The sequence below is a fragment of the Paraeggerthella sp. LCP19S3_G8 genome, from assembly GCF_052119225.1.
Classification (GTDB): Bacteria; Actinomycetota; Coriobacteriia; order Coriobacteriales; family Eggerthellaceae; genus Paraeggerthella; species Paraeggerthella hominis.
This window is the reverse complement of record NZ_JBQKFQ010000015.1, coordinates 1-43925: the sequence shown is the minus strand read 5'-3', so window position 1 is coordinate 43925 and position 43925 is coordinate 1. Positions and strand designations below refer to the sequence as shown.

Annotated in this window: 31 protein-coding genes; 20 read left to right on the top strand and 11 right to left on the bottom strand. The window is 61.1% G+C overall.

The window, feature by feature from the left end; genetic code table 11:
* Positions 1-117 precede the first annotated feature (117 nt).
* From ACTQZK_RS12355 to ACTQZK_RS12335, 5 genes are all read right to left on the bottom strand, one after another.
* On the bottom strand, positions 118-543 hold the full coding sequence (locus tag ACTQZK_RS12355) for a TOBE domain-containing protein (RefSeq protein ID WP_216529970.1): 426 nt from the start codon (positions 541-543) through the stop codon (positions 118-120).
* Between the two features lie 426 nt (positions 544-969).
* Positions 970-1872 (bottom strand): dimethyl sulfoxide reductase anchor subunit family protein, encoded by a 903-nt coding sequence (locus ACTQZK_RS12350; RefSeq protein ID WP_441899711.1) that lies wholly within the window; start codon positions 1870-1872, stop codon positions 970-972.
* A 138-nt stretch (positions 1873-2010) separates the two neighbouring features.
* Complete coding sequence (locus ACTQZK_RS12345; RefSeq protein ID WP_428421791.1) at positions 2011-2859, bottom strand: dimethyl sulfoxide reductase anchor subunit family protein; 849 nt, start codon at positions 2857-2859, stop codon at positions 2011-2013.
* A 1-nt stretch (position 2860) separates the two neighbouring features.
* Positions 2861-3478, bottom strand: a complete 618-nt coding sequence (locus ACTQZK_RS12340; RefSeq protein WP_418831300.1) for a DMSO/selenate family reductase complex B subunit — start codon at positions 3476-3478, stop codon at positions 2861-2863.
* A gap of 3 nt (positions 3479-3481) precedes the next feature.
* The gene (locus ACTQZK_RS12335; RefSeq protein ID WP_114567356.1) at positions 3482-5911 is read right to left on the bottom strand and encodes a DMSO/selenate family reductase complex A subunit; all 2430 of its coding nucleotides are present in this window, start codon (positions 5909-5911) and stop codon (positions 3482-3484) included.
* Between the two features lie 273 nt (positions 5912-6184).
* Between ACTQZK_RS12335 and ACTQZK_RS12330 the strand changes: the two genes are divergently transcribed.
* The 5 genes from ACTQZK_RS12330 (at position 6185) to ACTQZK_RS12310 (ending at position 15449) form a co-directional block, all read left to right on the top strand.
* A complete protein-coding gene (locus ACTQZK_RS12330) occupies positions 6185-7825 on the top strand; it encodes a helix-turn-helix transcriptional regulator (RefSeq protein WP_441899710.1) in 1641 nt (546 codons plus the stop codon).
* A 578-nt stretch (positions 7826-8403) separates the two neighbouring features.
* Positions 8404-8886, top strand: coding sequence for a hypothetical protein (locus ACTQZK_RS12325; RefSeq protein WP_441899709.1), 483 nt, complete (start codon positions 8404-8406; stop codon positions 8884-8886).
* A gap of 136 nt (positions 8887-9022) precedes the next feature.
* Complete coding sequence (gene recJ, locus ACTQZK_RS12320; protein ID WP_114567354.1) at positions 9023-12388, top strand: single-stranded-DNA-specific exonuclease RecJ; 3366 nt, start codon at positions 9023-9025, stop codon at positions 12386-12388.
* A complete protein-coding gene (locus ACTQZK_RS12315) occupies positions 12381-14771 on the top strand; it encodes a RelA/SpoT family protein (protein ID WP_114567353.1) in 2391 nt (796 codons plus the stop codon). Before recJ ends, ACTQZK_RS12315 begins: the two co-directional genes overlap by 8 nt.
* A gap of 12 nt (positions 14772-14783) precedes the next feature.
* Positions 14784-15449 (top strand): MBL fold metallo-hydrolase, encoded by a 666-nt coding sequence (locus ACTQZK_RS12310; protein WP_114567352.1) that lies wholly within the window; start codon positions 14784-14786, stop codon positions 15447-15449.
* 76 nt (positions 15450-15525) lie between these two features.
* Here ACTQZK_RS12310 and ACTQZK_RS12305 read toward each other — a convergent pair whose 3' ends face one another.
* The gene (locus tag ACTQZK_RS12305; RefSeq protein ID WP_225749897.1) at positions 15526-16668 is read right to left on the bottom strand and encodes an MFS transporter; all 1143 of its coding nucleotides are present in this window, start codon (positions 16666-16668) and stop codon (positions 15526-15528) included.
* Positions 16669-16976: 308 nt separating this feature from the next.
* On the opposite strand from ACTQZK_RS12305, the gene ACTQZK_RS12300 reads away from it, so the two are divergent.
* Both ACTQZK_RS12300 and ACTQZK_RS12295 read left to right on the top strand, forming a co-directional pair.
* Positions 16977-18029 (top strand): anion permease, encoded by a 1053-nt coding sequence (locus ACTQZK_RS12300; RefSeq protein ID WP_428420994.1) that lies wholly within the window; start codon positions 16977-16979, stop codon positions 18027-18029.
* Positions 18030-18039: 10 nt separating this feature from the next.
* Positions 18040-18669 carry a DUF47 domain-containing protein gene (locus ACTQZK_RS12295; RefSeq protein WP_114567349.1) on the top strand — a complete coding sequence of 210 codons (630 nt, stop codon included), beginning with the start codon at positions 18040-18042 and terminating at the stop codon, positions 18667-18669.
* 72 nt (positions 18670-18741) lie between these two features.
* Here the strand turns inward: ACTQZK_RS12295 and ACTQZK_RS12290 are convergent, their stop codons facing one another.
* Both ACTQZK_RS12290 and ACTQZK_RS12285 read right to left on the bottom strand, forming a co-directional pair.
* Positions 18742-19701 carry a trimeric intracellular cation channel family protein gene (locus ACTQZK_RS12290; protein ID WP_428420992.1) on the bottom strand — a complete coding sequence of 320 codons (960 nt, stop codon included), beginning with the start codon at positions 19699-19701 and terminating at the stop codon, positions 18742-18744.
* A gap of 6 nt (positions 19702-19707) precedes the next feature.
* The gene (locus tag ACTQZK_RS12285; protein WP_418831307.1) at positions 19708-20709 is read right to left on the bottom strand and encodes a zinc dependent phospholipase C family protein; all 1002 of its coding nucleotides are present in this window, start codon (positions 20707-20709) and stop codon (positions 19708-19710) included.
* 122 nt (positions 20710-20831) lie between these two features.
* On the opposite strand from ACTQZK_RS12285, the gene ACTQZK_RS12280 reads away from it, so the two are divergent.
* Entirely contained in the window at positions 20832-22055 is a 1224-nt protein-coding gene (locus ACTQZK_RS12280; protein WP_428420990.1) for an MFS transporter, read from the top strand.
* Between the two features lie 212 nt (positions 22056-22267).
* Positions 22268-23431 (top strand): helix-turn-helix domain-containing protein, encoded by a 1164-nt coding sequence (locus ACTQZK_RS12275; protein WP_114567345.1) that lies wholly within the window; start codon positions 22268-22270, stop codon positions 23429-23431.
* A 4-nt stretch (positions 23432-23435) separates the two neighbouring features.
* On the opposite strand, the gene ACTQZK_RS12270 is transcribed toward ACTQZK_RS12275, so the two are convergent.
* Complete coding sequence (locus ACTQZK_RS12270; protein WP_225749893.1) at positions 23436-24875, bottom strand: sodium:solute symporter; 1440 nt, start codon at positions 24873-24875, stop codon at positions 23436-23438.
* Between the two features lie 244 nt (positions 24876-25119).
* On the opposite strand from ACTQZK_RS12270, the gene argF reads away from it, so the two are divergent.
* The 10 genes from argF (at position 25120) to ACTQZK_RS12220 (ending at position 37906) form a co-directional block, all read left to right on the top strand.
* Complete coding sequence (gene argF / locus ACTQZK_RS12265) at positions 25120-26136, top strand: ornithine carbamoyltransferase (RefSeq protein ID WP_114567343.1); 1017 nt, start codon at positions 25120-25122, stop codon at positions 26134-26136.
* Positions 26137-26265: 129 nt separating this feature from the next.
* A complete protein-coding gene (locus ACTQZK_RS12260; RefSeq protein WP_216529960.1) occupies positions 26266-27780 on the top strand; it encodes a YfcC family protein in 1515 nt (504 codons plus the stop codon).
* Between the two features lie 79 nt (positions 27781-27859).
* On the top strand, positions 27860-28717 hold the full coding sequence (locus ACTQZK_RS12255) for a dimethylarginine dimethylaminohydrolase family protein (protein WP_216529959.1): 858 nt from the start codon (positions 27860-27862) through the stop codon (positions 28715-28717).
* Between the two features lie 28 nt (positions 28718-28745).
* On the top strand, positions 28746-29735 hold the full coding sequence (locus tag ACTQZK_RS12250) for an NAD(P)-dependent oxidoreductase (RefSeq protein WP_114567340.1): 990 nt from the start codon (positions 28746-28748) through the stop codon (positions 29733-29735).
* Between the two features lie 327 nt (positions 29736-30062).
* On the top strand, positions 30063-31016 hold the full coding sequence (arcC, locus tag ACTQZK_RS12245; RefSeq protein WP_114568045.1) for a carbamate kinase: 954 nt from the start codon (positions 30063-30065) through the stop codon (positions 31014-31016).
* Between the two features lie 716 nt (positions 31017-31732).
* On the top strand, positions 31733-33013 hold the full coding sequence (locus tag ACTQZK_RS12240; protein WP_114566456.1) for an aspartate kinase: 1281 nt from the start codon (positions 31733-31735) through the stop codon (positions 33011-33013).
* 154 nt (positions 33014-33167) lie between these two features.
* Positions 33168-34217 (top strand): aspartate-semialdehyde dehydrogenase, encoded by a 1050-nt coding sequence (locus ACTQZK_RS12235; protein ID WP_441899708.1) that lies wholly within the window; start codon positions 33168-33170, stop codon positions 34215-34217.
* Between the two features lie 341 nt (positions 34218-34558).
* Entirely contained in the window at positions 34559-35638 is a 1080-nt protein-coding gene (locus tag ACTQZK_RS12230) for a GGDEF domain-containing protein (RefSeq protein WP_225749890.1), read from the top strand.
* 49 nt (positions 35639-35687) lie between these two features.
* The gene (locus ACTQZK_RS12225; protein ID WP_216528996.1) at positions 35688-36428 is read left to right on the top strand and encodes a TlyA family RNA methyltransferase; all 741 of its coding nucleotides are present in this window, start codon (positions 35688-35690) and stop codon (positions 36426-36428) included.
* A gap of 365 nt (positions 36429-36793) precedes the next feature.
* Positions 36794-37906 carry a helix-turn-helix transcriptional regulator gene (locus ACTQZK_RS12220; protein ID WP_418830552.1) on the top strand — a complete coding sequence of 371 codons (1113 nt, stop codon included), beginning with the start codon at positions 36794-36796 and terminating at the stop codon, positions 37904-37906.
* A gap of 196 nt (positions 37907-38102) precedes the next feature.
* On the opposite strand, the gene ACTQZK_RS12215 is transcribed toward ACTQZK_RS12220, so the two are convergent.
* A complete protein-coding gene (locus tag ACTQZK_RS12215) occupies positions 38103-39746 on the bottom strand; it encodes an FAD-dependent oxidoreductase (protein ID WP_114566462.1) in 1644 nt (547 codons plus the stop codon).
* A gap of 352 nt (positions 39747-40098) precedes the next feature.
* Here ACTQZK_RS12215 and ettA point away from each other — a divergent pair, with 352 nt between their 5' ends.
* The gene (ettA, locus tag ACTQZK_RS12210; RefSeq protein ID WP_418830550.1) at positions 40099-41778 is read left to right on the top strand and encodes an energy-dependent translational throttle protein EttA; all 1680 of its coding nucleotides are present in this window, start codon (positions 40099-40101) and stop codon (positions 41776-41778) included.
* A 152-nt stretch (positions 41779-41930) separates the two neighbouring features.
* Here ettA and ACTQZK_RS12205 read toward each other — a convergent pair whose 3' ends face one another.
* Positions 41931-43295 carry a PFL family protein gene (locus ACTQZK_RS12205; RefSeq protein WP_114566464.1) on the bottom strand — a complete coding sequence of 455 codons (1365 nt, stop codon included), beginning with the start codon at positions 43293-43295 and terminating at the stop codon, positions 41931-41933.
* Positions 43296-43925 lie beyond the last annotated feature (630 nt).

Sequence of the window (43925 nt, the reverse complement as noted above, 5' to 3'; positions counted from 1 at the left end):
TCCGGGGCGGGTCGGCCAGCAACCCCGCAGGGTCTGCTTCATCGTAATCCGCTTGCGGATCGAGCTGGAAAAGAAAAGACCCGGCAGAGCCAGGTCTAACTGTAATGGGGGGAGGGGCTACTCCACGCCCACCATAACGTCGGTGGACTTCACGATGGCAAGCGCCTCGCCGCCTTCTGCCAGCCCCAGCTCTTCAATAGCCTCGTTGGTGATGGAACCCTTGATGAGGGAACCCTCGGCGGTTTTCAACGCCACTTGGCCGTTGACGGCGCCCTTTTTCACGGATGCGATGGTTCCGGGAATTTGATTGCGGGCGGAGATGCCTGCGATGCGCTTGGTTCCGGCAGCGAACATGACGTTGCTGGCCTTGATGATAGCCGTGGCGCTCATGCCCTCGGCAAGCCCCAGGTCGGCGATGGCCTCCATGGTGATGTCGGCTTTGACTACGGTGGATCCCAAGTTGATGGACACCACGCCGTTGACGGCCCCTTCGGTTATTCCCGAAACGGTGCCTTTAAGCTGGTTGCGAGCGGAAATCTTCATGTGCGATTCCTTTCGTTGGGGCCTCCGGTATGTCGGAGGCCGATTGGGTATGGCCGCAGTATCGCAGCACCCGACGGTTTCGTGAAGAAATCGGGCGGAATCGTCTCCCATTTGTATTCTTGACCGGCTTTTGCGGGCGGTATTCGGGGCGCCCGGTCACCGTGTCTCGCTTTCGACCTGCGGTCGGCGCTTGCGGCAACGGCTCAATCCCGCTTACGCGGTGCGTGACGTCCCCCTTCGCTGTCAAAACGGACGAGTTTTGCGGCGGTTTTCGGCCTTTTCGGGGCGACCCGGCTGCGGGCGTTTTGCAACATGCCAGGTCAGAAGCTTGCCGCCGGCCATTATCCTGATTCGAGGACCAGCAAAACTCGTCCGTTTTGACAGCGAGGGGGGCCGGGCGGCCCAAGCCGGGCAGGTTCGGGGTTCCTACACGCCTACGGTCATGTGCATGGCGTAGAACGCGAAGCGCACAGCGAACGAAGCGGCAAGGGCCAGCATTCCGGCGCCCGCAGTGAGCAGCAGCCGCACCGTGCCGGTGCGCCGGGCAACGGTGAAGGGGTCGATCGACGCGGGCGCTGGCAGCGTTTTGCGCAGCGAGGCAACGGCGCACAAAGCAACGGCCCCGGCTTCCAACGTCAGGTACAAGCCCAGCAAAAGGCCAAGGTTGGGAACAAGATCGGTCGCGCGCGTCGTGGTGGTGACAATGCCTTCAAGCGCTTGCCACTCCAAGGCTAGAACACCCGCGTTCGCCGCAGCTGCGCAGGCCGTAACCGCAAGCGCGACGAAGGCCGCGCGCCGCGACGGCTCCTGGCGAGCGAGCGCCAGCCCGAACAGTCCCACGATGGGCCCGCTCGACAGCGCGTTCAGCCACAGCGTCAGCGGCGCGGTGGGCAGGTTCCACGTGGGAACCGAGGGCACCGAGTACGCCACGCCGATAAACCACACGAACGCGAGGCCCGCCGCGATGGTGGGCACAAGCCAAACGGTGCGAAAGGCGCGGGTAAGGTCGTTGCGAAACGAGATGATCCAGTAGATGCCGCCAAGTGCCAGAAACGCCACAGCGGCCACCACTTCGTTCGAAAGCGGCGATCTGCCTATGCCCGTAATCACGTACAGCGCGTTCGCCGGGGTGCCCAGATGCGTGGCCGATGCGATGAGGCCGGAGATGGCCAGCACAAGCGGAACCACCAGATGGCGACTGATGGCGTCGGCGCGGTCCTTCTTGCTGGCGCGTACGATAGCCGCGGCCATAAGCAGATAGCCTATCACGCCTGCGGGTGCGATGGTGGTGAACAGCACGAGCGTGATCTCGTTGATCGCCGTCTCCATGAGCGTCGGGCCTCTTTTCGCGTGTCGTGGGCGGTGGTTTCCGATACGTGCATCGGCAACCACCAGTATAAAGAATACGGGCGAGCGGAGGGAGACCGCTCGCCCGTATTCCGGGAGGATACTGCTTTGTGCGAGACGTTACAGGGCAATTCCCATGAACAGTCCGTAGAATCCGATGCGCGCTACGAACACGCCGACAGCCACGATGGCGCACGAGCCTACCATAAGCGCCGGCGCGAACGCCTTCTTCGACGCGACGTAGGCCAGCACTGCTCCCAGCAGACCGCACGCGGCGAACGCTGCCAGCATCATGCCGATGGCCGGAACCAGCTGCGCCGCCGATCCCCAGATGTTGCGGATGCCTTCAAGCCCGGCGATCTGCATGCCGAAGCCCGCAGAGGCTACCACAACGCCGGCCAGCGTGAGGGCCAGAGCTATCGTGCCGGCGCCCTTCGGCAGTCCTACCTGGGCGAATCCTACAGTGCAGAATCCCAGCACCGTGCCGCCGGCCACCATGAAGCCCACCATCTGAACAATGGACGTCGGGGTGTTCCACGTGGGGATGGTGTGCATCATGTACGCCAGGCCGCAGAACGCCGAGAACACGACGGCCAGAACCGACAGCGCAATCAGGAACGCGCGACGTGCGCCTTCGGACAGCTTTCCTGCCAGGCCAAGCGCCCAATAGATCACAGCCGCTACGACGAACAGCACGCCCGCCAGGATCTCGTTCGAAAGCGGCGAGGATCCCACGCCCGCGAATACCCCGAAAGCTCCCAGAGGGCTGGCCAGGTGCATGAACGCACCCGCAAAGCCCACGGCCAGTACTGCCAGCGGCAGCGCGGTCCAGCGGTCGAGGCGCTTTGCGGCCGCCTGGTCGGGCTTGCCTGCCAAGAACGCGTACGTCAGGACGATGAACGCTCCTGCGCCCATGGGAGCGAGGGTGGTGAACACCGCCAGTGCGGCATGCTCGAATCCGGAACCCATGTTACTTCACCTCCGTCTTGTTGGCCACGACGCACGAGGTCGAGCCGCACGGCTGCGCTGCCGCGCAGTTCTTAATGTAAAAGTTCGGCGTGGTCACGCTGGGATCGGGCAAGGGCGCTACCGCCGCGCGGCCGTCGCCTTGCTCCAGCTGGTCGATCGGCCCGAACTCGATGGCGCGCATAGAACACGCCTCCACGCACATGGGCTGCTTGCCTGCGGCTACACGGGACGCGCAGCCGTCGCACTTCACGCTGTGGCCCTTCTGGCGATCGACGTGCGGGTTGCCGTACGGGCAGGCCAGCTCGCAGTAACCACAGCCGATGCAGCGATGCGTATCCACGGAAACAATGCCCTTATCGTCTTTGTGCATTGCGCCGGTAGGGCATACGTGCGTGCATGCCGGGTTGTCGCAATGGCTGCATGCGAACGACGTGTAGTACGTGTAGGAATCGGTGCTCCAGGTGCCGTCGGCCGCCTGGGTCCATCCGCCGCCCTCAAGTTCGTACACGCGGCGGTACGAATAGTCCAGCGGCAGGTCGTGATAGTCGCGGCAGGCCGCTTCGCAGGTCTTGCAACCCGTGCAGCGCGTCGCGTCGAAATAGAAACCGTACTGCGTCATGGCTTACCCCTCCACCTTCTCGATCGTGCCGATTACGCTGTGCTGGCCCGTGCCCTTCGACACCGGGTTGCAATGGCGGCTGGTCAGCGTGTTGCTGCAACCGCCGTGGTCGATGCGGTCGCCCTGCATGTCGGCGCGATGCCAGGCTCCCTGCGGGTACATGATGGTTCCGGGAATGACGCGGTTCGTCACCTTGGCCGTCGTGCGGATTTCTCCCTGCGCGCTGACCAGGCGAACCTTGTCGTTGTCCGCGATGCCGCGCGAAGCGGCGTCCATCGGGTTGATCCACGCCTGGAACGGAGCTAGCTTGTGCAGCGTCGGGTTGGCGGCGTACGTCGAGTGGGTGGTTCCCTTGTGATGGAAGTCCACAATCTGGAACGGGAACTCTTCGGTCGTGGAATCGGGGCCGTCGAAACCAGGATAGTACACGGGGATGGCCGAGATCACGTCGCCTTCCTGCAGATCCCACGTCTCGGCGATCTTCGCCAGCTCGGGGGAGTAGATCTGGATCTTTCCGGTTGCCGTTTTAAGCGGGTTTGCCACGGGATCCAAAATGAAGTCGTCAACCTTAGTGGACGGTTCGATGTCGTACGTGAACGCGCCCATCTTCACGCCCTCGTCGTACGTGGGAAGCTCGGGCTTGTCTTCGCGCAGCTCGTCGTAGAGCTTGCGGCACCAGTCTTCGCGGGTCAGGCCGCCCTCGGAATACTCGTCGTACACGCCCAGGCGCTTCGCCAGCTCGCCGCACACCTCGTAGACTTCGCGGCGCTCGAACTTCGGACCGTAGAGGGGCTGGCCGAAACGGATGCCCTCGACGTCGTTGGACTCGCCGGCGGCCGTCAGGCTGTACGTTTCCTGCGGGGTCAAGTCGGGCAGGACGATGTCGGCCCAGTTGCACGAGTCGGTCCAGGCGATGTCGTACTGCAGGATGAACTCGCACAGGGTTTCGTCGCGTAGGATATCGGTGGTGAAGTTGATGTCGGCGTTTTGGTTGGCCATCATGTTGTTGCCGTAGTTCACCAGGAATTTGACGCCCACCTTCAGGCCGTCGGCATTCTGAATGCCCGCGTTGGTGGCGGTCAGCTTCGCGCCGTCGCGGATGGCTTCGGGCCACAGGAAGTTCGGGAACTTCGCCTTGATGGGGTTCTTGCCCGTGGGCAGGGTGTTCAGGCCGATGTCGTCGTTGCCGATGGTCCCGCCCGACGTGGTGCCCGGCTTGCCTACCTGGCCCACCAGCTGCGGCAGCACCATGATGGCGCGCGAGGCGTTGTCGCCGTTGGTATGCCGTTGGGGCCCAAGGCCCTGGCAGATGTAGCACGGGTCGGATTCGGCAATCTCGTGCGCCAGCTTCACGATGCGCTCTTCCGGCACTTTCGTGATGGCGGATGCCCACGCAGGGGTCTTCTCCACCTGGTCGTAGCCGGTGCCCAGGATGTAGTCGCGGTAGGACAGGTTCTTGCCGCGAGCATCTTCGGGCATGGTCTCCTCGTCGAAGCCCACGCAGTACGTGTGCAGGAAGTCCAGGTCAACCAAGTTTTCGGTGATGAGCACATGGGCAAGGCCCGCTACCAGGGCTGCGTCGGTGCCGGGCACGATGGGAATCCATTCGGCGCCCTGGTTCGTGCAGGTTTCGTTGCGGCGCGGGTCGATGACGATGACGCGCGCGTTCTTCTTCTCGCGAACCACGTTCAGGTCGTAACCCGGGCCGTCACCGGCCATGCGCATGTCGTTCGGCGCGAAGCCGAAGAACACGACAAGCTCGCCTTCCTGGATGGTCTTGAGCGAGCGGTTGCCCCACGACTTGCCGTACGTGTACGGGTACGCCCCGAAGCTGATGGACGCGCTCGAGTAGCTGCCGTAGCGCGTGACTTCGCCGCCCAGCAGGTTGAACAGGCGGAAGAAGGGATTGTTCATCATGATGTTCTGCTCGACGCCCGAGCATTCCTGGATGAACACGGCCTCGTTGCCGTACTGCTTCGTGATGCGCGTGAATTCGCTGGCGATGATGTCGAGCGCCTCGTCCCAGCTGATGCGCTCGTACTGGCCCTCGCCGCGCTTCGTGCCCTCGACGCGCTTCATCGGGTAGTTCAGCCGGTCGGCGCTTCCCAGCCACGGGCGGATGGAGCGGCCGCGCAGGCAAGCGCGCGCCTCGACGGCGCCGAACGCGGGGTCTCCCGTGTTGTCGGATTCGACGTACTTCAATTCACCGTCCTGCACATGGCACTGCAGCGGGCACGCGCCTCCGCAGTTGACATGGCAGTGCGTCCAGACGATCTCCTCGTTGCCAGCCGCGTCTTCGGCATAGGCTTGCGGAGCGTCGGCGAACAGGCTTTGGGATGCCGCTCCGCTTGCGGCGGCAAGCGCGCCGAGCGCGCCCGTCGCCTTCACGAAGGTGCGGCGGGTCAGTCCCTGGGATGTCGTGGTGTTCGACATGCAACCCCCTCCAATACTCGTAGGTTCCTCGTTTGCTTCGTGCGCCTTGCCTTCGCCTCGTCAACGCTCGGCAGGGCACGTCCATGCAGTTCGAACTGGCGAAAACTATAGATGTTTCGGGGTTGCAACCTTGTCACCAGAATGTTGTGATATTTTCGTTTCCCCAGGTAAAAGCTGTCACCATATTGTCGAATGGCTGAGTTTCACCCCGTTTTTCGGCATGAGAGCGTCTGTTAGAATGGCACCACGACAACCAAAGGAGGGATTCCGTACATGCGCGCGCCTACCGCACTCAGACCGGACGTCCCCAGCTTCGGGTACGCTGCATTCCTGTCGATAAACGCAACGTCGATTTGGGGAGGAATCTTCCCGTATCTGTCCGCACCGTGCCAGACCCCGCTTACTACCATTGTATTTTATACGGTGCAGATAGCGTCGTTTTGGGCTGCGTTCTGCGTATGCATGGCGGTCACATGGGCGCGTCCGGCCTTCGCCCGGCGGGCCCATGTTTTGGCGTTTTCCGTTCCGCTGGCGTTTGGTCCGCTGATGCTGGTGGGCGCTATGTACCTGGAATCGCTGGCGTTCGCGCTTATCGTGGTTGCCGCAGCGCTCATAGGCGTGGGATCGGCCGGATACCTTATGAGCTGGCAGCGCGTGTTCGCTTCGCTCGACAGCGCACGGGGGAACATGGCGCTCATCAAGGGCACGGGCTTTTCGGCGCTGCTGTACTTTTTCCTGTGCTTCATTCCCACGGCTTTGACGGCGTACTTGATTCCGCTTGTGCTGGTTCCGTTGGCGGGGCTGTGCCTGTGGATCGCGGCGGAGGGCACCGACGACGCGCAGCCTATGTTCGACGACGTTCCGCGCGAGCATGCGCTGGTGTATCGCAACGCCTTGCGCGAGAGCTTGCTGCCGGCGCTTTCGGTGGGCGCGCTGGGATTTTGCTCGGGCGCCATTCGCTTTATTGCGGTTACGCACCAGGACCTGCTCAGCACCATCAACATCTTTTCCATGTTCGCGCTGCTGGCCGTGGTGGCGGCGTTTTACGGAGCATGGCGTATACGCACCATCCACGTTGACTTGATGAGCGTTTTTCGGGTGCTGTTCCCGGTGGCGGCGACTTGCTTGATCGTGCTTCCGTTCGCGGGCGAGTGGTTCACCATCATTGGCAGCGGGGTTACGTACGCCTGCTTCATGCTGGCCACCGTGCTGGTCATGATGCACTGCGGCCAGATATCCCGCGATAGCGGCATCAATCCGGTGTTCATTTTCGCGTTCTACGGCACCATCACGTACTTTCTGCAAATGTGCGGGTACGTGGTGGGTTACGCTTCCGGCAGCGAAGTCACCTTGGGCGTCGAGCAGCTTTCGTTCGTGGGGCTGGTTGCGCTGTACGTTTTGTTGCTGGTTGCGTTGGTCGGTCGCAGGGTGGGCAAGCTGCACACCAACCGCCTGGAGTTTCTTATGCTCACGCCGAAGGCTCGCCGGAAGGAGGCGTCGGCGGAGATTGCCGTGAGCCGCGCCGTGCGCGCTCGCACGACGGCCGAGGCGGATGCGTCCGAAGAGGGCCGGGCGAGCGCGGCGAAGGGCCGGGCCGCGCGAGCGGCGGGCTCGAATCCTGCGGTGTCGGGCGAGGCGAGCTCTTCCGCGGCTTCGTCTGCGGTTGCGGTTGCGGGATCGGCGCCTTTGGTGGATCGGCTGTCGAAGCAGTGTCTGCGATTGAGCGAGTTGTACGGGTTGTCCAGTCGAGAAGCCGAGGTCATGGAGCTTGTTGCGCGCGGGCATTCAGGTCCCGCCATTGCCGAGATGCTGTTCATATCCGAGAACACGATGCGCACTCACAGCAAGCGCATCTACGCCAAGCTGGGCATTCACAAGAAGCAGGAGCTGTTGGCTCTTCTGGACGAGGTGTAGCCGCAGGCTGGCGGCGGGGCGGGGTGTGGCGTGCGGGCATGGGGCGTCCGGCTCTGCCGGCGCGGGCGTGGGCATCCGGCGTGCCGGGGGCCTGGGGCGGCGACTTGCGCCCGCTTTTTCAGTTCGCGTGGCGGCCCCATCTTGCTCCCGCAGCGCGTGGCGCTCCCCTCGCTGTCAAAACGAGCGAGTTTTGCGGCGGTTTTCAGCCCTTTCGGGGTGCCTCGGCTGCGGGCGTTTTATAACATGCCAGGTCAGAAGCTCGTCGCCTGCCATTATCCTGATTCGAGGACCAGCAAAACTCGCCCGTTTTGACAGCGGCAGGGGATCGACGGCGAACGCGACCGTCCCCCGACGGCTCGCGGCCCCGACGGCGACCGCGACCCCCCCCCGACGGCGAACGCGACCGCGGCCCCCCGTCGGCGAACGCGCCTGTTGCGCGGCCCGCAACGACAGGGCGACCTCCTGTTTTCGCCGTCGTGCGTGTGGCGAATCGGTCCGTTTCCGCGCCGCAACAAGGTTGCCTTATCTTACTTTGATATACTTGCTTATAGAAGAAGCAAGAAGCGGAGGTGAAGCGGATGAGCGAGCTCGTGGTAGGGACGATCCTGGTGCTGCTGATAGGCGCCCTGTTTTTGGCGCTGGCCTGGAACTACTGGCATGGGCGGTGGCTGCGGTCGATTGCGGGAAACACCGTGGCTACCGACGAAGAGCTTGCTTCACCTGAGCAGAAGCGGTTGGGCAAGCGTATGTCGGCGGTCATGCTGGTGTGCACGGCGGCGCTTTTGCTCCTGCTGGGGTCGACGTACGTGCGCGAACTGGGAGGTTTCGACTTCGTAGGCATTGCGATATTCGCGGCTATTGGGGGTATCGTGGGTTCCTGCGCGTGGGCATGCCTTGCTACCTGGCGCGATAATCGTGCGATTCGGAAAAGATCTCAGCAAGATAGCGAGCCCTTGAGCGAGGACGCCAAGCTTGATCGACGCGCGGGCATTGTTCTTGCCATCATCCTGGGTATCTACCTGGTTGTATCGTTCGTGGTTGCTCCGCTGGCGAAAGGCTGACGCTACCGCGATCTTTTCGGGGCGCGCCGTGCGTGGGCCGTGCCGCCGCCTGCGCCTTCGGCGGTGACACGCCTTCTCGAATGTGGGACAATGGCAGGCGAACTATTCGAAACTTCGCACGTTAGGTATCAGAATCATGTCTGCCCAGTTCAACATTAAAGCGGCCGATCCCGCTTCCGTGGATCTATTGCAACGCGAATTGGCCTTGCCGCGCTTCATCGCGGCCACGCTCGTCGCGCGCGGCATCGAGCGCCCCGAAGACGTCCGTCGCTTCCTTGCGCCCTCTATCGAGCGCGATTGGCTTGACCCGTACATTATTCCCGGGTTGTCCGAGGTGGCCGACGCTCTGGAGGCCGCTGTCAAGCGCGGCGACCACATCTTGGTGTTCGGCGATTTCGACCTGGACGGCATTTCGGCCACCACGGTGCTCACTCGCGGTTTGCGCGCCCTGGGCGCGCAGGCTACGCCGTTCATTCCCCTGCGTTTCGAAGAAGGCTACGCGCTGTCCGAGGCGGCGTTTTTGCGCGCGTGCTCGTTCGGCCCGGACTTCATCGTGACCGTGGACTGCGGCATCGCCTGCAAAGCGGAGGCGGCCATGGTGGTGGAGGCCGGTCTCGGCCTGGCCGTCACCGACCACCACGAGCCGGTTGACCTGGTGCCCGAAGGCGTGCCCGTGGCCGATCCCAAATGCGATCCTGCCTGCCCCAGCGCCATTCTTGCCGGCGTGGGCGTGGCTCTCAAGCTGGTGCAGGTGCTGGGCGGTCGCCTGGGGCAGCCGCACCTATGGCGGGACTACACCGACTTCGCCACCCTGGGAACGGTGGCCGACCTCATGCCCATGCGCGGCGAGAACCGCGCGCTCGTGGCAGACGGCATCGCGCGCATGAACAAGGCGCCCCGCCCGTGCATCGCGGCGCTCCTTGCCACCAGCGGCGCCATCGACAAGCCCATCAGCGCCACCAATTTAAGCTTCTCGGTCATTCCGCGCCTGAACGCCGCCGGCCGCATGGGCGACGCGCAACTGGCGCTCGATCTGCTCATGACCGATGACTTCGAAGAGGCCAATCGCTTGGCGGCCGAGCTCGAGCACGTGAACGACCAGCGCCGTGCCATCGAGGCGGAGCTTTCCGAGATCGCGAAAGCCCGCGCCGCAGAGGTGTACCAGGGTCAGCGGGCGCTTGTGGTGTCGGGCGAAAGCTGGCACGAAGGCGTGAAGGGGATTGTGGCAAGCCGCCTGGTCAACACGTACGGCGTGCCCAGCCTGCTGTTCACCATCGACGGCGACGAGGCGCGCGGCAGCGGTCGCAGCGTGGGCCAGGTGAACCTGTTCAAGGCCGTGGAAAGCGCATCCGACCTGCTCACGCGCTTCGGCGGGCATGAGGCCGCCGTGGGCGTGACGCTGCCGGCCGACAAGCTCCCCGAATTCGAGCGGCGCCTGTGCGCCTACATGGACGAGCTGCCCGAGGGCGCGTTCCATCCGCTTGTGAAGATCGACGCCTGCGTGAGCCTGGACGAGCTGACGTTGGAAAGCGTGGCTCAGCTGGACAAGCTTGCTCCGTTCGGTCAGGAGCATCCGGTGCCCGTGTACTTGGCGCGCGACGTGACGCTGGTGAACGCGCGCGCGGTCGGCGCCGAGAAGAACCACTTCTCGTGCTCGCTCACGGACGGGCGAGCCACGGTGGCCGGCATCATGTTCCATTGCTCGGACATCGAAACGCTCATGCGCACCGACAGCGTGGTGAACGCCGCGTTCGAGGTGCAGATCGACGAATGGCGCGGCCGCAAATCGGTGAAGGCCATGCTCCAGTCGCTGGCTCCTGCGCGTACGTGTGGCGCGCTGGAAGCGTGCCTCAACCCTGAAAACCTCAGCTTCGTGGCCGATCTGTATGCCACGAGCGATGCGGAGCTGTGCGCCAACGTGCAGCATCGTCCCGAGGACGTGGAAGCGTACGAGGCTGCGCTCGAGAAGAACCGTGCGTTCTGGGAGGCCAAGGCCGTCGAGGATCCCGAGGGTTTGGAGCGCGATATCGTGCGCGCCATCATCGGCGACCGTCGGCTGCACGACGCCCAGCGCGACATCTTGGACCACCTGGACGCGGGACGTTCGGTTCTTGGCGTGATGGTGACGGGACGCGGCAAGTCCCTGACCTTCCAAGTGCACGCCGCCATGCGCGCGCTGGCGAACCACGAGGTGAGCCTGTTCGTGTATCCCTTGCGCGCGCTTATTGCCGATCAGGCGTTTCATCTGCGCGAAGCGCTGGATGCGTTCGGTGTGCGCGTGGTCACGCTCACGGGCGAGAGCACGCCCGAAGAGCGTCGTCAGGCGTTCGCTGGATTGGCTGACGGCATGTACGATATCGCCCTGACCACGCCCGAGTTCCTGGCGTGGCATGCGGATGAGTTTGCCGCTACGGGTCGCGTTCGCTTTGTGGTGGTGGACGAGGCCCACCACGTGGGCTTGGCGAAAGCCGGGCAGCGCGTTGCCTACGCCACCATTGGCGCCGCCATTGCGAAGCTGGGAAGCCCCGCCCCCACGGTGCTGGCGCTTACCGCCACGGCCGACGACGACGTGACCGCCGCCATCGAGCGCGAGCTGCCCATCGATTCCTGCGTGTTCGACACCGCAGATCGTCCGAACCTGGCGGTGGACGACCGGCGCAACCTGCGCAATCGCGACGACTACCTGGCCAATCTGGTGGCGTCGGGCGAAAAGACGGTCATCTACGTGAACTCGCGCGAGCAGTCCGTGGCCGTTGCGCGCAGCTTGCGCAAGCGCGTGCCGCAGGTGGCGCCGCTCATCGGCTTTTACAACGCGGGCCTTTCGCGCAGCGAGCGCAAGCGCATCGAGGAGCTGTTCCGCACCGATGCGCTGAGCGTGCTGGTGGCCACGAGCGCGTTCGGCGAGGGCGTGGACATTCCCAACATTCGCCATGTGGTGCTGTACCATCTGCCGTTCAACGAGATAGAGTTCAACCAGATGAGCGGCCGTGCGGGGCGCGACGGGCAGGGTGCGAGCGTTCACCTGCTGTTCGGGCGCAACGATTGCTCCATCAACGAGAGCATCTTGCGCGACATGACTCCCGACCACGATTGCTTGGCGCAGGTGTACCGCAAGCTGCGCAGCTTGCAGCGCGAAAGTTCCGATACGTTCTTCACCTTGGGGAACGCCGATTTGGCCGCCGCTGCCAGCACGGACGTCTTCCCGGTGAGCCCCGCTTCCGCGGCATGCGGTGTGGCGGTGTTCCGCGAACTGGGCCTCATCGAGACCCATACGGCGTTCGGCGCCGACGGGATGGCGCGATCCATTCACGTGAAGGACACGCAGGATAAAGTGGAGCTGACGGACAGCGTTCGCTATCGCGAAGGTTTGGGGGAGCGCGAGATATTTCACGCGTTCCGCGACTGGGCGATGAAGAGCGATTCTGCTAGCCTGCATATACGCGTTTCCCGGCCCATTTTGCCGGGCAAGGCGCTGCATGGAAAGGAGGGCGACGATGACTAAGAACGATCGCGAAGAGCTGCTGGGCGAGGCCCCGAAATCGACGGGCAGGCAGACGGTCGAGGACAATCTGCTGGGCCGTCCGCATGTGGCCGAGAAATCGTTCGCTCCCGAAGCGAAGAAGGACGCTCAAGCGTCGCATACTCCCGAGGACCGCTTCATCGAGCTTCAGCGTTTGACCTCGACGTATCTTTCCGAAGCCGACGAGGCTCTTCTTGCCAAGGCGTTCCGCTTCGCAAGCGACGCGCACGAAGGCCAGTGCCGCAAAAGCGGCGAGCCGTTCGTGGCCCATCCCGTGGAAGTGGCCATTATCCTGGCCGATTTGCGCATGGACGTGGAAACGCTCATCGCCGCGTTGCTCCACGATACCGTGGAGGATACCAGCGTGACCGCCGCCCAGGTGGCCGAAGAGTTCAACGACCAGGTGTCGCAGCTGGTCGAGGGCGTGACGAAGATCACTCGCATCGAGGTGGAGAGCTTGTCCGACAAGCAGGCGGCCACCATTCGCAAGATGTTCGTGGCCATGAGCAAGGACATCCGCGTGATCGTCATCAAGCTGGCCGACCGCCTGCACAACATGCGCACGCTGGGCGCGCTGCGCGAGGACCGCCGCATCTTCAAGGCGCGCGAAACCCTGGAGATCTACGCGCCCATCGCCCACCGCCTGGGCATCAACTCCATCAAGTGGGAGCTTGAGGACCTGTCGTTCTATTATCTGGAACCCAACAAGTTCAAGCAGGTCAGCCGCATGGTTACGGAAAGCCGTGCCGAACGGGAGGACTACCTCAACCAGATCATCGGCATCCTGCACGACGAGATGGGCAAGGTGAACATCCAGGCGCAGATCATGGGCCGCCCGAAGCACCTGTACTCCATCTACCAGAAGATGACGAAGAAGGGCAAGGGCTTCTCCGAGATTTACGACCTGATCGCCGTGCGCGTGATCGTGAAGTCGGTCAAGGACTGCTATTCGGCTCTGGGCGCGGTACACACGCTGTGGCACCCCATGCCGGGGCGTTTCAAAGACTACATCGCCATGCCGAAGTTCAATATGTACCAAAGCCTGCACACTACGGTCATCGGCCCTGCCGGTCGGCCGCTTGAGGTGCAGATTCGCACCGAGGACATGCATCGACAGAGCGAATACGGCGTGGCTGCCCACTGGCGCTACAAGGAGAAGGGCGGCAAGGGCGGCGACGCCATCGACCAGCAGCTGGCGTGGCTTCGCCAGATGGTGGACTGGCAGGACGAGTCGCAGGACTCGCGCGAGTTCCTGAAGGACCTCAAGGTTGACCTGGCGCCTACGGAGGTGTTCGTCTTCACGCCGAAGGGCGAGGTCATGAGCTTGCGAGCCGGATCGACCCCGGTCGATTTCGCGTACGCCATCCACACGGAGGTGGGAAACCACTGCGTTGGCGCGAAGGTGAACGGCGCCATCGTGCCTCTAACGTACGAGCTGCAGCTGGGCGACCGCGTGGACATCCTCACGCAGAAGAGCGCAAGCCCTTCGCGCGACTGGCTCAACATCGTGAAGACGCCGAGCGCGCGCAGCAAGATTCGGTCGTACTTCAGCCGGGTGAGCCGCGGGGACGATTTGCAGAACGGCCGCGACAAGCTGACGCGCGAGATGCGCAAGCACGGCCTGGGCATTTCGAGCGCCCAGTCGATGCGCGCCATCAAGAGCGTTGCCGATCACATGGGCTACAACGATCCCGACGACATGCTGGTGAACATCGGCACGGGCAAGGAAAGCGCCCAGCATGTGTCGAACCGCCTGCTCAAGATCTTGGTGGACAAGGGCAACGAAGAGGCCGAGACGCTCGGCTTCGGCGCGTCCGATATGTCCACGGGCAAGCTGCCGCCCATGCTGACGTCGGTGAAGCGTCCGAAAAAGCACGAAGCCCATACCAGCAACGGCGTGGTGGTGAAGGGTATCGACGACGTGCTGGTTCGCTTGTCGCGCTGCTGCAACCCGGTGCCCGGCGACGAGATTCTGGGCTTCGTGACGCGCGGGCGCGGCGTGTCGGTGCACCGCGCGGATTGTCCGAACGCAACCGACCTCAAGCAATCGCCGGAGCGCATCATCGACGTGGCGTGGGAGCGCGACCTTCCCAAGAACACGTCGTTCAAGGTGGAGGTGTTCCTTGACGCGCTCGATCGCATGAACCTGCTGCGCGACGTGACCGTGGTGCTGTCCGAAATGGGAGCGAACGTGCTGAACTGCTCCGTCACGGCTCATCGCGACGGCATGGCGGAGATGCGCTTTTTGTTCCAGGTTTCGGACATCAACCATATCGATACCATTTTGAGCAAGCTGCGCGGCATCGAGGGCGTATTCGACGCTCGCCGCATGGTGCCCAAGCAGGGCAACGGAAAGAAAAAGTAAAGGAGGCCGTCCATGGCTCAGGTGAAGAAGGTCAAGAGCACGTGCGTGCCCGTCGAGTTCGTGACGCTTGGCATGCTGGGCAACAACGTGTACATCATCTCGGACGGAGAGGCCACCATCGTGGTCGATCCTTCCTGCAAAGCCGACGAGATTTTGAAGGCGGTGGGCAATCGCACGGTCGATGCCATCGTTTTGACGCATCGCCACTCCGATCACGTGGGGGCGGCGAAGGAGCTGCGCGACAAAACCGGCGCAACCGTCATCGCGTCGGCGATCGACGCGCCCATCATCGAGGGCAAGAAGCAGCTGCCGCGTGACGACATGCGCACCGAGCCGTGCCCGGTTGATCATGTTGTCAGCAACGGAGACATCGTGAAGATCGGCTCCATGCCGTGGAAGGTGCTGGTCACCCCCGGGCACACCGAGGGCAGCATGTGCTTGTTCCTCGACCCTCAGTTCGGCACGAATCCTGCGGGAGATCCGGTGCTGATCTCGGGCGATACGCTGTTCTGCGGATCCATCGGCCGGACGGATTTCCAGGGTGGCGACATGAACGCCATGCGCCGCTCCCTGAAGCGTTTGGCGGCGCTGCCCGACGAGACGGTCGTTTTGCCAGGGCACGAGGCTTTGACCAAGATCGGCAACGAGCGCAAGCGCGTATTCGCGTTCTACGCGTAAGGAAGCAAGGCTGGACGGGGCCGCCGAGCGAAGAGGCTCATGCCTCGCCTCGGCGGCCCCGTCCTTCTGCTCCGTTTTACCTGCTGCTTTGCTTCATCTTCAGCGATAACGCTAGACATACGAGCGCGAACAGGCCGAAAGCGGCAAGGCCGGGCGCGTTCGTGCCGAAGGCCGCCATGGACGCTGACAAAACCAGGGGCGGAAAAAAGCCGCCCAAGCCTCCCCACATGGAGACGATGCCGTTTGCCGGCCCGGCTTGCTTGGTGAAGTACAACGGCACCAGCTTGAACACCGTTCCGTTGCCGATGCCGCAGGCGATGCTGATCAGGTAGATGCCTCCAAGGTACGCCGGCAGCCCGGGAGCCAGCGCCAGCACGGCCGCACCTGCTGCGAGCGCAACGAATACGCAGGCCAGCAGCTTGTAGCAGTCGAATCGATCGGCCAGCCACCCGCCCAAGACGCGAACCGTTGCGGCAGTCACGATGAAGATCGAGGTGGCGGCTCCTGCGCTCACGCCGTCAAGAAGGTAGTGCGACGTGAGGAAGTTCGGCAGATACACCGTCAACGCTACGAACGCCCCGAAGGTCACGAAGTAGAACAGCGAGAGGATCCACAGGCGTACATCTGCGCCGATCTGCTTCATCTGCTGCACGATGGGGGTCTTCACGCGAGGCTCGCTGCGATCGCCCAGCGCAAGGTTCAGGATCACGAACACGGCCAGCAGCACCAGGTACAGCTTGACGGCCCCGCGCCATCCCAGCGCCAACGCCGCAACCGGCGCAAGCCAGGTGGTCAGCGCCGTTCCCATGTTGCCGAACCCGTACACGCCGTTCACGAACCCGTGTCGTTCTTTCGGGTAGTATTTGGGCAGCGAGGTGACGCCCACGGAGAACACGGCTCCCGCAATGCCCAGGAACGTGCCGCTTGCCAGCAGTTCCTGGTAGGTGGTGGCTTCGCTCAGAAGCCAAACGGGAACCAGCAGCGCCGCGAAGCTGGCAAGGAACACGGTTCGCGCGCCGAAGCGGTTCGCGCAGTAGCCGAACGGCACGCGCAGGACGCTTCCCAGCACGACGGGGATGGCGGTCACCAGCGCGATCGCATCGGACGGGATCGCGATGTCTTGCTTGATGGAGGGAAGCAGCGACGACAAGACCACCCACACCATGAATCCGGCGATCAGGTCGGCTGTCTGCAAAGGCAGCTGCAGGCGTTTTTCCATGTTCGATACCCCTCCCCCTTGGGGTGCCGCCGCAGCGGTTTGCCGGCGGACGCTCGTCAAAGCGGACTCGGCTTCGCGTTGTGCGCGGCGCCCGAAATCCCTATTGAACTGCTTACTCTATCACGGAGCGTTCGTGCGAGCGAAGGCAGAGCCGATAATGCGGGTTTTCCCGGATGCCTTTTACGTTTATTTTACTTCTGGATACGAAATAGGACGTGGAAAGCGGGTTAAGACCCTTTCGGTTTGTCAGATTTACGTTAAACTGATGAGTTGCTGAGCCTTTTTACTGGTTTGTTGAAAGGGAACTTGTGACCATAGAGTGGGCTGCATTTGTGGCCGAGCTCGCCTCCAACCCGGTGCTGGTGGCGGTGACCCTGCTCAATATCGGCGTGATCGTCGTCAACGGCGCGACCGACGCTCCCAACGCTATCGCAACCGTGGTGTCGACGCGCGCCATGAAGCCGAAGCACGCTATCCTTATGGCGGCTATCTGCAACTTCCTGGGCCTTCTGGTCATCTCCCTGTTCACGTCGGCGGTTGCCCACACCATATTCAACATGGTCGATTTCGGGGGAGATGCGCGCCAATCGCTCATTGCGCTTATGGCCGCGATGGTGGCCATTATCGTTTGGGGCGCAACGGCGTGGTACTTCGGCATCCCCACCAGCCAGAGTCATTCGCTCATCGCCGGGCTGACGGGTGCCGCCATTGCGTTGCAGGGCGGTTTCGGGGCCATCAACGGCGGGGAGTGGATGAAGGTCGTATACGGCATTTTTTTGTCCACGTTGCTGGGCTTTTTTCTGGGGTGGGCGAACTCCAAGATCATTGGCCGCGTATGCCGCAACAGAGATCGGCATCGAAGCGCGGCTTGCTTTCGGTGGGCTCAGGTGGTTTCGGGCGCGGGCGTAGCGTTCATGCACGGTGCGCAAGACGGCCAGAAGTTCATGAGCATCTTCGTTCTTGCCATCACGTTGGCAACCGGCGTGGGCCAAGCCGATCAAATGGTCCTTCCCATCTGGTTGATGTTCTTCTGCGCGCTCAACATGGGATTGGGCACCGCCGTAGGCGGCGAGCGCATCATCAAAAGCGTCGGGGTCGACATGGTCAAGCTGGAACCCTTCCAGGGGTTCGCTGCCAGTTGCGCGACGTTTTTCTGTCTTATGCTCTCCACGTTCGCCGGGCTTCCGGTGTCTACTACCCATACGAACACGACGGCTATCATGGGGGTGGGCGCGGCAAAGCGAAAAAGTGCCGTGAAGTGGGGAATTGCCGTCGAAATGGTGAAGACGTGGGTACTTACGTTTCCGGGCTGCGGTTTGCTCGGGTTCGTGTTCGCTCACTTGTTCCTGATGTTCTCGTAAGGAGGCCCTTATGGCCAAGAAGGAAAAGTTCGATTACTTTGACGCGTTCGAGAAGCAGACCAAGTTGGCCATGCAGGAAGCCGACTTGCTGATCGAAGCAATCGAGAAGTTCACGGAGGCTGAGAACCTGAGAGGCGCCATGGAGCGCGCGCATGAGCTCGAGCACGAGGGCGACGAAATCAACCATGCGATTTTCAGGACGGTTGCCACCGACTTCATCACGCCTATCGAGCGCGAGGACATCATCGACATGTCGCAGTTTTTGGACAACATCATCGACTACATCGAGGACGTGATCCAGCGTTTTTACATGTATGACGTGCACTTCATGCACCACGACGCGCTCGAGTTCGCCTGTCTGATCAAGAAGAGCTGCGAGGCTCTGGACACGGCCATGGAGGATTTCCGCAACTTCAAGAAGTCCAAGAAGTTCAAGCAGCTGATCGTGGACGTCAACACGTACGAGGAAGAGGCCGACCAGCTGTACCTGCAGGTCATTCGCAAGCTGCATACGCACGACCGCGAAAACCCCATGCGCGTGCTGGTGTGGTCCCAGATCTTCGATCGCATGGAGCGCTGCTGCGACGCATGCGAGCATGTTGCCGACACCATGAACACGGTGCTGCTGAAAAACGTGTAGCGAACAAGCTCGCCGACGAGGCATCGGCTTTGTCGGCGAGTTCGCGCCTGCAAGGCGTGCGGGCGCTTGCTTCTACGAGCGCGGCTCGAAGGGGTCGCGCTCGTCTTCGTCGTTCGATCCCCCGGTGCTGTCGATGAAGCGGCGCAGCTCTTCCCGGTTGACGATGATGCGATCGCTGGGGTCGCTGGCCTGCGACGGCATCGATGCTGCGGCCCCGTCGCCGTCGGCGTTCGTCGTATTCGCTACGGGCGGCAACGGCGACGTGCTGCCCGGCGCTCGCCAAAGGCGACGCAGCTTGTCGTACGCCGTTTTGCGCTCGCGCTCGCGTTCGATCTTTCCCTTCGGCGGCCGCACGCGGCGGGCGACCGACTTCACAGGACGAGCCACGGCGCTTGCCACCACGTCCGAGTAATCGCGCGGCTCTTGCGTGCGCCATCCGAAGAAAAGCGACGCGTAGCGAAGTCCCAAAACGATGGTCACGCAGATGATTTCCGCATAATGATCCAGGATATGGTTTTGGTGCAGCACTGCGTACACGATGCTGCCTACCAACGCCGCGCTGCCGTACAGGGCTCCTGCCTGAAACGCTTCCGGCTCCCGATTCATGCAAATGTCGCGCAGGATGCCGCCTCCCACAGCGGTGATGGTGCCCAAGATGATAGCGGGCACGATGTCGAGCCCGGCCGACGTGGCTTTGCCCACGCTGATGACGGCCCACAGGGCTACGGACAGGTTGTCCAGAAGATCCACTACGGGGTCCAAGTACGTAGCCAGCTTGCCGAAGTAGAACACCACCACGCCCGCAACGGCGCAGGCTATGATAAGCGTAGGTTTCTGAAATGCGTAAATGCCGTAGTTCTGAAGCAGCACGTCGCGCATGATGCCGCCGGCAAGACCGGTGATGATGGCGATGCACACCACGCCGAATATGTCGTAGCGCGCCCGTACGGCGCTCATGGCGCCGGACAGCCCGCCGGTCAACGATGCGGCAAGCTCGAGCCAGAAGGGGATGGCGAGGACTACTTCCAGCATGGGCGCTTACGCGTCCGCAAACGAGGTGGAAGGAGCTTCGTCTTTCGCGCCGTCTTCGACGGAAACGAGCACCGCTACCGTCGGCTCGCCCGAAAAGTCCAGGTTGTCGGTCAGGGTGCGAGCATCTTCCAGGTTGAAGCTTTCCCGGTCGAACGCGGAGATGTTCCCGTATGCTTTTTCGAGCGCTTCGTTGTACAGGTCCCAGAAGCCGACCGTGCGCACCTCTCCCGTGAAGGGGTTCTCCCAGGGGCGGTGCTGCCGGTTGTCGAACGGGCTTTCCGTCAGCTCGATCGGACGATGGCTCATAGACTGGAAGAACGAGTGCGGGCGCAGAATCCGTTCCAGGCGTCCCGCCACGGCGCGCTTGGCTCCGGTGGGGGAGTAGAACACGCGTTGGACCAGGCGGAAGTTCTTCACGGCTCGCTCGAACAGGTCGGCGGGAACGATCGCGCCGTACACGGTGAGAGCAGCGTAGGCGAACATCTTCGAGATTACGTTCAGCGCGAAGTCGCTTGCTTTGAGGATTTCCTCGGAGGGATTGAACGCGGCAACGGTAACCCCGCGCTTCTTGAACAGAACCAGCTCGTCGAGCTCGCTTTCGATGACGCCGTGAACCTCGGAGCCGTCTTCGCGCGACAGGCCGGGTTCGCCGGCGTCGCACAGACGGTACTCGTGGAAGAACACGAACGGGTGCATGGTGGAATCTAGCGTGTAGTGGCACAGGAAGCCCAGCGCGTACGCGCGGCCCACGGGCAGCTCGGCGCTGCTGAGGATCGAGAGCGAGTCTTTGAACGCTTTGAGCAGTTCGGCGGGCTTTTCGCTGTGCATGGTGTTGCCCAGGCGATTGTGCGACCTCAGGCCGGGGCTGATGACGGTGTAGAACAGCGGGTCAGGGCCCTGGTTGCCCAGAAGGAAGGCGTCGGCTTCGTCGCGCGAGCCGCCGATAAGGGAAAACAGACGGTCGTACACGTCTCGTCCGAAAAAGTCATGCGTGATGATAGCCGGCATAGCGTGAACTCCGTTTCTGACCTTGATTTTACCGATGACGCTACGCGCTATCATATACAATGTGCGGGTACTTGTTAACCGTCGGTTTTTCACTTGTGGAAAACCTTACAGGGGGGCGCTGCATGTTCGGAAAGCTGACCAAGCAAGAGCGAAGCTGGATTCTCTACGACGTGGGAAATTCAGCGTTCATCATGCTGTCGACGGCGCTCATTCCCGTGTACTTCGCAACGCTTGCCGAGCCGGGCTCGTCGGTGGTCGTGGCATGGGGCTATGCGGAAACCGTGGCGGCGCTGCTGCTGGCGCTGCTCATGCCCATCCTGGGCAGCTTGGCCGACCTCAAGGGCAACAAGAAGAAGTTTTTCATCGGCTTCGTGGGCACGGGCGCCGTGGCGTGCGCGGCGTTGGGCATTCCCACCGAGGCGCTTCCGTTTTTGATCGTGTACGTGGCGGCATCCATTATGGTGAACGGGTCGATGGTGTTCTACGACGCGTTTTTGGTGGACGCTACCACCGAAGAGCGCTACGACGAGGTGTCGTCGCAGGGCTACGCTTGGGGCTACATCGGCTCGTGCATTCCATTTATTGCATGCTTGGCGGTAGTGCTGGGCGGATCGTTCATAGGGATCGACATGATGACGGGCATGAAGATCGCCTTCGTCATTACGGCGGCTTGGTGGGTTGCGTTCAGTGTTCCGTTGGTGCGCGACGTGCATCAGACGCACTACAAGGAGCGTGCGAAGCGCGTGTTCCGGGATACGTTCTTGGGGTTGTGGAAAACGCTCAAGAACATCGTGCGCGACCGGCGCCTGCGGTACTTCATGCTGGCGTTCTTCTTCTACATCGACGGCGTGCATACCATCATCAAGATGTCGACCAGCTACGGTACCGACCTGGGAATCGACTCTACGCATTTGGTGCTTGCGCTGCTGCTGACGCAGTTCGTGGCGTTTCCGTCGGCCATCGCCTACGGGCGGCTTTCCACGAAGTTCGGAACGAAGCGCATGCTGCTGGTCGCCGTGTTCGCGTACTTCTGCATCACGCTGTTCGCCGCGTTCTTCCTGCGCGAGGCGCTGCAGTTCTGGATTCTGGCCGTGTGCGTGGGTCTGTTCCAGGGTGGCATCCAGGCGCTGTCCCGCTCTGAGTTCGGCAAGCTCATACCGAAGGAGCATGCGAACGAGTATTACGGCTTCTTTGATATTTTCGGCAAGTACGCTGCTGTTATGGGCACGCTGCTGGTGAGCGTGTTCACGCAGATGACCGGGAATTCGTCGGTAGGCGTGCTGTCCGTGGCGGTCTTGTTCATCGTGGGCTTCGTCCTGTTGTGGAGGATGCCGAAAGAGGGGTAGGAGGCGGCTGAAAAGGCGGTCGCTTCGCTCGAGTCCTTGTTTTCTCGCATGCGGTTATCACTGTGCGCGTTGATTTTCCTGCTTGTCAGGCGGTATAGGCAATTTTCGTTAAACTCGTTTTGCCATCGAGGCTTACTCTTCGCGATGCGGTATCATGCGAGCCATCGTATCTTCTTGATAGTCACTTCTCGTGCGGGTGAGGCGGAGGATTCTTGGTTACCGTTGCGGACATCGTTGCGTTGCCAGCGTTCAAGAGCGTAGATCTGATTGCGCCTTGTGAAGGGTCCCAGCAGCGGGAGGTTCGCAATGTCGGCATTCTGGACTGCCCTCCCGATTACAACGACTACAGGGTTTACGTTCCGGGAGAACTCATCCTCACGAATCTTGGTTTCGCATATGGCAATCCTGAGCTTGCAGAAAAATCGCTCTTGGCTATGCTGCGCAGAGATGTTGCCGCTATTGCGATCAAGACAGTGTACGACCCTCCCATCAGCGACGCTGTCCGCAAGGAGAGCGAGGAGCGCGGCGTCCCCGTCTATTTGTACGATGGTGCCTACCATGAGACGGTGGCGTACCAATCGCTTGACCTGATTCGAAGGGATCGGGCGGAGCTGGACAAGGGAAGGGCTTTGGATGAGCTGCTTGCGGCCCACGATGACGATCGCATCCGTACAAGGTTGAGCGCTATCGTCGGCACGACCGGCTCTATGCTTCAGTGCTTCGCTTTTGCCCTGCGTGCGGGTGACACCTGCTCGTTTTACGCCATGCTCGACTCGGTGTCCTCGTCGCTGGACGCGGTGAAAGCGGAATGCTATGCAGTGGAATCTGTGGGCGCATGTCGCTACCACGATCATATTCTTGCTTTCGTATCCTACGGTTTCGTGGGCGACGAGGAGCGGTTGGCCGCCGAAAAGCGATGTCTTTCAATGACTGGACTGGAAGAGGGGTTGCATGTTGGCGTAGGCGAAGCGGTTCATTTGGGCGACGGGGATGTTGGCATCCGTCAAGCGCTCGCAGCTGCGGATAGCGCACGTCGCTGCGGCCAGCATCTGATTCGCTGGTCGGAGCTGCATGTCGCAGCGTTTGCTCATGCCGTGCGCTACGATCGTTTGTTTATGAGCGCAAGCGCGTTGTATCGAGCCATGCTTTCCGATTACGATAAGAAGCACGGAACCGAGCTTGTTCACACGGCCGAAGCGTTGGTGATGCGGCATGGAGATGTCAAGACGATAGCGGAGGAACTGCACCAACATCCCAATACGATACGTTACCGCATGCGGAAAATGAAAGCTGTGCTGGGCATTCCTCATGAGGACGATAAAGCGTTCGTCGGTTTGCTCGATCTTGTGTTTCTTCCCGAAAGAGATTCTGTTTGATTTCTTATTTTAGTCGGTCGGCGCCGTTCTTGATGTTTTCGGGAAGTCTTTCGTGCAAGGGGGATGGGATTTTTTTCTTGCTGACGGCGTTGGCGATTGTGTAAACAATCAGGCCCGACCCCATTCCGGCTACAATGGGAATGGAGCTTGCCGTTCCCACCGTCAGGAAGCTCACGGTAACTGCGACCGAGCTTACCCCCAATGCGTATAGACCTGCCCTCGGGCTGAATCGCTTCAATACGAAGCTTGCCACGAGAGGCACGAACACGCATCCCGATAGGTATCCGTAGCAGATATCGATTCCAACGAGAACATCGTTTATCCATAGGGAGCAGATCATTACGATGATGCCTATGATGAGGGCGGATAGGCGAGTTGCCGTAACTTCCCGCAGATGACGGGATCGCTTTCCGCCGAAGCGTACGTACAGGTCGTTGTACAGGATAGTGGACGATGCGAGGATCGTGCCGCTAGAAACCGACATCGTGGCGGCCATGGCAGCTGCCAAAACAAGTCCGCGGATCCCTACGGGCAGAAATGTGGAAATTCCGGTTACGAATGCGTTCTGAGGATTGTCCAGATGGGGCAGAAGTACTGCTACGCTCATGCCGACGATCACCGTGGCGAACGCGTACATGATGCTGTAAAGGCCGGCTCCGATTGTGCCCCGCTTCGATACTTTTTCGTCTTTTGCAGTGAATATGCGTTGCCAGATGTCTTGGCCGATGATAAGCCCGGGAACGTATAACACGATATAGGAGAAGCTTTTGTCGAACCCCATGCTTCCCACTGAAAGGTACGCTTCGGGCACCTTGCTTACCAGCGCATCCCAGCCTCCGGCGGCTGAGATGCAGAAAAGAGGTGCAAGGATGAGAATGCCAATGGTCTTCACAACGAACTGCACGATATCGGTCATGGTGACCGACCACATTCCTCCTACGAATGTGTACAGTATTACGATGCCGCCGCCTAGCGCCATCGACAACGTAGGATCGAGCCCAATGGTTCCGTTGATGATCGTGCCTATGGATATGACTTGGACTACGCTGAGGGTGAGCGTGTATATGAGGGTGAGGACGGAGCTGAATACGCGGGCTGTGGGCCCGTAGCTGCTTTCCACTACTTCGTTCACGCTGAGCGCACGTAATTTTGACAGCTTGCTTGTTACGAGAAAGCCTGCGACGATCAATCCGAATCCAATGCTCAGGTTGAGCCATATGCCGCCGAATCCGAACTGGTAGCCCAGTTGGGCGCTGCCGATAGTGGATCCGCCTCCTAACGTAAGCGCCGCCATGCATCCAAAAAACAGGGGAAACGATAGTCGTCTGCCTGCAACCAGATAATCTTCTTGGGTTTTCGTGAATCGTGCGGCTACGAAGCCGATGGTCACGATGGCGACAAAGTACAGCGCGATGATGACGTAGTCGATAGACGAAAGAGCCATGTGCGACCTCCGCTTCTTTGGAAGAACCCGCCTTGTACCCCATCCTAGATTTTTGCTGTTCAGAATTGTTTGTTCAGACGAACAAAGCAGTTGGTTCCAGTTTTGTCCTTTCGTCCAGTGGGAGGTTGCTCCACCGCTTCGTATGATGCATGCAGTACCTGGCCTGCCAGGAGGGGTCGTGCCAATCGGGTGCGACGTCCGTCGGGGATTGGGACGCAGAGGCATCCAACGAAAGGAGCACTACATGACTAAGTCGGTATTCCAAGGACGCAGCCTCCTCTCCACGAGGGACTACACGAAAGACGAGCTGATGTATCTCATCGGATTCGCCGAGCATCTCAAGGATTTGAAGCAGCGCAATGTCGAGCATCATTATCTGGCGGGCAAGAACATTGCGCTTTTGTTCGAGAAGACATCCACCCGCACTCGCGCTGCGTTCACTACTGCGTGTATCGACTTGGGTGCGCACCCTGAATATCTGGGAAAGAACGATATTCAGCTGGGCAAGAAGGAAACGGTGCGCGACACCGCGCTCGTACTGGGTAGCATGTTCGACGGCATCGAGTTTCGCGGCTTCGCGCAGGAGCATGTCGAAGACCTTGCAAAGTACAGCGGCGTGCCGGTATGGAATGGCCTCACCGACAAAGAGCACCCCACGCAGATGCTGGCTGACTTCATGACTATGAAGGAAAACTTCGGCAAGTTGGAGGGTCTTACGCTGGCCTACTGCGGCCAAGGGCGCAACAACGTGCAGAACTCCCTTATGATCACAAGTGCTATCTTGGGTGTGAATTATTATAATGCCACGCCGGCCGAGCTCGAACCCGACCCGGCCATCGTTGAATTGGCCCGGGCTTTCGCTGCCGAAAGCGGGGCCACTATCACCGTAACGAATGACCCGATTGAGGCCGTGGAGAACGCGGATGCCATCTACACGAACGTGTGGGCGGCCATGGGCGAAGAGTCTCAGTTCGCCGAGCGCGTGAAGCTCATGTCTCCCTACCAGGTGAATGCCAGCCTGTTGTCGCACGTGAAGAATCCCGACTACATTTTTCTGCATTGCTTGCCGGCCTTCCACAACGCCGATACCGAATACGCTGCCGATATAGCCGAGCGCTTCGGCGTCAAAGAAATGGAAGTTACCGACGAGGTGTTCTATTCCGATCATGGACGCCAGTTCCAGCAGGCCGAGAATCGCATGCATACCATCAAGGCCATCATGGCGGCAACTCTGGGCGACCTGTACATTCCCCGCGTCTAATACGGCATCCCGGCACGCCGTGGGGTTCTGCGCAGGGCCCCACGGCAGCGCGGCCTGCAAGGATTCGCTTCGGCGGCACCCTTGGGGCTGCGCCCTGATACGCCGGAAGCGTCGAAGATAGGAGCTTCCATGTCAGACAATGAGCCCGCGAAGGGCAAGAAGAAATTCAAGATGCCGAACACGTACGTCATCTTGTTCGGGGTCATCTGCTTTATCGCCGTGCTCAGTTGGTTCGTGCCGGGCGGCGCGTACGAACTGAACGCCAACGGCGATGCTATTTCGGGGACATACCATATCGTCGAGTCGAACCCCCAGGGATTGTGGGACGTGCTCATGGCACCCATCACGGGCATGCTGGGTTCGGGTGCCATCAGCGGCGCCATCGCCATCTCGCTCACCATCCTCTTGTTCGGCAGCTTCCTCGAGATGATGGAGGAGACCGGTGCGGTGAAGACGGCGCTCAAGCGCATCACCATGAAGAACCAGAACAACATGCACCTGCTCATCGGTATCCTCGTGTGCCTTATGTCGTTCCTCGGTACCTTGGAAGGTGCCTACGAGGAAGGCATCGTGTACTTCCTCATGTTCGTGCCGGTGATCCTGGCGCTCGGGCTCGACACCGTAGTGGCCATCATGATCGTGGTGCTGGGCACGCAAGCCGGCTGTTTGGCCTCGACGGTGAACCCGTTCGCTACGGGTATAGCGTCGGGCATCGCGGGTATCTCGGCCGGCGACGGCATGGGCATGCGCGTGCTGATGCTCGTAGTGTTTACTGCGCTTGTAATCCTCATTATCAACCGCTATGCCGACAAAGTGAAGGCGTACCCTGAGAAATCGGTCCAGTTCTTCCGCCGGAAGCTCGACCTCATCGAGTTCCCGGTTTCTACCAACGAGAACTTGGATCTGTCGGGCCGTCAGAAAGGCGTGCTGGCCATCTTTGTCCTCACGTTCGCCATCATGGTAGTAGGGTGCGTGCCGTGGACGTCCATCAACCCGGATTGGACGTTCTTCGAGCAGTTCGTCGCGTGGATCGGGGTCACGCCGGTGCTGCGCGAGGTGCTAGGAAGCGATATCACGCCGTTCGGTTCGTGGTATTTCCCCGAGATCGCCATGCTCGTGATGGTGATGACGCTGCTCGCCGGCATCGTCATGCGCTACAAAGCCGACAAGATCATCGACACGCTGATCAAGGGTGCTGCCGGTCTGGTTTCCACCGCGTTCGTCGTGCCGCTGGCGCGAGGCATCCAGGTGGTGATGGACGGCGGCCAGATCACGCCCACCATCCTGCACATGTGCGAGAACACGCTGTCGGCCCTGCCTCCCGTTGCGTTCGTGATCGTAGCGCTGATTTGCTACTTTCTCATCGCATGCCTCATCCCGTCGTCAACGGGTTTGGCGGCTGCGACCATGGGCATCATGGCGGCGCTCTCGCAGTTCGCCGGCGTGGACGTAGCCATCATGGTGACCATCTACTGCATGGCGCTCGGTTTGGCCAAGATGATCTCGCCTACTTCGATCGTGGTGATGACCTGCACTTCGGCCGCCCATATGAGCTACGGCGATTGGGTGAAGAAAGCCGCGCCCATCGTGGGCTTCCTGTTCTTCGTGTGCTGCGTGTTCCTTACTGTGGCCGTGATGTTGTAATCCTCCGCTTTCCCGGGGCACCTCGCGTGCTCCGGTTCCCAGACGATCTTCGCGAACATACCAACGAAAGGAGCCTCCCATGGCTGAAGAGAAAGTGTACGTGTCCAACGCGACGAATCCCCTAAAGAAAGTGATGATGTGCTCGCCGCGCTACTACCAGTTCAACGGCATCAATGTGATCACCGCCGAGTGGATGAAGAAGGGCGACCAAGAGAAGAACGACGTCATGGTGGCCGAGTGGCAGATGCTCGTGGATGCCTACAAAGCCAACGGCATCGAGGTCGTGGAAGTGGAAGCGCGTCCCGAGTTCGAGGTGATGACGTTCGCCCGCGACTACGGCTGCATGATCAAGGAAGGCGCTGTGATCGGCCACTTCCGTCATCCGGTTCGCCAGGTCGAGGCCGTGGCGTACGAGAACAAGCTCAAGGAGATGGGTGTTCCCATCGTGGCGCGCGTGAACGCGGGCTGCATGGAGGGCGGCGACTTCTGGATGATCGACGAGCACACGCTGGCGTGGGGCCAGGTGGACCGCACTGACCAGGCTGGCGTCGATAATCTGCGCGATCAACTGCAGAAGCTTGGCTACACCGTAGTGGGCGTGCCGTGTCCGCCGGACAACCTGCACCTCGATATGATCTTCAACATCGTGGCCCCACAGGTGGCGCTGGCCTGCATCGACCAGCTTCCCTACAACTTCTTGCAGATGCTCAAGCGCCGCAACTTCGAGCTGATCCCCGTGGCTAGCGAGGACATGTACAAGCACGGCTGCAACGTGCAGTGCATCGGCGACGGCAAGGTCATCGCCATCGAGAAGAACAAGCACATCAACGACAAGATGCGCGCATTGGGCCTGGACGTGATCGACGTGCCGCTCGACCAGATCCTCCATGCGGGTGGCGGCCCCCACTGCCTCACGCAGCCCATCGAGCGTCCGTAATGGCGTCGTTCAGGAAGGCGGAGCATTTATGAAAGTTCTGATTTGCGATCATCCAGATTGCATGATGCCTGATCATACCTTGGAAATTGAAACGCTGAAGACGGGTCTTGGCTCTGATGTAGATGTTGAGGTGTACGAGTACGAAGACGGCAAGCGTGGCGAATTCTACGAGCATTTAGCTGATGCTGACGCGCTGCTTACGGCATTCGTTCCGGTGGATGCCGAGGCCATGGATCATGCTTCTCGACTCAAGGTGGTGTCGTTGAATTCGACGGGGTTCGATCAAGTTGATTTGGACGAGGCGACCAAGCGCGGCATTGGAGTGTGCCCTGTGGGCGAGTATTGTACATGGGACGTTTCGGAGAGCGCCATCGCTTACATGAGTGCGCTCAACAAGCACTTCAAGTTCTACCAAAAGGAAATTGACGAACGTCATAAATGGGATTATGCGGCAGCGCCTCAGTGGCCTCGTCTCGAGGATCAGGTGCTTGGCATCGTTGGGTTTGGAAAAATAGGGAAATGCACGGCCGAGAAGGCATCGGGACTGGTGAAAAGGATAATCGCATGCGATCCTTATGCGCCCAATGCGGATTTTGTTGAGCGAGGGGTGACGCAGGTCGACAAGAACGAACTACTTGCGGAGTCTGACATTATCGTGAACCACATGTGCTTGACCGACGACAACGAGCGCTATTTCGATGCTGCGGCGTTTGCCCGCATGGTTCGCAAGCCTTTGTTCATCAACCTTGGCCGCGGTTTGTGCGTGGACGAAGACGCTCTTGTCGAGGCTCTTGATGAAGGACGAGTACGCGCGTTCGGTGCCGACGTTCTGTATGACGAAACGCCCGATTTGGCATCCAATAAGCTGGTTGGTCGAGACAACGTTGTCATCACGCCGCATTCTGCGTTCTATTCAACCACGGCTATTGAAGATCTTGAGCGTTTGAGCTGCGAGAACATCGTTCATTTTCTCAGAGGGGAAAAAGAGAAGGTTTTCAAACTAGTCAATCAAGTGTAGCTGGCTTCTGATTTCCCGGATGCGATCGAGAATGAAGATCCGATCGCATCCGGACGGATCTGCCGAGGGAGATGCGTGCATGCATCGAATCGAATGCCGAAAGAGGGGTAGGAGCAAGAAGAAGGACGGCCGGTCTTGCCGAAAACCGGCGTTTCACCTGCGAGGTTTAATTCGGTTTACGGGCAGGAGCGCTCGGCTTGCTGCCGCTGTTCGCTTGCATAAACCCCTTTATGTCTTTTCATGGGACGCTGCGGTTCGTATGCTTTCGATGCCGAGCTCTTTCGGCTGTCGGCCTGTGTTTTCGTTATCGAAAGAAAGAGAGAAGCTATGCCTTATCAGAAGGGTGACGGCAAGTCCGTTGTCATCGCGCTGGGCGGCAACGCCCTGGGCAACACGCCCCAGGAGCAGCTCCAGCTGGTCAAGGACACCGCCAAGAACATCGTCGACATGGTCGAGGAGGGCACCAACGTCATCGTGTCCCATGGCAACGGCCCGCAGGTCGGCATGATCAACAACGCGTTCGCCTACGCGAGCGCCAACGACGGCAAGACCCCGGAGATGCCCTTCCCCGAGGCCGGCGCCATGAGCCAGGGCTACATCGGCTACCAGCTGTCCCAGGCCATCCTCAACGACATGAAGCTGCGCGGCATCGACCGCTCGACGGCCTGCGTCGTGACGCAGACCGTGGTCGACCCCGCCGACCCGGCGTTCCAGAACCCCACCAAGCCCGTCGGCGCCTTCCTCTCCGAGGAGGAGGCCAAGGCTAAGGCCGCCGAGACCGGCTGGACCTACAAGGAGGACGCGGGCCGCGGCTGGCGCCAGGTCGTCGCCTCCCCGAAGCCGGTCCGCATCGTCGAGTTCGACGCGGTCAAGGACCTCATGGACGCGGGCTACATCGTGGTGTCCACGGGCGGCGGCGGAGTGCCGGTGTTCGAGAAGGAGGGCCTGTACGAGGGCGTCCCCGCGGTCATCGACAAGGACCGCTCCAGCGCCAAGCTGGCCGCCGACTTCGGCGCCGACATGCTGGTGATCCTCACGGCCGTGGAGAAGGTCTGCATCAACTTCGGCAAGCCGGAGCAGGAGGAGATCTCCACCATGACGATCGCCCAGGCCGAGGAGTACATCGCCCAGGGCCAGTTCGCCCCCGGCTCCATGCTGCCGAAGGTCGAGGCCTGCATCGAGTACGTGCGCGCCTACCCCGAGGGCAAGGCCCTCATCACCAGCCTCGAGTGCGCCGCCGCGGGCCTCGAGGGCAAGACCGGCACCATCATCACGGCGTAGTTCCCGCCGCATCGTGCAGCGCCCCGCTCCCTTCCAAGTCGGAGGGGCGGGGCGCTCGTGCACCCCGTGCGTGGGCGCTTGCGCGTAAAAAATCCCTGCCGCTGGCAGCTTTTGACGGTTTGAGGTCGTTTGGTCTGGCGCCGTGAGCGTCCTTAGGAGTCCCATCCGACGTCACAATGTTCTGACCAGGCAAAATAAAAAGCGAGCAAAGAAGGGAGATAAGCGGAGCTCCTCTCGACGACCTCAAACCGTCAAAAACCGCCAGCGAGGGCGGTTTTTCGTGCGCAACTCCTCGAGGCTTGCTCCCTTTGGAATTTTGGGCACGACTCGAATTGTCACAGGTACCGATTCGCGCCCAGGTTTTCCAAGCGGCGGCCCCCGGCTCCCGGGGTTTCTTGTGGGGACGAGCGCGCTTGCAAGGTGTCGGGCGAGAGCGGAAGCATCAACCCGACCGGCTCCGATACGGGCCGCCATGTTCGGAAGGCTCGCCAAACCCTGGCCCGGCAACCGAAACCCCAACGACAGCATAGTTGATCGCGGCGACCTCCATTTTGCGCAAAACCGCCTTCGATACGGCCGCGTGCGTATCTGCGGTGGTTCGGTGCCGCGCTTTCGCGGTGAAAATGATGCCAGGCGGCGGGCTTTCCGCAGGCGCAACCTCGGGTTGTTTGGTATAGTGATGAGCCGATTGGACCATCGCAACGAGAAAGAACACCATGTCGTTAATCGTATGCAAATTCGGGGGCACGTCCGTCGCTTCGCCTGAGCGCATCCAGATGGTTGCGAAAAAGCTCATCGCGAAGAAGCAGGCAGGGCATGACGTCGTGGCCGTTGTGTCCGCTATGGGCAAGACGACCGACGAGCTGGTAGGCTTAGCCGCCTCGCTCAACGACAATCCGCCTGCTCGCGAGATGGATCGCCTGCTGTCCACGGGAGAGCAGGTTTCCATGACGCTTCTGGCCATGGCCATCGAGGCGCGCGGCTACAAGGCCATGAGCTTCACCGGACGCCAGGCCGGCATCGAGACGGACGGAACGCACGCCAAGGCCAAAATCGTGAAGGTGCACAACGAGCGCATCATGGATGCGGTTCGCAACGGCATGATCGCGGTGGTGGCCGGATTCCAGGGCATCGACGCGAACGGCGACATTACCACGCTCGGCCGCGGTGGGTCGGATACCACGGCGGTGGCGGTGGCGCATGGCCTTGGGGCCGATGTGTGCGAGATCTATTCGGACGTGGACGGCGTGTACACGGCTGACCCGCGCGTGTGCCCGCGCGCGCAGAAGCTCGACGTTATCAGCTACGACGACATGCTGGAGCTTTCCAGCTCGGGCGCGGGCGTGCTGCAGATGCGCGCCGTGGAGTTCGCGCGCAAATACCAGGTGGTCATTCATTCCCGTTCGGCGTTCTCTGATGCCGAAGGCACCTATATCAAGGAGGATACCGACATGATGGAGGAAGCCGTCATCACCGGCGTAGCTCACGACACGTCCGAGGTGAAATTCACGATTCGCGGCGTACCCGATATGACCGGCGTGGCTGCGAAGGTGTTCTCGGCGCTGGCGGGCAACAACGTGAGCGTGGACATGATCATCCAGAACATCTCGCTTGACGGCATCACCGACATCAGCTTTACGTGTCCGGGCGCCGATCAGCAGCGTGCGTGCGAAACGGTGGAGCGCATCCTGCCGGATATCAACGCGCGTGAGTACGATGTTGACGAGGATATTGCGAAGGTGAGCTTGGTGGGAACGGGCATGAAGTCGTCGCCCGGCGTGGCCGCAAAGGCGTTCCAAACGCTTGGCGAGAACCAGATCAACATCCTGGCCATTTCCACATCGCCTATCCGCTTGTCCGTGGTGGTGGACGGCGCGCAAACCGCGCAGGCCGTGCGCTGCCTGCATACGGCGTTTGACCTGGATTCCGATAGCGTGTTCGAGGAAACGCAGCTGAGCGCCGAAGAAATCGCTGCGAAGATGAACAAGGGTCGGTAAAGGTTGCGTCGTTCGGCAGAACGACGCAACCCCTCTCGCTGACTGACTGCGCCAACCTGGAGCCCCGCTTCAACCTGGGCGGCGCGCGCAAGCGGCAGAGACACGCATGCAACCTGAACGTCAACCTGGAAACAAGGGGAAAGGGAGATTACCGATGGCTTGGACGAAGGAAATACCGGCGAACCCGGTGGTGGCTATTGCAGGAGCAACGGGAGCCGTGGGCGCCGAGTTCTTGCAGGTGCTGCATGACCTGGACTTTCCCGCGAGCGAAGTGCGCGCGTTGGCGTCCGCTCGTTCGGCAGGCAAGGCTTTGCCGTTCTTGGGCTGCGGACAGGTGCCGGCAGGCGACCTGATCGTGCAGGAGATGACCCCCGAGTCGTTCCAGGGTGTGGATATCGCGCTGTTCAGCTGCGGAGCCGGCATGTCCAAGCAAATGCGCCAAGCCGTAGTGGACGCTGGCGCCGTGATGATCGATAACTCCAGCGCGTTTCGCATGGGCGAGGACGTGCCGCTGGTGGTGCCCGAGGTGAACCCTGCGGACGTGGCTTGGCACAACGGCGTGATCGCGAACCCGAACTGCTCCACCATCCAGATGGTGGTGGCGCTCAAGCCCCTGTACGACCTGTCGCCGATCACGCGCGTGGTGGTGTCTACGTACCAGGCGGCCAGCGGCGGCGGCGCGCCGGCCATGGAGGAGCTGTACAGTCAGACGAAGGACTTCCTGGGCGGCACGCCTTCCGAGGATCTGACGGTCGAGGTGTTTCAGCATCGCATCGCGTTCAACTGCATTCCCCACATCGACGTGTTCATGGACGACGACTACACCAAGGAAGAGTGGAAGATGGTCGTCGAGACGCAGAAGATCATGGGCGATCAGAACGTCAAGGTTGCGCCTACGTGCGTGCGCGTGCCCGTGCTGCGCTGCCATGCCGAGTCGGTGAACGTGGAATTCGCCGACGAGGTGAGCGTGGAGGCTGCGCGCGAAGCGCTCGAAGCGTTCGAGGGCATCACCGTCATGGACGACGGCGCTACTAACACGTATCCTATGCCGGGCCTTCTGGCGGGGACCAACGACACCTACGTTGGTCGCTTGCGCAAGGATCCCACGGTTGAGCACGGCCTGGCGTTCTGGGTGGTCGCCGATCAGATTCGCAAGGGCGCAGCCCTTAACGCGGTGCAGATCGCGCAGCTGCTTCTGCCGTAAAGCCCATATGGCAAAGCTCTTATTCGACGGCCGCCTGCTTGGGCGGCCGTCGTTGCGAAATGAAGGGAAAGGGGTAGGGCAGGGGTGCGTTTCTTCGTCTTGCCCCTTTGCTTCGTTCGCCTCGCTTCGCCGTTGTCCGCTTGCGGGAAGGCGCGTTCGGCGCAACGCATCGAGGACGCGGCGCGGATGAACTTGCGCTCGCTTGCCGCGCTGCGTTCGGACGCTCCTGCATTTCGCCAGGTGGTTGGTTTCGGTGCCGAAACAAACGTGCCCTTTCGGATTCGTGCGGATCTTTTAAGGTAAGCTAACGCATCGGACATATTCGCGAAGAAGGAGGGGCCATGCTGGTGGGTTGGGTGCGGGCATTGGTGAACCCTCCTGAGTTCTCGGACTATCGCGAGGCCGTGCGTGAGCAGAATCTGTCCATGATGAAGGGCTTGTGCCTCGGCTGCTTGATCGTATCGTTCGGCGCCGTGCTCCTGGAGCTTATTGACGCCTCGTTCGGATTCAAAGGCGCGGGCGCGTATGCGCTTGCGGCGCTTTCCGTCGTGGGCTGCGTGAGCACGCGAACCGTTCTTGCCCGCCGCCTGGATATCGTGCTGGTTGCGTACTACGCGTTCTTGGGCCTGATGTTGCTTTTGTTCATGCTCATGGGAACCGTATGGGATACCGAATCGGCGGCTATCACGTTCATCATGTTCATGGTGATGCTGCCTTTGTTCGTGCTTGATCGGCCGTGGCGCATCGCTCTTTTCATCGGAGCCGCAACGGCTTTGTTCTGCTTTTTGGCCACGATGTTCAAAAGCCCGGAATTGGCGTTGGCCGATGTGAGGAACAGCGTATCGTTTTGCTTCATGGGCATTGCGATAAACGCGGCGTTCATGCGGGTCAAGCTGAACGATGTGGTGACCAGGGCGGAATTCGAGAAGCTCAGCACTATCGATTCGCTGACGGGGGTGCTCAACCGTCGTTCGGGGGAAAGCCTGATCGAGTGGCTGCTCGAGGCTCGTGAAGAAGGCGTGCTGTCGGCGCTTGCCATGGTGGACATTGACGACTTCAAGCAGGTGAACGACACGCACGGGCATAGCGTGGGCGATGGCGTCCTGCTCAGCGTCACGCAGGCGATCGAGCGCGAATTGCGGCCCGGCGACGTGCTGTGCCGGCTGGGCGGCGACGAGTTCGTCGTGTTCTTCTCGAAGCTTGCGTCGCGGGAGGAAGGGGTTGCTCTTGCTCAGCGGTTCGTGGAGAACGTTCGGAAAGGTCACGAAGAAGCCACGGGAACAAGCGTGAGCGTGGGGGTGGCGTACTGTCCGGATTCGGGAACCGATTTCGCTTCGCTGTACCAGGCGGCCGATCAGGCGCTGTATCGTTCGAAGGGCGAGGGGAAGAATCGGGTTGCGTGCGCCGGGCAGGTTGCCTGACTCCGCGCTTTGTTTCAATCTTTGCGAGTGAAGCTTTATACTGTGCCCCATGAAAAAAATTCGATTGGATACGCTCCTGGTGGAGCAGGGCTATTTTCCCCATGCGGACGCCGCGTTGCGTGCGGTGCTGGCGCATGAGGTGAAGGTGGACGACGTGTACGCAACCAGCGCGGCCGTGAAGGTTTCGCCGGACGCCGACGTGGTGGTGAAGAATCGCAAGCGCTTCGTTTCGCGCGGCGGGCATAAGCTGCAAGGCGCGCTCGACGCGTTCGGGCAGAGCGCGTCCGGCATGCGCTGCATCGACATCGGCTCGTCGACCGGCGGGTTCAGCGATTGCTTGCTGCAGGCGGGCGCGGCCTCTGTGGCGTGCGTGGACGTCAACTACGGGCAGCTTGCCTGGAAGCTGAGGCAAGACCCGCGCGTAAGCGTGTTCGAGCGGACGAACATCAAGCTTGCCGATCCGGGCAGTCTGGGCGCTCCGTTCGACATGCTAGTGGCCGATCTCAGCTTCATCGGGTTGGCGCAGCTTGCACCCGTGTTCGCGCGGCTTTCGCATCCGGGGTCTATCTTCATCGGCTTGGTGAAGCCTCAGTTCGAGTCGCGCGCGGGCGAAACGGAAGGCGGCGTGGTGCGCGATGCGGCCGTGCGCGAGCGCACGGTGGCCGAGGTACGCGAGGCGCTCGAGGATGCCGGGTTCGACGCGACGGGCGTGGTGGAGTCTCCCATCACGGGCCCGGAAGGCAACGTGGAGTATTTGGTGCGCGCGGTATTCGAAGGGTCTGGTGCATGACGGAGCTGTTCTCTGCGAGAAGCTTTTCGGGCGCATGTCAAGAGCGCCTTTCCCCGTCGTTTTTTGGAACCAGCTTAGTACTCGTTTGGATACAATGCATTTTGTATGCTCGCTACATTTGGGTTGATTCCGGGTTAACCACTGTTGAGATCAACTTTGCGCGCTGCGCGTGCATCGTGGCGCTGGGAGCAATCGCGCTTCGAAAGCCGTTCTCTCATCGAATGCAAACGATGCTCGGCTGGACGTCGATCTTGTTGATGACGTTGGGCAGCTTGTTGTTTTTCGTGCAATCGCTTATGCCCGATCTTCCGTTTACCTTGGTTGCGGCGATTTGCTCCGGGATCGGTTTGACTTGGGGCGGCGGCATGTGGATCAATTTCTACGTACGCCTTGGCCTGCGCGAGGCGTTGCTGGTCGCGTTCGGGTCGTTGGCCATTTCCACCGTCATAGGCATTTTCATAGGCTACGTGGAGGCGAAGACTGCGTTTTTCATAAGCATGCTTTTGCCGGTGGTCATTCTGGTCATGTATCTTCAGGCTCAGAAGGTGCTTGATGCACGCGAGGCGTGCGGAATCGTTACTCCGTCGCCGGATGACGTGTACGCGCACGAGCCTCGTTCAACTCTCGTGCGTTTGATTGTGGGCATCGCCTTGTTCAGTTTCGTGCTTGGCGTGTCGCGAGGTTTTCCGTTCGGGGAATCAATCAAGCTCTCGCCTTCGTTTCAGCTAGTGCAACACGTGGGTGTGACGGTTGCGGCGCTTGGCGTTATGTGGTGGGCGCTCGTCAAAGGCCGACGCCTGCGATTTTCGGTTTTATGGCAGGCGCAGCTTGCCGCTCTCGCGGTGGGCGTAATCATGTTGTCCACGCTTGATCCGTTTACCGGTCAAATCGGAGCTACGCTCATTGCTGTCACGAATTTGTTCCAGGTGGGCTTTCTTTGGTTCACCTCGTACGATGTTGCGCGTCATCGTGCTTTGCCACCGTACCTGGTCGTAGGTTTCTTTTGGTTCCTTCATCTGTTTTTTCGCGAGAGCGGGCGATTGGTCATGTTGGGGATAGGAAACCACGGAGGATTCGAGCAGATGCTGGTGATTGCGGGGATGATTTGCCTGCTTGCTATGAGCGTGGGTTTCCTGCTGACGGATGCCATTCCGCGGACAAGGCCGCTGTTTGCGGAGGATTGCTTGGATGGGGGAGCTCCGTCCACTCGGGAGGAGTGCCCCGTATTCTCTGCGCTTGCAAACGGGGACGTGCGCGTTCCCGACGAATCGGATCGCTTGATGCAGGTGCGCGAGCAGTACGGCTTGACCAAGCGTGAGACCGAAGTCCTTTCCTTTCTTGCGGAGGGGCGCAGTTCGTCTTACATCGCCGGGGAATTATACCTTTCGGACAATACCGTTCGTAGCTATGTGAAGAACATCTATCAGAAGCTTGACGTTCATTCGAAGCAGGATCTTATTGACTTCATGAAAAAATGACCGATTGGCGCCTTGCGTCCCTGGCTTCTTGCCGCCTGGTTTCGCATGTTCGGGCATCTCGTGAAAGCCCGGCGTTTGAAGTGAACCCCTAAAGTTAGACCAAATTTAATAAAATCGGTCACGACTTTAGGGGTTTCTTATGCCACGGGCTTTCGTTGGAGGGATCAATCTTGTTGAGCGGCCTGTCGATGCGTCGTCAGCCTGCAATAGCGGAGCGGGCTGCGATGCGCCCGAAGATCAGGCACTCCGCGACATTGCCGCCACCTTGGTACACGCCGCTCCAAATGGAGCCGAATTCGCCCGCAGAGTACAGGTGCGGAATGGGGGTTCCATCCGGATCGAGGATTTCTGCTTTGGCATTGCGAACGGGTCCACCGTCGGTGTTGAGGAATGCGGGACAGCATAACTGCGCGTAAAACGGAGGGGTGGAGATGGGGGAGAGAGTCTTTGCTGGTCGATGGAAGAAGATGTCGGCGCCGTTTGTGCAGCATTCGTTCCATTGGTCTACCGTGGTTTTTAACTCGCTTGCGGGAACGCCCATCTGGTTGGCTAGTTCCTCGATGCTGCTTGCGGAATAGGCGAGCTTGTCTGCAACCGGGTCGGACGTGGTGGAAGCAGGTATGGCTCCCGCCTCCAGACCTTGCTGGTCGAATACGAACCATGCTTTGCTTGGCTGGGCGAGGTGAGGCCATTCGCCGCCGATTTGCATGTGGCCATGGCGACTTCCAACGGCTAGGGATACGTTGTCCCTGTACGCGATATCCGACTTGTTGCTATAGCCATCCCAATCCATATAGTAGCGACGTCCGTTTGCTCCCACCGTGATGCCGAATTGCTTCGGGCACGGCGAAATGATCTGGTTGTTCGTGAACTTCGTGTTCGCCAAATCCCGTCCGGCCATCCAGAAGCCCGCAACATGTTCCATGTGCCAAAAATCCGCACCGATTTTCATGCACGCCTTATGCCCGTCTCCGGTGTTCAAGTCTTCGATGGCGGGGTGCGCGGCTCCTTGCCCAATGAAGTCTTGGCGCATGGTGGGGTTTGCCTCGAAGCCTCCTGTGCACATGATGACGCCCTTGTTTGCCTTCACGTTTTTGCCACCAATGACGGCGCCGAGGATCTCTTTCGTGGCCGGGTCTTGCACGAGCTCGCTGAGCGGGGCTTCGGTGCGGTATTCGATAACGTCAGCATGGCTGGTTATGATGCTGTCGAGCAGCTTGGTAATATGCTTCGCGCCTTTGATTTCAACGTCTTTCTTGCCGGCTATCGTGAGTTTTCCCAATGAATAGCAGTGTTCGAACTCAGGCCATTCGGGCGTAGGAGCCAAGGGGTCGTCCTTTGTGCTGGGCGGGATGATGGACGCTTCTTCCAGCGCTCCTCCCAAGGTGTTGAATACCCAGTCGTAATTTTCGGCAGCCCCCTTGGCATAGGCCGCAATTACGTCGTCAGGCGTGGTTCCTTCGCTGCCGCGCATTTCGAGCATGTACTGGTTGAACGCGTTTTCGTCGTTTGTGTAAACGATGGTCCCTTTGCAGAAAGGGCTGTTGCCGCCCGGCATGGTGCCTTTTTCGGCTAGTAGGCATGTCGCGCCGTTTCCTTCGAGGGCAACCGTGATTGCGGCGGCTTGGCCTGCGCATCCAGCGCCAACAACCACTACGTCGAACTCTTCGTCCCATTTTGTGTCGGCGCCTTTGGCTGTCGAGCCCTTATCCGAACTGTTCGATGCTCCCTGCGGTGCGCATCCGACGATGCTAAGGCCTGCGGCGCCTGCAAGCGCCACGCCTGCGGTCTTGAGAAATGTGCGACGACTCTGGTTTGCAAGACTGCTTGTTTCTCCCATGCGAATCCTCCTTGGTTCGATTCATACGCAACGGCTGTTGCGCATGTGCTGAAGAAGATCCTAGAAAAAGAGGCTTTTGCGCGGCACACCCCAAGTGCGGTGTTTTGCGCGGCAATGTGGCTCCCCTGCAAAACGAGGGGGTGCGGCGGCGTTGCCGTTGACCTGCTTGAATTGTGCAGGAAAACCGTGCAATCGTTTTGCGTGCGTGAAGTGCCCTACGATCGATGCTCGTTTTCGGGAAGCACGCCTCGTATGACCCCTTCTTGTCCAAATATGCGACAATAGGCCGATGCAGTTGTGCAGGCGCGGCTATGAGCGGCGACCTGCGCGAAATTGAGAACAAGGAGCATCCGTGGCGGAATTCATTTATCAAATGTACAAGGCGCGCAAGGCGCATGGCGACAAGGTCATCTTGGACGACGTGTCGCTGTCGTTCTATCCCGGCGCCAAGATTGGCGTGGTGGGCCCCAACGGCATGGGCAAGTCGACGCTGCTCAAGCTGATGGCCGGTCTTGAGGAGGTCTCGAACGGCGAGGCGCGTCTCTCTCCCGGTTACACGGTGGGCATTCTGCAGCAGGAGCCGCCGCTCGATGAGGACAAGACCGTCCTGGAGAATATCGAGCTGGCGTTCGGCGAGGTCAAGGCGAAGATCGATCGCTTCAACAAGATCGGCGAACTCATGGGCGAGCCCGACGCTGACTTTGACGCGCTCATGGCGGAGATGGGCGAGCTTCAGGACGCCATCGATGCGGCGAACGGCTGGGACCTGGACAGCCAGCTGTCCCAGGCCATGGACGCGCTGCAGTGCCCCGATCCCGACATGCCGGTGAACGTGCTGTCCGGCGGCGAGCGCCGTCGCGTGGCGCTGTGCCGCCTGCTGCTCGAGGCTCCCGACCTGTTGCTTTTGGACGAGCCGACCAACCACTTGGACGCCGAGTCCGTGCTGTGGCTGGAGCGTTTCCTCAAGAACTACCAGGGCGCTGTTCTGGCCGTCACGCACGACCGCTACTTCCTGGACAACGTGGCCGAGTGGATCTGCGAGGTTGACCGCGGCAGCTTGTTCCCGTACAAGGGCAATTACTCCACGTACCTGGAGACGAAGGCCGCGCGCCTGGAGGCCCAGGGCCAGCGCGATGCGAAAATGGCGAAGCGCTTGCAGTCCGAGCTCGAATGGGTTCGTTCCAGCCCGAAGGCTCGCCAGGCGAAGAGCAAGGCCCGTCTTGAGCGCTACGAGCAGATGGCTGCCGAAGCTGCCGCATCGAAGAAGCTCGACTTCACCGACATCCAGATTCCCGTGGGCCCGCGCCTGGGGTCGAAGGTGCTCGTGGCCGAGCATCTGCACAAGGCGTTCGGGGACCGCGTGCTGATCGACGACTTGTCCTTCGAGCTGCCGCGCAACGGCATCGTGGGTGTGATCGGCCCGAACGGCGTGGGCAAAACCACGCTGTTCAAGGCGATCGTGGGCTTGGAGGAGCTAACTTCGGGTTCGCTCGACATCGGCGAGACGGTGAAGATCTCCTACGTCGACCAGAACCGCGCGGGCCTCGACCCGAAGGCGAACGTGTGGGAGGCCGTGTCCGGCGGCACCGATTACATTCGCGTGGGCGAGACCGAAATCCCGACGCGCGCGTACGTGGCCAGCTTCGGCTTCAAGGGTTCCGACCAGCAGAAGCCCACGGGCGTGCTGTCCGGCGGCGAGCGCAACCGCTTGAACCTGGCGCTCACGCTGAAAGAGGGCGGCAACCTGCTGCTTTTGGACGAGCCGACCAACGATCTGGACGTCGAAACGCTCGAGTGCTTGGAAGAGGCGCTGTTGGCGTTCCCGGGTTGCGCCGTGGTGGTCAGCCACGACCGCATGTTCCTGGACCGCGTTGCCACGCACATCCTGGCATGGGAGGGCACCGACGAGAATCCCGGCAACTGGTTCTGGTTCGAGGGCAACTTCGAGTCCTACCAGAAGAACAAGGTGGAGCGCTTGGGCGAAGAGGCCGCGAAGCCGCATCGCATCCATCGCAAGCTCACGCGCGACTAGCGCATTGTCCAACCGGTTTCAAACGAAGGGGCTGCATCAAACGTGATGCAGCCCCTTTTCGGTGTGTCCGGCGCGTTCGGCAGAGCTTTGCTGGGTCGATTCGCGCCCATAATGGTGCGGGAGGCGGTCCGTGACCGCCTCCGGGAAGCGCGCTAGTTTTTCAGCGAGTTGATCGGCGCGGGCATGCGGCCGCCGCGATGGGCGAACACCGTGCCTGCATGCTGGTTGACCGGCATGACGGGCGCGTAGCCCAGCAGGCCGCCGAAGTCCAGCTGGTCGCCTACCTGCTTGCCGATTGCGGGGATAACGCGCACGGCGGTGGTCTTGTTGTTGATCATGCCGATGGCGCATTCGTCGGCGATGATGCCGAAGATGGTCTCGACGCTGGTGTCGCCGGGCACCGCGATCATGTCCAGGCCCACCGAGCATACGCAGGTCATGGCCTCGAGCTTCTCCAGGGACAAGGCGCCGGATTCCGCCGCGCGAATCATGCCGGCATCCTCGGACACGGGAATGAACGCGCCGGACAGGCCGCCGACCGATGACGACGCCATGACGCCGCCCTTCTTCACGGCGTCGTTGAGCATGGCGAGCGCGGCCGTGGTCCCCGGACCGCCGCACTGGCCAACGCCGATGGCTTCCAGAATTTCCGCCACCGAATCGCCTTCGGCCGGCGTAGGGGCCAGCGAAAGATCCAGGATGCCCTGCTGCACGCCCAAGCGGCGCGATGCTTCGCGCGCCATCAGCTCGCCCGCGCGCGTGATCTTGAACGCGGTAGCCTTGATGGCTTCGGCAACCGACGTGATGTCGGCGTCTTTTGGCAGATCGGCCAGCACGGCGCGCACCACACCGGGTCCCGATACGCCCACGTTCACCACGGCGTCGGCCTCGCCTGATCCGTGGAACGCGCCGGCCATGAAGGGGTTGTCCTCCACGGCGTTGCAGAATACCACCAGCTTGCCTGCGCCGATACACTGGCGGTCGGCCGTGGCTTCGGCCGTCTGCTTCACGATGCCGGCCATCTTGAAGGCGGCGTCCATGTTGATGCCCGCGCGCGTGGATCCCACGTTCACGCTCGAGCATACGTTGTCGGTTGCGGCCAACGCGTGGGGGATCGACTCCATCAGCGTGTTGTCGGCTTTCGAGGCTCCCTTGTGCACGAGCGCGCTGAAGCCGCCCACGAAGTCGACGCCCACTTCCTTGCCGGCTTTGTCCATGGCCACGGCGATGGGCGTGAAGTCGGTTGCGTTGGTAGCTGCGCAGATTTCGGCGATAGGCGTGACGGAGATGCGCTTGTTCACGATGGGGATGCCGTACTCGCGCTCCAGCTGTTCGGCGGTGGGAACCAGCCGTTCGGCGGCGCTGGTCATGCGGTCGTAGACCTTGCGGGCCATAACGTCGATGTCGGCGTCGGTGCAACCGCGCAGGTTCAGGCCCAGCGTGATGGTTCGGATGTCCAGGTGCTGCTTGCTCACCATCGCAAGCGTCTCGGCGATTTCTGCCGGCGTGATCTGCATGGCGTCCTGTCTTTCTCTCTGGCGTTTGGGTATCGGTACAGTCTAGCAAATTATAGGGCGGGATGCCGGGCGAGACGGGGGGACGCTGCCGACGTGACGAAATTGCGCGCGCAAAACCGCCTTCGCTGGCAGGTTTTGACGGTTTGGGGTCGTTTGATCTGCCGGATCAAGCGACCGCGACAGCATGCTTCGACCATGCAACGCCGTGACCAGGCAAAACGAAAATCGGGCCAAGCAACGATGAAAACGATGCCCGACTCGACGACCCCAGACCGTAAAAACCTGCCAGCGAAGGCGGTTTTTCGTGCGCAACTCGGTAATGCAGGGGAGTGCAGGGTGATGCGGGGTAGTGCGGGGGCGCTCTGCCCGGGCCCGCCCCCGCCGCCTCCGCAGCTCCATGCGCATGGGGGCGCTTTGCCCCCATGCGATCCCGATGCGGGTGCGCGGGCATTGGGGGGGGGGGGGGGGGGGGGGGGGGGGGGGGGGGGGGGGGGGGGGGGGGGGGGGGGGGGGGGGGGCCGGGGGGGGGGGGGGGGGGGGGGGGGGGGGGGGGGGGGGGGGGGGGGGGGGGGGGGGGGGGGGGGGGGGGGGGGGGGGGGGGGGGGGGGGGGGGGGGGGGGGGGGGGGGGG

Excerpts from the sequence above, each read along its gene's own strand:
- ACTQZK_RS12310 (WP_114567352.1), top strand. The coding sequence starts at position 14,784 with ATGGCTCAGGTGAAGAAGGTCAAGAGCACGTGCGTGCCCGTCGAGTTC.
- ACTQZK_RS12280 (WP_428420990.1), top strand. The coding sequence starts at position 20,832 with ATGTTCGGAAAGCTGACCAAGCAAGAGCGAAGCTGGATTCTCTACGAC.
- ACTQZK_RS12230 (WP_225749890.1), top strand. The coding sequence starts at position 34,559 with ATGCTGGTGGGTTGGGTGCGGGCATTGGTGAACCCTCCTGAGTTCTCG.
- ACTQZK_RS12340 (WP_418831300.1), bottom strand. The coding sequence starts at position 3,478 with ATGACGCAGTACGGTTTCTATTTCGACGCGACGCGCTGCACGGGTTGC.
- ACTQZK_RS12295 (WP_114567349.1), top strand. The coding sequence starts at position 18,040 with ATGGCCAAGAAGGAAAAGTTCGATTACTTTGACGCGTTCGAGAAGCAG.
- arcC (WP_114568045.1), top strand. The coding sequence starts at position 30,063 with ATGCCTTATCAGAAGGGTGACGGCAAGTCCGTTGTCATCGCGCTGGGC.
- ACTQZK_RS12215 (WP_114566462.1), bottom strand. The coding sequence starts at position 39,746 with ATGGGAGAAACAAGCAGTCTTGCAAACCAGAGTCGTCGCACATTTCTC.
- ACTQZK_RS12255 (WP_216529959.1), top strand. The coding sequence starts at position 27,860 with ATGGCTGAAGAGAAAGTGTACGTGTCCAACGCGACGAATCCCCTAAAG.
- ACTQZK_RS12235 (WP_441899708.1), top strand. The coding sequence starts at position 33,168 with ATGGCTTGGACGAAGGAAATACCGGCGAACCCGGTGGTGGCTATTGCA.
- ACTQZK_RS12285 (WP_418831307.1), bottom strand. The coding sequence starts at position 20,709 with ATGCCGGCTATCATCACGCATGACTTTTTCGGACGAGACGTGTACGAC.
- ACTQZK_RS12240 (WP_114566456.1), top strand. The coding sequence starts at position 31,733 with ATGTCGTTAATCGTATGCAAATTCGGGGGCACGTCCGTCGCTTCGCCT.
- ACTQZK_RS12260 (WP_216529960.1), top strand. The coding sequence starts at position 26,266 with ATGTCAGACAATGAGCCCGCGAAGGGCAAGAAGAAATTCAAGATGCCG.
- recJ (WP_114567354.1), top strand. The coding sequence starts at position 9,023 with ATGTCTGCCCAGTTCAACATTAAAGCGGCCGATCCCGCTTCCGTGGAT.
- ACTQZK_RS12205 (WP_114566464.1), bottom strand. The coding sequence starts at position 43,295 with ATGCAGATCACGCCGGCAGAAATCGCCGAGACGCTTGCGATGGTGAGC.
- argF (WP_114567343.1), top strand. The coding sequence starts at position 25,120 with ATGACTAAGTCGGTATTCCAAGGACGCAGCCTCCTCTCCACGAGGGAC.
- ACTQZK_RS12315 (WP_114567353.1), top strand. The coding sequence starts at position 12,381 with ATGACTAAGAACGATCGCGAAGAGCTGCTGGGCGAGGCCCCGAAATCG.
- ACTQZK_RS12325 (WP_441899709.1), top strand. The coding sequence starts at position 8,404 with ATGAGCGAGCTCGTGGTAGGGACGATCCTGGTGCTGCTGATAGGCGCC.
- ACTQZK_RS12350 (WP_441899711.1), bottom strand. The coding sequence starts at position 1,872 with ATGGAGACGGCGATCAACGAGATCACGCTCGTGCTGTTCACCACCATC.
- ACTQZK_RS12270 (WP_225749893.1), bottom strand. The coding sequence starts at position 24,875 with ATGGCTCTTTCGTCTATCGACTACGTCATCATCGCGCTGTACTTTGTC.
- ACTQZK_RS12355 (WP_216529970.1), bottom strand. The coding sequence starts at position 543 with ATGAAGATTTCCGCTCGCAACCAGCTTAAAGGCACCGTTTCGGGAATA.
- ACTQZK_RS12345 (WP_428421791.1), bottom strand. The coding sequence starts at position 2,859 with ATGGGTTCCGGATTCGAGCATGCCGCACTGGCGGTGTTCACCACCCTC.
- ACTQZK_RS12250 (WP_114567340.1), top strand. The coding sequence starts at position 28,746 with ATGAAAGTTCTGATTTGCGATCATCCAGATTGCATGATGCCTGATCAT.
- ACTQZK_RS12330 (WP_441899710.1), top strand. The coding sequence starts at position 6,185 with ATGCGCGCGCCTACCGCACTCAGACCGGACGTCCCCAGCTTCGGGTAC.
- ACTQZK_RS12225 (WP_216528996.1), top strand. The coding sequence starts at position 35,688 with ATGAAAAAAATTCGATTGGATACGCTCCTGGTGGAGCAGGGCTATTTT.
- ACTQZK_RS12220 (WP_418830552.1), top strand. The coding sequence starts at position 36,794 with ATGTGGATCAATTTCTACGTACGCCTTGGCCTGCGCGAGGCGTTGCTG.
- ACTQZK_RS12305 (WP_225749897.1), bottom strand. The coding sequence starts at position 16,668 with ATGGAAAAACGCCTGCAGCTGCCTTTGCAGACAGCCGACCTGATCGCC.
- ACTQZK_RS12290 (WP_428420992.1), bottom strand. The coding sequence starts at position 19,701 with ATGCTGGAAGTAGTCCTCGCCATCCCCTTCTGGCTCGAGCTTGCCGCA.
- ACTQZK_RS12335 (WP_114567356.1), bottom strand. The coding sequence starts at position 5,911 with ATGTCGAACACCACGACATCCCAGGGACTGACCCGCCGCACCTTCGTG.